Consider the following 45,695-nt stretch of genomic DNA (forward strand, 5'->3'; position numbering starts at 1 on the left):
CGTGCCGTGCCGTGCCGTGCCGTGCCGTGCCGTGCCGTGCCGTGCCGTGCCGTGCCGTGCCGTGCCGTGCCGTGCCGTGCCGTGCCGTCAGAACAGCGGCCCGGGTGGGGCGTGAGAGGGCATGGCCTGGCGTGGGCCGCGGCACGGGCAAGGTGTGGTGAGAGGGCAGGAAACCTCCAAAGTGGACTCGTCGAAGAAGGCGGGAGCAGCTCAGAAGGGCGGGGCGTCGCCTGCAGTCACCGGAGCATCAGTGACCCAGCCGTTGCCAGAGAAGGGTTTCTGGCTGTCAGCTGACCGCGTGGCTTTGCTGACCTTCGCGGTGGCGTAGCGCAAGGACGGCCCCATTTCGTCGACTTGCAGCTCGACTACGGTTCGTCGTTCCCCCTCTCTCGTCTCGTACGAGCGTTGCCGGAGCCTGCCTTGGACAATCACCCGTGCACCGCGGGTGAGGCTTTCTGCGACGTTTTCCGCGGGGGATCTCCACAGACTGCAGCGGAGGAACAAAGGATCGCCGTCTTTGAATTCGTTCGTTTCGCGGTCCAGGAATCTGGGCGTGCTGGCGACGGTGAAGTTGGCTACCGCGGAACCGGACGGCGTGAAGGTGAGTTCCGGGTCGGCGGTGAGGTTTCCGATGACGGTCAGGACGGTTTCTCCGGCCATGGCGACGCTCCTCTGATCGGTGCGGGCCCGGGGGCGGGCGCCGCTTCGGGAATCAGGAGACCATCCGGGTACGACAGTTTCCGGGGATTCCCGGTCACTCCATCGGGTGGGACTGGGAAGCGTGCGAGCGGCGTGGTTCCCACCGTTCGGCTGTTGTCCGGAGAAGAGGAGGCGGGCAGCATGAACGGCATGGCCGGTGGGAAGTGGGGACGGGCGGCGGCGGTGGTCGCGGTCGTGGGGATTTCGGTGGCGGGGCAGGGGATGGCGGCTGCGGAAGCCGGAGCTGGGGCAGCGAGAAGCGGGGACGTCGCGGCACCCGGAGAAGCGGGGAGCGGGCAAGCCGCCAAACTCGGAGCGGCGAGGAGCGGAACAACGCTAGCCGAGGCCGGGGCGATGTCGGGAGGCAAGCCCGGCGATTGCTGCGGCGGGCCGTCGTCCTGGACAACGGGGGACAAATCCGCCCTCGGGACGGCCGCGGGAACTGCGAGCCCGCTGTGGTTCACCGTCGCCGGAGGCGTGGTGTCGGAAGTGTTCTACCCGCGTGCGGACGTGGCCAACATGCAGGACATGCAGTACATCGTCACCGACGGGAAGTCCTTTGTAGACCTTGAGCGCGACGCGACGGAGCATGTCGTTTCGATGCCGGACGAGAAGGCGCTCGAGTACACGGTCACGAACACCGCCAAGAACGGTCGTTACCGCATCACCACGACGTACGTTGCCGACGGAGTGCGGCCGACTCTGCTTGCCCGCACGCGGTTTCAGTCGCTGGACGGCGGTCAATACCAGGTTTACCTGCTGGCGAATCCGTCGATGGCGGGCGGCGCGGCGAACGACACGGCGGCCTGGGACGGGACTGGGCTGACGGCCAGCGGGACCGAAGATCTGTTCGGGGCCAGGACGACGGTGGCGTCGGCGTTGCGGGCCTCGACGGGGTTCGTCGCGCACGACAACGGATATTCCGGCGCCGCGAGCGATTGCCTGGTAGACTTGCGGGCACATCAAAGTCTTACGAATCACTTCGATTCCACCGATTCCGGCAACGTAGTCCAGTGTGGACAGATCCCGGTCGGGCAGGACACCACGTTCTCGGTCGCGCTCGGCTACGGGAGTGACGTCCGCGGCGCGGCGGCGGCCGCGGACGGGTCGCTGGCGAGCGGGTTCGGCAATCTTGAGCAGGCGTATCGGCGCGGTTGGGAGGAGTATGTCGGCAGCCTGAAGGCGGTGCCGCGCAGTGTGGCGGGCGACGAGCGGCAGCGGCGGGCGTATTACGTCGCGGTGATGGCGTTGCACGCGGCGGAGGACAAGACGCATCGCGGCGCGAGCGTCGCGGGGCTGGCCACGCCGTGGGGCGACGTCGTGAACGGCGACGTGCTCAACGACGGGTACCACCGCGTGTGGGGCCGGGATCTGTACCAGCAGGCGACCGGGCTGCTCGCGGCGGGCGACGCGGCGCAGGCGAAGCGGATGGCGCAGTTCCTGTGGTCGGCGCAGTGGATTTCCGCGCCCACGCAAGGCGACGGGACGACGTACCCGGCCGGTGCGTTCCCGCGGTACAGCCCGGTGAGCGGGGTCGAAGGCGCGACGCCGCAGCAGCTGGGCTGTTGCGAGCAGCTCGACCAGGACTCGGACGCGATCATTCTCGCCTGGACGACCGGACTGACCGACGCGGCGACGTATGCGCGGGTCAAGGTGACGGCCGAGCACATCCGCACGAGCGGGCCCGCGACGACCGAGCGGTGGGAAGAGCAGTACGGCCGGTCGCCGTCGTCGATCGCGGCGGAGGTGGCCGGGCTGGTGACGGCCGGGGCGATCGCGCGGGCGAACGGAGACCCGGCGGCGGCGCAGCAGTGGGAGTCCGCCGCGGACTCGTGGCGGGCGCAGCTCGACAGCTGGACGCGGACCAAAACCGGCTACTGGGGCGACCACACTTATTACGAGCGGATCGACAAGGGAACCGACCCGGACGACACGGGCCAGATCTGTTTCGACGAGGGGTGCTTCTACGAGCGCGACGTCGTCGACTTCGGGTTCCTCGACCTGGTCCGGCTCGGGCTTCGCGAACCGGCGGACCCGGCGGTCGCCGAGTCGCTGGCCCCGACCGCGGCCGCCCGCGACGGCAACGCGCCGATGCGGGTCACGACCCCGGACGGCGACGTCTACTTCCACCGCTACCCGCACGACAACTACGGCGAGAGCACCCCGACCTGCGCTGGCTGGCCGGCGAACGGACCGCAGCGGTTCGGGCGGCTGTGGCCGGTCCTGTCCGGCGAACGCGGCGAGTACGAACTGGCCAACGGGCGGCCGGCGGCGGTGTACGTGAAGTCGATGGCGGACGCGGCGAACGACGGCTACTTCATTCCCGAGCAGGTGTGGGATCGCGCCGACGTCGCGTGCTTCGGGCTGGGCCGTCCGACCGGGAGCGCGGCGCCGTTGATGTGGGCGGAAGGCCAGTACCTCCGGCTCGCGCAGAACATGGACGCGGGGAAGAACCTGGAGACTCCGGAGGTGGTCCGGCAGCGCTACGGCGGCTGAACCGCCCGTTCGCGACGACGGCCGCGACCAGGGCCAGCCCGAGCCCCACGCCGGTCAGCACGGTGAACGGCTCGCCGAACAGGACCGTGCCCCACACCGACGTGACCGGCGCGATCAGGAACATCAGGCTGTTCACCGCGGTCATGCCGATCCGTCCGACGAGCAGCCAGTACAACCCGTACCCGCCGAAGGTCGCCAGCACGATCAACCACGTCATGGCGAACCAGAAGTGCCCGGACGCGGGCGGCGCCGCGTTCCCGGTCGCCAGTGCGAGGCCGGTGAACACGACCGCTGAGGTGGCGCAGTGGACGGCCAGCGCGCGCAACGGGGGAGCAGGGACGCGAGCCCGGCGTTCGAGCACGGTCGAGGCGACGAGCCCGAGCATCCCGCCGAACGGGATCAGGTACGCCCAGGCCGGGGCGTGCGACGCGGCGTCGGACCAGCTGACCAGGACCACGCCGACGAGGCCCAGTCCGAGCCCGAGCCACTGCCGTCCGGTCGCGGCGACGCCGAGCAGCGGACCCGCGACCGCGGCGGCGACCAGCGGTTGCACGCCGTCGATGAGTGCCGTCGTGCCGGTGCTGACGCCCTCGCCGATGGCCCAGTAGACGGTCAGCAGATAACCCGACTGCGACAGCAGGCCGATCAGGACGTGCCTGCCCAGTTCGGGGGCGGGCAGGCGGCGCAGGAACGGGGCCAGCAGCAGCGCCAGCGGCAGGAAACGCCACATCAGCACGGTCGGCACCGCCGCGTCCGCCGCGCCGAGTTTCGCGCCGATGAACCCGGACGACCAGCAGGCGACGAACAGGATCGCCGCCCCTACTATACCGATCTGTTTACTCATGGCTCCGGACTATACAGATCGGTATACACTGGGGCCATGACGATCGACTGGACCCCGAAGGCGCACGCGGTGCTGACAGCCGCGTCGGAGCTGTTCTACGAGCGGGGGATCCACGCGGTCGGCGTCGACGTCATCGCCGCTCGCGCCGGGGTCACGAAGAAGACGCTCTACGACCGGTTCGGCTCGAAAGACCGGTTGGTCGTGGAGTATTTGTCCGCCCGGGACGCGCGCTGGCGCGAGTTTCTGGGCGAGTGGCTGGAGAAGGCCGGGATGGATCCGGGGGACCGGCTGGCGGCGGCGTTCGGCGCGTCCGAGGCGTGGGCGAAGAAATACGGCGGCAAGGGCTGCAGCATGATCAACGCGCACGCGGAGATCAGCGATCCCGCGCATCCGGCGTACGCGGTGGTGACCGAGAGCAAGCGGTGGATGCTCGGAGTCTTCGTCGAATTGGCTGAATCGGCGGGCGTTTCCGATCCGCACAAGGTGGCCGAACAGATCATGCTGCTGCACGAGGGTGCGGTCGTGATGGCGGGGATGCGGGTCGCGGAGAACGTCTTCGCGCGCGCGGCGGAAACGGCGGTGGGGCTGCTGGGCTGAGGCGTCAGCGGGTCGACCGGACCTTCTCGTAGTGCCGTGCGGCGCGCGCTCGGTTGCCGCAGGCCACGGAGCACCATTCGCGGCGCGGATGCGTCTTCATGAAGTAGAGCACGCAGCCCGGTGCGTAGCAGGCGCGCAGCTTCGCCGCCTCCGGGCCGCCGAGGAGTGCGATCGATTCTCGTGCCACGCGGGCTAATCCGGTGACGACCGGCGAAGTTCCGGGTGACGAACTCTCCTGCAATTTCCCGTCGACCAAGGTCAGCTGGGGGACGGGCAGGTGGGTCACGAGGTCGTTCAGGTCGCCGAGGGCGGTGTCCAGGTCGAGGATCGCGGGCTGCCGGTCGTCTGCGGTCGCCTGGGCGGCGAGGCGGCGGACGGCGTCGCGCAGCCGTCGTGCCAGCGCGAGCTCGGCGGCGGAGGACTGCCGCGGCCCTCGTTCGATGCCGACGTCGTCGAGCCAGGCATCGAGGTCTTCGCGGGTGCGGAGGTCGTCGTGGAGCCCGCTCGTGTCGGCCCAGACGGTCGCCATCAGGCGGACCGGCACGACCTCGTCCGGCAGCATCCCCATGGGCGAGACCGTATCACGGATGGAATGGGTTGCATCCGTGAGAAGCTGCTGCTAGAACTTCTCACGGAACATCACTGTTATATCCGTGAGAAAGGGAGGTGATCGCATGAGCCCGGCGATCCAGCGGGCCGAGTCCGGTTTCCACCCCGGCGAGCTGGCCGTCCAGCGCGAGGCGGGAGTCGAACGCCAGGCCGCCCGGTTGTCCCGGATGGCCGAACCCGCCGGGATTTCCGCGGGGATGGCGGGGTTTCTGGCCGAACGGACCTTCCTGGTCGTGACCGGACGCGCCGCGGACGGACGGCTGTGGACGTCGCCGGTCGCCGGCCCGCCGGGGTTCCTCGAAACCAGATCGGCCGCGACGCTCGCGATCCACGCCGCGATCCCGGACGGCGATCCGCTGCACGGGCTTCCTGCCGGGCAGCAGCTGGGACTCACGAGCGTCGAGTTCGCCACCCGTCGCCGAGTCCGGATCAACGGCAGCCTGGCGAGCGCCTCGGAAGACCACCTGGTTGTGGAAGTCGAGCAGGCCTTCGGCAACTGCCCGCAGTACATCCAGCAGCGCGTGCTCGCCCCGGAAACCGAATCCGCGCAACCAGTACGAAAGCGCACCGAACTAAGCCAGAGCGACACCGACCTGATCAGGCAATCGGACACGTTCTTCCTCGGCACGGTCAACCCCGGCCACGGCGCGGACGCCTCCCATCGCGGCGGCGCGCCCGGCTTTGTCCGGGTCGAGGGAAATTCCTTGTGGTGGCCCGATTATCCAGGCAACAACCTGTTCAACAGCCTCGGCAATCTCGCCGTGAACCCGGAAGCCGCGTTGCTCTTCTTCGACTTCGCCACCGGCCGGATCCTGCAGGTCTCCGGCGCCGCCGCGATCGAATGGGGCGAAGCGGGCCGCTCCGGCGACGACGGCTACACCGGCCGGATCGTCCGGTTCGAAGCGCAGCGCGTCGTTTCCGGCCGTCCGGTGGCGCGGCAGCTCGCCCACGCGCCGTATCCGCGCAATCCCCAGCTCCTCAAGTGAAAGGACCCTGTCATGACCGAATCGCGGCCCCCGTTCCCGCCGTTCGACCTGTCCGCCGCGCTGAAGAAGGTCCAGGCCGCCGAGGACGCCTGGAACACCCGGGATCCGGAGAAGGTCTCGCTCGCATACACGCCGGATTCCGTGTGGCGCAACCGCGATACGCACGTGGTCGGCCGCGCCGCCATTGTCGAGTTCCTCACCGCGAAATGGGAACGCGAGCAGGATTACGCGCTGCGCAAGGGACTGTGGGGATTCCGCGAGAACCGCATCGCGGTCCGGTTCCAGTACGAGAGCCGCGACGCCGACGGGCAATGGTGGCGCAGCTACGGCAACGAGCTGTGGGAATTCGCCGAGAACGGCCTGATGAGCCGGCGCGAAGCGTCTATCAACGACCGGCGCATCGAGGAAGCCGAGCGGCGCATCTTCGGGCCGCGGCCGGCGTCGGAGCACGGAGTCGACTTCCCGCTCTGGTGAATCAACAGCGGTAAATCAACTGCGGTGGAAAAGAACCCGGCCGGTCTCTTCCGGTGGTACCGGGAGAGACCGGCCGGGCCGGCGCCGCGTTCGCGGGGATGGGGGGAACGCGGGCTCCGCTCAGGCGCCGGTGCGCGCCTGCCGTTTGCGGGACACCAGCCGCCAGCCGACGGCGAGCACCACGACGATCGCCGGGATCGAGTAGAAAGCGATCTTCTCGGCTCCGTCCGAGAAGCCCATCAGCACCACGACCAGCACGAGGAATCCGAGCGTGGCCCAGCCGGTGTACGGCGCGCCGGGCATGCGGTAGCTGGGCCGCTCCAGTTCGCCGCGCAACGCCGCCTGGCGCATGCGCATCTGCGAGAACACCAGGGTCGCCCACGTCGCGACCACGCCGAGAGAGGCGATTGCGGTGGCGATGTCGAAGGCCTTCGACGGCACGATGTAGTTCAGGACCACGCCGAGCACGTAGGCCACCGACGTGAAGAGGATGCCGCCGTAGGGCACGTGCCGCGAGTTCATCTTGCCGACGAACTTCGGCGCTTCGCCCTCGTCGGCGAGCGCGCGGAGAATGCGGCCGGTGGAGTAAAGCCCCGAGTTGCACGAGGAAAGCGCGGCGGTGAGGACGACGGCGTTCATCACGTCGCCGATGCCGCCGATGCCCAGCCGCGAGAACACCGTGACGAACGGGCTTTCGCCGCCGTTGTAGAACGGCCACGGCAGCAGCATCGCCAGCAGCAGCACCGAACCGACGTAGAACACGCCGATCCGCCACACGACGCCGTTGATCGCCTTCGGCAGCACCTTGCGCGCGTCCTTGGTTTCGCCGGCCGCGATGCCGACGACCTCGATCGCGGAGTAGGCGAACACGACCGCCTGCAGCGTCATCAGCGCGATGCCGACGCCGGCCGGGAAGAACCCGCCGTGGCCGGTCAAGTTGTGCACGCCCGCGCTGGTGCCGCCGATGTTCGCGCCGGTGAAGACCAGCCCGAGCGCGGTCACCAGGAACACGACGATGGCGAGCACCTTCACGACGGAGAACCAGAACTCCAGTTCCCCGAACAGTTTCACGCTCAGCAGGTTGACCGCCATGAGCACGCCGAGCGCGATCAGCGCGGTGATCCACTGCGGCACGTCCGGCAGCCACTTGTGCACGTAGATCGCGACCGCGGTGATCTCCGCGATCCCGGTCATCGCCCAGTTCAGCCAGTACATCCAGCCGGACACGAACCCGGCCCACGGGCCGATGAACTCGCGGGCATACGTCACGAAACTGCCGGAGCTGGGCCGGTGCATGACGAGTTCGCCGAGCGCCCGCATCACGAAGTAGGCCGCGATGCCGCACAGCGCGTAGGAAAGAACCAGCGACGGTCCCGCTTCGTGGAGCCGCCCGCCCGCGCCGAGGAAGAGCCCGACCCCGATCGCCCCGCCGATCGCGATCATCTGCACCTGGCGATTGCCCAGTGCTTTCGTGTAGTTGTCGCCCTCTTTGGCGACCACTGTGGATTCCATGGTTGCGTGACGCTAGCGGTACCGGACCGGGTGACGCAGCACACCTAGGCTGGACTTAAGGTGTGCCGCAGATCACCGTGGAGGAACCGGGTGAATCGGGCAGAACCCGTTTGAAATCCGGAAAACCCGCTCGAGCTGCGCGGATGTCCACGGTGGACGGTCCCGCCGGAGACTTTCGGGCAGCCGGGGGCGGTCGACAGGGTAGCGGCGGCGGGGGAGCGCCCGCCAGGGCGAGGGGGCCGCCGGAACGGGCAGCGGCTGATCCACAGTGGACGGAAGTGTCCGGTGCACGGCGGGACGAAGCCCCCGCCACCCGGACCTGGCCCCCGCCCGGCGACTGAGCGACGCTGTCCGCCCCTGGGCCGGTTCACGGAGGAGACACGCCGGAACACTAAACTCCGCGCGGTGCCGACCCCAGATTCCGACACCACTGCACGCAAGCAAGCCGGCCATCGCTGGCTCATCATCGGGCTCGGGCTCCTTTCCGCGCTGACCGCGGTGCTGTTCATCGTCGCGCCGGTGAACACTGAGACGACGACCTACCGCTGGAACGGCGCGCAGGACACCGCGCTGCCGCTGTACCCGTACCACCCGGCCAGTCTGGAAGCGACCGTCCGGTGCGCTGACCCGGACGGCCTGTTGCTGGCGACCACCCCGCCGAGAGGAAAGCAGGGCGCGGAGCCCGTCGCCGGCGGGCTGGAGATCCGCGCAGTCGACGGCACAGTCAAAGCCGAACTCGGCGGCAAGGAACTGTTCCGCCGTCCAGCCGGCGGCGACTGCCGGCTGACGGTGCGCGCCGACGGCCAAGGCGCCACCGTCGGCACCGCCAGGACAACGGACAGGCCGATCGTCACCGGGCTGTACACCGAGCATCCGGGCACGGTGTCCGCGCAGATCGAACCGGACACCCGGTGGGTCAGCACGCCGGGCGCGCTCAAGATCGTGCTCGGCGTGGTGTCGTTGCTGGCGCTGCTCGGCATGATCGTGCTGCTGGTCCGGAGCGACCGGAAGGTCGCGCGACGGGTCCGGCTGCTTCCCCGGCGGGCGTGGGTGCCGCGGCCGGCGGACCTCGCCGTGACCGGGGTGCTCGCAGTCTGGTCCGTCGTCGGTGCGCTCACCGTGGACGACGGATACATCTCGACGATGCTGCGCGCTCGCGAGACGAGCGGCTTCACCGGCAATTACTTCCGCTGGTTCAACGCGCCGGAAGCGCCGTGGGGCTGGTTCTACGAGCTGTACGCGCTTCTCGGCCGCGTCTCGCCGGCCATGGTGTGGATGCGGTTGCCGTCGGTGCTGCTGGGGCTGGCGTCCTGGCTCTTGATCGACCGGCTGGTGCTGCCGCGCCTGGCCGGCCGGCCGACGCGGTGGACGCGCTGGGCGACGGCGGCGCTGTTTCTGGCCTGGTACCTGGCCTTCGACGTCGGGCTGCGGCCGGAGCCGTGGATCGTGTGCGGCTCGCTGGCGGTGTTCGCGCTGGTCGAGCGCGCTGTGGCGACCGGTGCGGTGACGCCGGTCGCGATCGGGCTGGTGGTCGCCGGGGCCACCGCGACGACGAACCCGCTCGGGATCGCGGCTTTCCTGCCGTTCGTCGCCGCGGTGCGTCCTCTTGTCCGTCTTGTGCGCAGGCGTACCGACCTGCGCCTGCTCGGCGCGATCGCGGTAGTCGTCGGCTCGGTGGGCAGCGCGCTGCTGACAGCGTTCTACGACCAGCCGCTGACCGCCGTACTGGAGTCGACCGCCGTCCGTCAGCAGATCGGCCCGGATCTGCCGTGGTACACCGAAATTTCCCGGTACACCACCCTGCTCGACCCGTCGGTGGTCGAGGGCGCGCTGAACCGCAGGGTGCCGGTGCTGCTGATGCTCCTGGCGATGGTGCTGACGGCCGGGCTGCTGATCTGGCGCCGTGCCCCGGGCCTGGCCGTCGGGCCCGCCCGCCGCATGGTCGTCGTCAGTGTCCTGTGCTTGGTCGTGCTGGCGTTCACGCCGACGAAATGGACGCACCACTTCGGTGCGCTGGCCGGGTTCGGCGCACTGGTGATCGCGATGCTGGTGCACACCGTCGCACGCGGAGCGCTGGCCTCGGTGTGGGCACGGGCGGGGACGCTGGGCTTGGTCGCGGCGACGACGTGGCTGGCCTGGTCCGCGCCGAACTGGTGGTGGATGCAGTCCGAATACGACGTCCGCTGGGGCAGGGACATCCCGACGGTGAAGGGCGTCCGGCTGGCAGATCTGGCCCTGGGGGCCGGGCTCGCCGTGGCTTTCGCCGGCGTGCTCGCGGGGGCTTGGCGGACCGCGAAGCGGCGGACCCCGGCAGGCCGGGCGCCGCGCTGGCTGCCGAGGTCCAGCTGGGTGATCGTCGCCGTGGCGGCCGCGACGGCTGCGGTCGAGGTGGCCGGGCAGGCGCAAGCGGTGCAGCTGCGGTGGAACACTTACTCCGTCGGCCGGTCGAACCTGGCTTCGCTCGGCCTCGCCGCGAGTGCCGGCTCTGCCGGAAACGCGTGTGGCGTCGAGGACTGGCTGGACGTCGAGCCGGACCTGGGCGCCGGGGTGCTCCGACCGTCCACGCCGGACTCGGCGGAAGGGTTCGCGGCGAACACCGCGTTCCCGCCGGATTCCCCGCCGCCCGCCCCGTACGGTTCCGGCCCGGAGCACCCGGCGTGGAGTTCCTACCGGTCGCCGTCCCGGACCGGCACGCTCACCACCGGGTGGTACGACCTGCCCGCCGACATCGCTTCGAAGGAGTCGGCACCGGTCGTGATTTCCCATGCCGGGAAGGGGAAAGTGCAGGTTTCGGTGGAGTTCGCGAAAGCGGACGGGACCGTCCTGGCGTCCGTGAAGGCCAAAGAGGACAACAGCGGGAAGTGGAGCGACGCGCGCTTCGACCCGCGCTGGCAGGCACCGGAAGCGCAACGGGTCCGGGTCGTCGCGCGGGACGAGGACCCCGGCGAGTCCGGCTGGGCCGCGGTCACCGCGCCCCGGATTCCGCGGCTGACCCCGCTGGCGAAGGAGATCCCGCCGGGCGAGCCGGTGACATTGGACTGGACCAACGCTTTCGTGGTGCCGTGCCGGACTCCGGCCGCCCTCTCGGACGGCATCGTGCAGCCGGTCCGCTACCGGTTCGCACCTGGGCACGACGCGCAGTCGCTGGTCGGGGTTTCCTACTCCGCGGACGCCGGCGGGCCGTACGTGCCGTTGTTCGCCGACGCCAAGGCCACCGAAGTGCCGACGTACCTGCGCGGCGACAAACTCCGCGAGCCGGTCGCGGTGTACCGGTTCGACTACCCGGTCGCGATGCGGGGACTGACCGTCGAGCACGGCACCCGGTCGACGTCCGGGCTGGCGGAACAGACGCCCGTGCTCGACGCGACACACGGAGTCAGCAAGTAGGCCGGACCGGAGAAGGCGGCGGATGCGGAGAAAGACGGGCGTCCGCCGCCTGGCACGGGGGGCGGCGGCGCAGGCGAAATGGCTCTCGGCGGAGGCGTCCGTCAGTCCCTCGGTGCGAGGCCGCGCGGGGACACGGCTCGGCCAGGCGACGGGTCGGACGCGATCGCCGGGCGCCCGGCCCGGTCGAAGGTCAACTTTCGCCGGGCCGGTCCCGGGTTCGCGGGCTCGGTGTCGTATTCTCGGCGACGGCCGGAAGGCAGCACGGCGAAATCGAAGGCGAATCGCACAGTTCGGACTTTGACACGCGACCGGCGGCCCCAGTCTTCAGCATAGATACAGTCCCCAGCGGCGTCCGAAGTGTTCTTCACGAGATTGGGTGGTCTTCCCGGTGAGTCTGCTTGTGTACCTGTTGGTGGGCTTGGCCGTGCTTGCCGTGCCGGGGCTGCTGGTGCAACTCGCCGCGGGCATCCGGGACAAGCTGTGGCTGGCCGCGCTGACCGCGCCGGTCAGCATCGGCGTCTACGGCCTCGCCGGTCTCGCGTCCGGCATTCCCGGGCTGTCCTACGGGGTTCCGCTCGCGCTCGCGGTGACCCTGCTGCTGTCCGCGATCGTCTTCGGGATCTCGTGGTTCCGCCGCGGCCGCACCGAGCCCGCCCCGATCGAGGAGCCGGACACCTCCCTGCTGCCCGCGCTGACCGGCCGCTGGCTCCTGGCCGCCAAGATCGGCGCCGCGGTGCTGGTGCTGGCCGGGATCGCGCTCGCCGTGCAGCAGTGGCGCGGCGGCCTCGGCAACTGGGACACCTACCCGCAGGAACACGACACGATCGTCCACATGGTGCTGGTCGCCTACATCGGCGACACCGGCCGGGCCGCGCCGTGGGAACTCCTGCCGATCGACCTGCTCACCGGGCACCCGGTGTCCTTCTACCCGGCCGGGCTGCCGCTGCCTGCCGCGTTGTCGTCCGTGCTGGCCGGCGGGCCGATCGTCGGCTTCAACGTGGTGACCGCCCTGCTCACCGGCCCGGCCTTCGTGCTCGGCTCGGCGGCGCTCGCGGCCGCGGTGTTCCGCAGGCTCCGCGCCGGTTCCGGCTGGACCGCCCTCGCCGGCGGGGCGGCCGGGCTGATCGCGGCCGGGCTGTTCCGGCCGGGCGTGGAGCTGCTGCACGACGGCGGGATCGCGCCGAACGCGGCCGCGATGAGCATGGCTCCCGGCCTGATCGCCGGGTTGATCACGGTCGGCGGGCTCCCCGGCTGGGGGCCGGGCTCGCGCTGGCTGCGGGCGATCGTGCTGGGCATCGCGGTGGCCGGGGTGTTCTCGGTCCATCCGAGCGCGGCCGCGACCGTCGGTCTCAGCGTGGTGGTGTTCTGGCTGGTCGAGGCGTGCACCAAGCGGGGCCGGGAGATCCTGCGCGGGCAATGGCCGGTGCTGCTGGTCGCGGGGCTGGTCGCCGCGATCGCGTCGGTGGGGACCCTGCAAGGTTCGGCGAGCCAGGCCACCCGAACCGGAACGTGGTCGCCGGACATCCCGCCGGGCCAGTTCGGCGAGGCCCTGCTGAGCAACCTGAAACTCGGCTACGGCGGTTATTTCGACCCGCACGGCATCTACGCCCAGCTCAGCGCGGGCCTGCTCGCCCTGGCCGGGGTGGTGGTCGTCCTGGTGCTGCGGCGCTCCTGGGGCATTGCCGCGATGTGGCTGTTCTGGCTGGCGATCGTCGTCGATTTCAAGGTGCACCCGCGGTCGGGCATCGGCTCGATGGTCGGTTCCCCGTTCTACAAGTCGTATGTGCGCATTCAGGCGCATATTTCCCTGTTCATTCCGGTGCTGGCGGCTATCGCGGTCGTATTCGTGACAGTCGGGATCGTCCGCCTGTTCGGGAAGCTGAAGAACCCGGCGGTGTTCGGGTACGCCCGGCGGTTCGCCGGCCCGGTTTCCGTGGTGCTGGCCGGGGTGGTGCTGGCCGGATACGTGGTCTACGCCTCGATTCCCTACGAACACCGCAATGCCGAGGTGCTCGCCAGCCGTTACGCGAAGCCGGAGTTCACCCGGGTCAACGACGACGACAAGCGGGCGGCGAAATTCGTCGCGGATCACATCCAGCCCGGCGAGCGGATGATGAACAGCGCCAACGACGGGTCGACCTACGCTTATGTCGCGGACCAGGTGCCGGTGGTGAACGTGGTCACCCTCGGCACGGTCGCCGAACCGGAGACCTACGAACTGCTGCGCGCGTTCCGGAACTATCCGACCGACCCGCGTATCCGCAAAATGGTGTTGTCGCTGAACATCGGCTACGTCTACGTGGACAGCCAGGCGCCCGGAATGGGCGCGGGGCCCGGTTCGCCGAACAGCTGGTACACCGCGCCGGTGTTCGAGCTGGCTCCGGGATTGCGGAACCTGGAAGGTCTTCCCGGGATTTCGGTGGCGTTCCGGTCGGGCACGGTGACGGTGTACAAACTGGACCGCGCGGCAGTGGCCGCGTTGCCCAACTGAGCGAACCCGGCGGTCCGGACCACTCGGCGGCCGAGGGCGCCAGGCAGTTCACCCTTGTGCCGTTCGGACGCTGACGCACCGGGCGTTTTCCGGATACGGTCGGTTCCATGGCGAAGGGCGAGGCCGTCGAACTCGAGGTGGGGGACCGGACGGTCCGGGTGTCCAACCCGGACCGGGTCTACTTCCCGGCGCGCGGCGAGACGAAGCTCGATCTCGTCCGCTACTACCTCGCGGTGGGCGACGGGATCGTGCGCGCGCTGCGGGAACGGCCGTGCATGCTGCACCGGTTCCCGTCCGGCGTGACCGGGGAGAAGGTGCACCAGAAGCGGGTGCCGAACGGCGCGCCGCCGTGGCTGGAGACAGTGCGGGTGCAGTTCCCGCGCTACCACCGCCACGCCGACGAGCTGTGCGTGACCGAGCTGGCGCATGTCGCCTGGGCGGTGCAGATGTCCACTGTGGAGTTTCATCCGTGGAACTCTCGCAAGGCGGACACCGAGCGGCCGGACGAATGGCGGATCGACCTCGACCCGATGCCGGACTGCGACTTCGGCACGGTGCGCCGGGTCGCGCACGTCGCCGAGGAAATCCTGGCCGAGCTGGGCATCCGCGGCTGGCCGAAGACGTCCGGCGGCAGCGGGATGCACATCTACGTCCGGATCGAGCCGCGGTGGGGGTTCGCGGACGTCCGCCGGGCGGCGCTGGCGTTCGCGCACGAGGTCGAACGGCGGGCTCCGGACGACGTCACCACGACCTGGTGGCGCAAGGACCGCGACCCCAAGAAGCTGTTCGTGGACTACAACCAGAACGCCAGGGACCACACGATCGCCAGCGCCTATTCGGTGCGCGGCGTGCCGGAGGCGCTGGTGTCGACGCCGATCCGCTGGGACGAGGTCGACGACGTCGACCCGCGCGACTGCACGATCGCGACCGTGCCCGCCCGGTTCGCCGAACTCGGCGACCTGCACGCGGGGATCGACGACGTGGCGTATTCGCTCGAGCCGTTGCTGGAGTGGGCCGATCGGGACGGGTTGGAGGCAGAGGACTCCTGAGCGAAGTCAATCGGGCGCCTGGCGTCATGGGGGAGCCCCCGCCGCGTCTCCCCGGGGACGGAGCGGAGGAGAGCACGATGGACAGTGCTGGGCAGAGCGATCCGCTCGCCGTGCTCTACCGCCTGCACCACCAGCTGCGCGTGCTGTCGCCGGTGCTGACCGTCGCGCCCGGGCGGCCGGAAACGAAAGTGATGCTCGACGGGCTCGCCGAGACCGTTTCCGAAGCGGCGGGGCTGCTCGCGACCGCGGAACCGGCCGCGCTGGCCGCCTTGCGGCAGGCGTTCGACCACGCCCGGGCGGGCCGGGGCAACGAGGCGACGTCGGAGCTGATCACCGCGTACGGACGGCTGTCGGTGCTGCTGCGCAAGGACACGCCGCGCCGGGACTGCGCGAACGAGCCGACCGTGCGGTGGCGTTCGAAGTTTTGACCCGCGAGGCGCCCGGCGTGCCAGGATGGCGGGCGAGAGCCGGCTGAGCCCGGGTGGCGCGAAAGCGGGAGGACCACGTGGCCGACATCCTCGTCACCGGCGGGACCGGACAGCTGGGCCGGGTGGTCGTGGAACGGCTCCGCGCCGCCGAGGTGCCGGTGCGCGCGCTGAGCCGTCGCCGGTGCGCGAGCGAAGGCGTCGAGTGGACGTCCGGCGACCTGCGCACGGGGCGGGGCATCGACGTCGCGGTCGCCGGGGTCGGCACCGTGCTCCATTGCGCGACGGACTACCGCCGGGAGGTCGAAACGGTCCGCACGCTCGTCGAGGCCGCTCGGTGGAGCGGGCAGGCGCCGCATCTGGTGTACGTCTCGATCGTCGGCGTGGACAAGATCCCGCTGGGGTACTACCGCGCGAAGCTGGCCGCGGAGAAGCTGATCGCGGGCTCCGGGCTGCCGCACACCATTCTGCGCGCGACGCAGTTCCACGCGCTGGTGCGGTCGATCCTCGCCGGCGCCGCCCGGCTGCCGGTGGTGCCGGTGCCGAAGTTCCGGTTCCAGCCGGTCGACGTGCGCGACGTCGCGGCGCGGCTCGTCGACCTGGCCCAGGGTGAACCGCAGAGCCGGGTCGCGGATTTCGGCGGGCCGGAGGTGCGGACGGCCGCCGAACTGGCGCGTGCCCTGCTCGCCGCGACCGGAAAGGCCAAACGGCTCGTTTCGGTGCCGGTGCCGGGGCGGATCGCGCGGGGATACGCGGCGGGCGCGAATCTGGCTCCGGAGCACGCCGACGGCGTGGTCACCTTCGAGCAGTATCTGGCGGAGCAGGGCAAGCCAGCCGGGCTGCGGTACCGCTGAGGGTTACGCGGCCTTGGCGCGACGGCGGACGGTGCGCTCCAGGATGCCGAGGGTCGCCTTGAGGGCGGATTCCGGGACCACCGGGAAGGTCAGCCGCTCCTTCCATTCCTCGGTGAGTTCCGACCAGTCGTAGTAGGACGTGACGCGGGTGCCGTCCTCGACAGGTTCCAGCCGGTAGCCGTAGATGTGGCGGACGTGCGGGCGGAGGCTGCCCTCGACGGTCCAGGCGATCTCCTCGTCCGGGACGAGCTTCGTGATGACCACCTCGACGTCGTACTTGCCCAGGGGCCGGTCGCCGAGCGCTTCCCGGTCCATGTGGACGACGAACCGGTCTCCGGCCTGCGTGACCGGCTCTCCTTCGGCGTCCATGAGCATTCCGGACGCGTCGATGTCTACGTGGCCCTGCGGGTCGGCCAGCACGGCGAAGACGGCGCTGGCGGGAGCCGGAACGAGCCGGGAGACCTCGATGCGGTCAGTGTCGGTCATGCGGTGCTCTCCTGGGGTCTCGCGGGTATTTATCATCGACCATAGCAGAAATAATCGATGATTAGCACGGTGCTGGCGATCAACCTACTGCTGGCGATCAACTCTGGACGAAGAAGTGCCAGCCGACCCACCACCAGGCCAGCACGAGCGCGATCCGGGTGGACCGCTTGCGCATCAGCGCGGCGAGGACTTTCGTCAGCGGCGGGATTTTCTTCGGGAACAGATGGCTGCCCAGCCACAGCAAGAGGGCGGCGGCCACGATCGTGCCGAAGCCGATTTCGGTGATCAGCCTGCTGCTCACGCCGTTCTCCTCGCCGCGGCGGCCGCGCGCAGCATCGCCAGCCCGGCGGCGACCCAGACGCCGAGCACAAGGGCTTGCACGACACGGTTGTCGAGCATCGGGTCGACGAGGTCGCTCATCGTCGGATGCGTGAGCGACAGTCCACCCTCGGCCTGTTCGTAGACGAACGAGACGAGTTCCCAGAGGCACCAGGAAATCGCGAGGGCGACCCACAGCCAGCCGCGGCGCGGGACCGGTTGCGACGGGAGCGAGGGGTCCCGCCATTCCAGGACCAGCGCGCCGATCCCGATCGCGGCGACGGCGAGGAACATCGGCACGGTCTGGCGGCCGAAGACCAAGGCGACCAGCGCGACGGCGGCGACCAGCGAGGTGCCGGGCAGCCGGGCCGACGGCACGAGGAGGGCGTCCGCGGCGGTGCTGTGCCGTTCGGTGAAGACCAGCAGGATCGCGGCGGCGAAGAAGATCACGCCGTCGGCGGGGGCACTGCGGATCCAGTGCGCGAGGGAAGCGATGAGGAGGGCGGCGATCGGGAGATCGACGGCCAGCCGGTGCGCCGGGTAGTCCGCCGCGTGCCGTTCGGGAGTAGCCATGCGACGCACCCCATTCCGTGCCAGTCCTGCTTGGGAGACAACACGAAAGAGGGCGTCCGGCTTCCCGGACGGGCGATCTTTCCGGGAGAACGGTCAGATCGGGCGGGCTTCGGCGGGGCTGACCGGGGGTTCGGCGGGAAGGCCGTGGAGGACGGCGGCGAGGATTTCCGCGCCGCGCACCACGCGGGGTCCGGGGCGGTTGAAGTACGCCGGGCCGTCGAGGAGCCACACCCGGCCGTTCCGCACCGCGGGCAGGTCCGCCCAGCCTGGCCGGGAAGTGAGGACGTCCAGTTCGGCTTCGGTGCGGTCCGGGGAGAAGCCGCAGGGGAGGACGAGCAGGACGTCCGGGCGGGCGGCGACCACGGCGTCCCACGTCATCGGTTTGGTGTGCTCGCCCGGTTCGGCGAGCAGCGGCGTGCCGCCTGCGGCCGAGATCTGCTCGGGCACCCAATGCCCGGCCGGCCAGAGCGGGTCGAGCCATTCCAGCGCGACCACCCGGGGCCGCGGACGTCCGGCGACCTGGCCGCGGACGGCGGCGAGCCGTGCGCGGAGTTCGGCTGCCCGGGCGGCGGCAACGTCCGGTACGCCGAGCGCGTCGCCGAGGGTCGTCAGGCAATCGAGGACTTCGTCGAGGGTGCGAGGTTCGAGGCTGAGCACGCGTGGTCCGGCGTCCAGCATCCGCACTGCCGCCGCGACGCGGGTGTAGGACACCGCGCAGACCTCGCACAGGTCTTGCGTGAGCACGAGGTCCGGCGCGAGTGCCGCCAGCTGGCCGACGTCGACCGAGTACAGCGACGAGCCTTGGTGGGACGCGCCGACCGCAGTGGAGATTTCGCGGCTGGTCAGGGTGTCGGAGTCGAGGTCGGCAGCGGTGACCACCGGCACGGACGCGATCTCGGCGGGCCAGTCGCATTCGTGGGTGCGGCCGACGAGATCGCCCGCCTTGCCGAGGGCGGCGACCAGGTCGGTGGCGGCGGGCAGCAGGGACACGATCCGCATGCGTCCACGGTAGGTCAGGCAGCTTCGTGCAGCGCCGCCAGCAGCGAAGAAGCCCGGTGGTCGACGTCTTCGGCTTGGAGTTCGTTCGTGACAAAAGAGAACGACAAACCCCGCGTCGGCCACGTGCCGTGCCGTCCGCCGCCCGCGCCGGAGTGGCCGAACGCGGCCGGGTCGGCGTCGGCGGGGCCGTAGGTGCCGATCGGGTCGGCCAGTTCGAAGCCGAGGCCGAAGCGCAGCGGACGGTCGTTGATCGCGTCGATGCCCTCGGACCAGGTGCGCGTCGCCTGGGCGAGGATCTCGTCCGGCACGAGTTTGCCCGCGCGCAGGAGGTCGTAGAGCCGAGCCATGGCGGTCGCGGTGCCGACGGCGCCGCCCGCGGCGAGCGCCGCGCCGCGGTACTCCGGCGAGTTCATCGAGTCGCCCGAATCGAGCAGGCCGCGATACATCCGCTCGACGATCCGGCGGCGTTCCTCGTCCTGCAGGAACGTGCTGATCCGGTACCCGGGCGCGCGCCGCAGGGTCGCGACCGGGATCGTCGGCGGGGTGCCGAGCCGCAGGTCGAGGCCGTGCGGTCCGGCGAGGAGGTCGCGGACGAGTGCGCCCAGATCCTTGCCGGTGACGCGCCGGGCGAGTTCGGTGGCGAGGTAGCCGTAGGTGAGCGCGTGGTACGCGACCTTCGTGCCGGGAGTCCACAATGGACGCTGCGCGGCGAGCGCGGCCGCGTTCGCCGCGTTGTCCAGCATCGGGAGGTCGGGCTCCACGTAGGGCAGTCCGACGGTGTGCGACAACAGCTGCGAAACCGGCACGGTTTCCTTGCCCGATGCGGCGAACTCCGGCCAGTAGCGGGCGACGCGTTCGCCCGGATCCAGCTTTTCCTGTGCGGTCAGCATCGCCAGCACGGTTGCGACCACGCCTTTCGTGCCGCTGAACAACACGGCCCGGGTGTCCTCGGTCCACGGCACGCCGTCCGCCGCCGAACCGCCCCACAGCTCCACCACCGGCGCGCCGTCGCGGAACACGCTGAACGCGGCTCCACCGGTGGTCGCCTCGATGATGTCGCCGAACACTTCCCGAACGCCCTCGTAGCCGGGCTCTACTGCACCGTGAACGGTCATGATCGGCTCCTCACAGCCTCGGCGTCGTCGCGAGAAGTTCGCTGGTGTACTCGTGCGACGGGGAGTTCAGCACCGATTCGACGGTGCCCTCCTCGACGATCTCGCCGCCCCGAAGGACCGCGATCCGGTCCGCCACCTCCGGCGCGAGGGCGATGTTGTGCGTCACGAACAGCATCGCCATGCCGAGTTCCCGGCGCAGTTCGCCGAGCAGTTCCACGATGGTGGCCTGGACGGACACATCCAACGCCGAGGTGACCTCGTCGCACACGAGGACGTCCGGCGTCGTCACGAGCGCGCGGGCGATCGCGGCTCGTTGGCGCTCGCCGCCGCTGAGCTGGTCCGGCAGCCGGTTCGCGAGGTCTGCCCGCAGGCGTACCCGGTCCAGCGTCTCCGCGACCCGTTCGCGCCGTTCGGCGCGGGACAGGGAAGTCAGGCGCACCAACGGAACCTCGATCGACTGCGCGATCGTCTTGCGCGGGTTCAGCGACGAGAACGGGCTCTGGAACACGTACTGGATCCGCCGCAGTTCGTCGGTGCTGCGCTGCCGGGCCGCCGGAGCCAGCGGAGTGCCTTCGAGCGCGACGGTGCCGGTGAAACCGCGGTTGAGCCCGGCGATGCACTGCGACAGCGTCGTCTTCCCGGAGCCGGACTCGCCGAGCAGCATCACGCTTTCCCCGCGCGTCACGGCGAGGTTGATGCCGCGCAACACCCTCTGCGACCCGTAGGACATCCGGATGTCGCGCGCGGCCAAGACCGCGTCGTCCGGCGGGGGAGCAGCGGCGGGCTCCGCGCCGAGATCAGGCACCGCGGCGAGCAGCCGTTTCGTGTACGCGTGCTTCGGTCGCCGCAGCACCTCGTCGGCGACGCCGCATTCGACCAGGTTTCCTTGGTACATCACGGCAACACGGTCGGCGAGCTGCGCCACGACGGCGAGGTCGTGCGTGATGTAGAGCGCCGCGACACCGTGCTCGGACGTCAGCCGCCGGACTGTTTCCAGCACCAGTGCCTGCGTCTTCACGTCCAGGCCGGTGGTCGGCTCGTCCAGCACCACGACGCTCGGCCGGCACGCGAACGCCATCGCGATGCCGACCCGCTGTTGCTGCCCGCCGGAGAGCTGATGCGGGTATCGCCGCTGATAAGCCTCGTCGGACGGCAGCCCGACCTCGGCCAGCACCTCGGCGACCCGCTGGTCGACCGCGCCGGGATACCCGTGCGTTTCCAGCACTTCGGCGATCTGCCTGCCGACCCGCAACGCCGGGTTGAGCGACAACGCCGGGTCCTGCGGGATGTACGCGACCGCACTGCCCCGCAACTGGCGGCGCGCGGCGTCGTCGAGCGTCAGGACGTCGACCGGTTCGCCGTCGCGCGGGTGCAGCACCACCTTGCCGCCGCCGGACACCAGCCCGCGGCGGAAGTGGCCGAGCGCGGCCAGCCCGGCGGTCGTCTTGCCGGACCCGGATTCCCCGACGAGCGCGAGGACCTCGCCGGGCGCGATCTCGTAGGACACCGAATGCAGCACCGGACGGCCCGCCGCGGTGCGCACGGCCAGTCCGGTCACCTCCAGCGCGGTCGTCATGCTCGTGCCTCCCGGGTCCGCCCGGCCGCGGCCGAGGCGAGCGAGTCGGCGACGAGGTTCGTGCCGACGGCCAGCACCGCGATCGCGGCCACCGGGAGCAGCACGCCCCACGGCTGCACCACGAGCGCGATCCGGTTCTCGTTGATCATCAGGCCCCAGTCCGCGGTCGGCGGCTGGATGCCGAGCCCGAGGAACGACAGCGAGGCGATGTAGCCGATCGAATAGGTCAGCCGCAGGCCCAGCTCCACCATCAGCGGGCCGGTGATGTTCGGCAGGATCTCGCGCAGCAGGATCCGGCTGCGCGGGACGGCGTACATCTCGGCGGCGCGGATGTAGTCGTGGTTGCGCACCGAGACGGTCGCCTGCCGGGCGACCCGCGCGGTCCGCGGCGCGTGCGTCAGCCCGATGACCAGCACCAGCAGCCAGCCCTTCGGGCCGATCACCGCGATCGCCAGCAGCGCGATGACCAGCTGCGGGAACGACAGCAGCACGTCGTTGCCGCGCATCAGCAGACCGTCCAGCCAGCCGCCGCCGTACCCGGCGATCATGCCGAGCAGCGCGCCGAGCACGATGCCGAGCGCGGTGGCGAGCACCGCGTACAGCAGCAGCGTGGTGCCGCCCGCCAGGAACCGCGTGAGGACGTCACGGCCGAGGCCGTCGGTGCCCATCAGGCCGTCCGGTTTGAACGGCTTCCCGGCGAAGTCCGTGGTGCTGTGCCCGGTGATGACCGGCCCGAGCCAGGGGCCCAGCAGCGCCACGAGGATCACGACCCCGGCCAGCACCGCGCCGACCTTGGCCTGCGGGAACGCCCACGCGGTGCGGATCAGCCCGGCCGCGCGCGGCGGCGTTTCCGGGACGGCGGGCACCACCTGCTCTTCCTCGACCGCGGTCATCGCACTGCCTCCGTCCGGAGCTTGGGATCGGCGAGGATGCCGATCACGTCGGCCAGCAGGTTCACTACGATGTAGACCGCCGCGATCAGCAGCGTCACCGCCTGGACCACGGCCACGTCGCGTTTGCCGACCGCGTCGATCAGGGCTTGGCCGATGCCGGGGTAGCGGAACAGGAATTCGACCACCACGACGCCGCCGGCCAGCCAGGCCAGCTGGATCGCGACGACCTGCGCGACCGGGCCGACCGCGTGCGGCAGAGCGTGCCGCAGCAGCACCGTCCGCTCGCGCATTCCCTTGAGCCGCGCCATTTCCACGTAGCCGGAGTCGAGGACCTCGTTCATCGTCGCGCGCATCATCCGCGTGATGTACGGCGTCACGACGAGCACGAGAGTGAGCACGGGCAGGACGAGCTGGCTCGGTTGCGCCCAGACCGCTTCGCCTGGTGGTGTGAGCGTGACCGATGGCAGGACGCGGAACACCGTCGTCGCGAAGAGGACGATGAGCGCCACGCCGATCACGAACTCCGGCAGCGCGGCGATCACGAGGCTGATCCCGGACACCACCTGGTCGCTGGCCCGGCCGCGGCGCATCGCGCTCCACGTGCCGAGCGCTAGCCCGAGCGGCGTGGCGATCACCGCGGCGAGAACGAGCAGCACGAGCGAGGCCGACACCCGGTCCGCGAGCAGCGTTGTGACCGGGCCCTGGGTCGAGGTCGAGGTACCGAGGTCGCCGGTGAACAGGCCGCCCAGCCACGAGAGGTAGCGCTGCCAGACCGGTTCGTCGAGGTGCAGCTGGTGCTGCAGCGCGGCGATCCGCTCCGGGGTCGCCTGCTGGCCGAGGATGGCCCGCGCCGGGTCGCCCGGCAGCAGCAGCGTCGCGACGAACACCAGCAGGCTGACCAGCCACAGCACCACGAGGCTCACGAGCAGCCGTTTGAGGATCAGCCGGGTCACGCCGCGCCTCCTTCGGCCGTGCCGAGCCAGACCTGGCGGAACTGGTAGCCCGACAGCGAAATCCCGGTCCGGTCCGGCACCAGCCCGGCCACATAGGACTGGTAGGCGTCTACCTGGTCGACGAAGCCCCAGACGATCAGTCCGCCGCGTTCGTACTCGATCCGCTGTGCCTTTCGAAGCAGCTCGGTGCGCGCCTTCGGATCCACCGTGGCGCTCGCCCGGGTCACGAGATCGGTGAATTCCGGGTCGTTCCAATGGGTTTCGTTGTACGGGGCTTTCGGCAGCGCACCGGACGCGACCTGCGGCAGGTAATTGCGCGTGTACCAGAAGTCCTGCGCGAAATCCCAGGACAGGTAGTTCTCGCCGTAGAAGGTGGTGGTGTCGACCTTCCGGATCCGCACGTTCACCCCGGCCGCCTTGGCCTGCTGCTGGAACACCTGCGCTGCCTCGACCGCTCCGGCCTGGATCGGCGCGGTGACCAGCTCGATGTCGAGATTCGGCTTGCCCGCCTCGGCGAGCAGCCGCTTCGCCTCCGCGATGTTCTGCTTCCGCTGCGGCAGCTGCCGGTGGTACGCCGGGTCGAAGGGCGCGTACAGGTCGTTTCCGACCCGACCCTGCCCGCTGAGCACCTGGTTGATCATCTGCTCGCGGTCGACCACCAGGCGCAGCGCCTGGCGCACCCGGACGTCGTCGAACGGCGGACGGTCGACGCGCATCGTGAACGGCAGCCAGGTCCCGGTTTCCGACCGCAGCACCTGGATCCGCGGATCGCTGCGGAGCACGTCCACGAGTGCGACCGGGACCTGGTCGATGGCGTCCACCTGGGACGAAAGCAGGGCGTTGATCCGGGCGTCGTCGTCGGCGAAGTTGATGAGCGACAACCGGTCCAGGTACGGCTCGCCCGGCCGCCAGTAGTGCTCGTTGCGCACGAAGGTGCTCTGCAGCCCGGCGGTGAAGGTGTCGGATTTGAACGGTCCGGTGCCGATCGGGCGCTTGACGTCGAAGTCGGCCGGGACGATGCCGAGGCTGTACTGGCCGAGCAGATCGTCGAAGCCGGAGTTCGGGGAGGTGAGCCGGAATTCGACGGTCCGGTCGCCGGTGGCGGCGACCTCGCCGAGCATGGTCAGCCCGGCCGCGCCGCTCTTCGGGTCCTTCGGGTCGGTGATCCGGCGGAAGGTCGCGACGACGTCGGCCGGGGTCACCGGGCGGCCGTCGTGGAAGCGGATGCCGGAGCGCAGCACGGCGGTCCAGGTGCGCGCGTCCGGCGAGGGCTTCAGCGATTCGGCCACCAGCATCTGGAGCCGGTAGTCGTGATCGCGCAGCAGGAGCGGTTCGTAGAGGTTGAGCACCCGGGCGATGTCCGGGTTGGTGGCGGGGATGTGCGGGTCGAGCGTGTCGGACGCGCCTCCGCCGGTGACGCCGACGCGGAGGGCGCCGCCTCGTTTGGGCGGCCCGGAGGGGACGGCCGCGGCGACGGTGGAGCCGCAGGCGGCCAGCAGGGGAGCGGCGCCGGCGAGCGCGGCCCCGGCGACGGCTGCGGTGAGGAATCGGCGGCGGGAAACGTTGGTCGGTTTACATCGGGCTTCCATGGGTGACTTTCGAGCGGGTGTCGTGAGCGGCAATCCCGGTGAGCACCGGGATTGCCACTCACGACACGGTGGGGGGAGGGGATCAGGCGATGGCGCGTCCCGCGTAGTCCGGGACCGGGGCGAGGTGCGTGTCGAGCGCGGTGGCGATTTCGGCGGGGAACGGCGTCGCGCGGCCCCCGGAAACGTGCAGGCACAACAGCTCTTCGGTGGCGACGAGTTCGCCGCCGACGCGCATTTCGTGGCACAGCCGCACCTTTTTCGCGCCGACTGAGAGCACGGAGGTAGTCACGTCCAGTTCGGCGTCCGCGCCTACTTCGCGCAGGTACCGCACATGAGCCTCCACTGTGTACAGCGACGCCCCGGTTCTTTCGCGGTAGCCGGGACCGAGGCCGACGATGTCCATCAGCGCGGTGGTCGCGTCGCCGAAGACGAGCACGTAATAGGGCTCGGAGAGGTGTCCGTTGTAGTCGATCCACTCCGGACGGACCCGGTCGCGGTACTCAGCCACGACGGGCCTGCCCGACCGCGCGCTGGATCGCGATGACGGCCCGGTCGCGTTCGGCGATCAGGTCGGCGATCGTCCGCCCGTCCGCCTCGTCGTCGCACCCGGCGACCACGGCGTCGCGGAGTTCCTTGGTGAGTTCCGGCGCTTCGAGCCGGGTCCACGGCGACTTCAGCGACGGTCCGAAGTGGTCCAGCATGTGCGCCATCCCGCCCTCGCCGCCCGCGAGGTGGAAGGTCAGCATCGGGCCCTGGACCGGCCAGCGCAGGCCCGGCCCGTCGGTGATCGCGAGGTCGATCTGCTCGACCGTTGCCTCGCCGTTCGCGACCATGTGCAGGGCTTCGCGCCACAGCGCTTCCTGGAGCCGGTTCGCGATGAATCCGGGCACCTCGCGGTCCATCGTGATCACAGACTTGCCGACGCGCCGGTAGAACGCGGCGGCCTGCTCGACCGCCCACGGCGCGCTGAGCTTTCCGCCCGCGACCTCGACCAGCGGGATCAGGTACGGCGGGTTGAACGGATGTCCGACCACGAGCCGTTCGGGCGTCTTCGCGGCGACCTGCATTTCGGTCATGCCGTAGCCCGAGGTGGAGGAGGCGATCACGACGTCCGGCGCGGTGACCGCGTCGATGTCGGCGAGCAATTTCTGCTTGAGCGCCAAGTCTTCCGGCGCGCTTTCCTGTACGAAGCCCACGCCCTCGACGGCCTCCGCGAGCGTCGCGGTGACGGTCAGCCGATCGCGGCTCGCGCCTGGCTTGAGGCCCAGTTCGGTGAGCGCGGGCCAGGCCGCGTTGACGAGCCGTTCGAGCTTCTCCGCCGCGTCCGGCGCGGGATCCCAGGCGCGGATGTCGAAGCCCTGGGCGAGGAAATGCGCGACCCAGCCGCCGCCGATGACTCCTGCCCCGACGCACGCGACAGTGTCCACAGTGTCCTCAGGCATTGGCGCGCTCCTTCAACCCGAGGATTTCCCGCGCCCGATCAGGGCTGGCGATGTTCGCGCCGAGCTTCTGCACGATGTCGACCGCGCGTTCCACGAGCTGGCCGTTGGTGGCCTTGACGCCGCGCGCCAGGTAGAGGTTGTCCTCCAGCCCGACCCGGACGTGCCCGCCTAGCAGCACCGACTGCGCGACCCACGGCATCTGGTCGCGCCCGATGGCGAAAGACGCCCACTGCGCGCCTTCCGGCAGCAGGTGCACCATCGCCTGCAGCAGCCCGGGATCCGGCGGCGCGCCGTACGGGATGCCCATGCAGAGCTGGAAAAGCGGCGGCGGGTCGATCAAGCCTTCGGAGACCATTTTCGTGGCGAACCACAGGTTGCCGGTGTCGAAGATCTCCAGTTCGGGCTTCACACCCAGCTCCTGAATGCGTTTCGCGCCGGTGCGCAGCATGTCCGGAGTGGACACATACAGCTGGTTGCCCTCGCCGAAGTTCAGCGAACCGCAGTCGAGCGTGCAGATGTCCGGCAGGAGTTCCTCGACGTGCGGGAGCCGGTCGTGCGCGTTGACCAGGTCGGTGCCGTCGACCGGTTTGAGTGGGTCCTCGGCGTCGATGACGAGGTCGCCGCCCATGCCCGCGGTGAGGTTGACGACAACGTCCACACCGGACTCTTTGACCAGCCGCACCGCCTCGCGGTACAGCGCGACATCCCGGGACGGCGCGCCGGTTTCGGGCTCGCGCACGTGGATGTGCACCACAGCCGCACCGGCGTTGGCGGCTTCGACGGCGCTCTCGGCGATCTGCGCCGGGCTGACCGGGACGTGCGGGCTCCGGCGGGTGGTGTCCCCCGCGCCGGTGAGCGCGCAGGTGACGATGACCTCGTGGTTCATCAGGCTCCTTGGACGATCGAGCGGTCGATGAAGTCGTTCAGGTGCGCGCGCATCGCGCCCACCGTGCTGCCGGGGCGCCCGGTCAGCACCTGGATGCCGAGGCCGTCGATCAGCGCGGTGAGCTGGGCGGTGGCGGCCTCGGGGTCGGCCAGGCGGAACACGCCCTGCTCCTGGCCGGTGCGGATGGTCATGAGAATGGTCTGGTACCAGCGGTCGTAGGAATCGGTGTAGAGCGAACGCAGCCGCGGGTCGAGCGCGACCTCGTTCCAGACCTGCAGCCACACCGACCATTCGGCGCGGAGCAGGCCCTCGGTGGGGAGCTGGAGTTCGACCAGTTTCAGCAGCCGGTCGTGCGCGCCGGGCACCGCGTGCAGTTCGGCGACTTGGCGGTCGAAGGCGAGCTTTACGTTGCGGCGCAACGCTTCGTCGAGGACTTCGGTTTTGGTGGGGAAGTGGTAGTGGATGGCGGCGGTGCTGGTGCCGCACGCTTGGGCGATGTCGGCGATGCGGACCCGGTGGTAGCCGCGTTCGGCGATGAGCTGCCAGGCGGTTTCCAGGATTCGCCGCCGGGGTTCGGAGTGCGCGGGGTCGTCGGGGTCGCTCGCGGTTCCTGCCGCGGGGGCGGGGACGGCGGTGACGGTTTTGGCGTCGTCGCTGCCGTTGAGCAGCCAGTTCACGGTGACGCCGGAGTATTCGGCGACGCGGACCAGTTCGTGCGGGGAGAAGCGGCGGGCGCCGTTGAGGGCCTTGGAGAGTTTCGTCTGGTCCAGGCCGATGGCGGCGGCGAATTCTCGTTGGGCTACGGGCATGGAGCGGATCAGCTGGCGTACCCGGTCTCTCAGCTGTTCCGTTTCGTCCATGGGCGGAGACGGTAGTGGCGGGTTGCGAAAATCGCAACTTTGGGGGTGGTGGGGGTGTAACAGGTGAGGGAAATAGTTGTGTGGCAAGGAGTTGCGATTGTGGGTTGACTGGCGGATCAGTTGGTGGGGTGGGGTGCGGGGCTTGGGTGGTGTGGATGGATTGGTTCGCGGGTGCCGGGCGGGCTGCGCCTCCGGTGAGCGGTTCCACTCGCCGGGACGACGGCGTCCTGGCGCGGCGGATGATAGGAATGGCCGGTGACCCAACCGAACTTGATCGACGCCGCCGCGGACGAGGCTGTCACGCTCACCAGCGAGCTGATCCGCATCGACACCACCAACACCGGCGACCCCGAAACCCTCGTGGGCGAGCGGGTCGCGGCCGAGTACGTCGCGGAGAAGCTGACCGACGCCGGGTACGAGGAGATCGTCTACGTCGAGTCGGGCGGCAAGAACCGGCACAACGTCCTCGTGCGGCTGCCCGGCGCGGACCCCGGCCGGGGCGCGCTGCTGATCCACGGCCATCTCGACGTCGTCCCGGCGGACCCGGCCGAATGGTCGGTGCACCCGTTCTCCGGCGCGATCCAGGACGGGTACGTGTGGGGCCGCGGCGCGGTCGACATGAAGGACATGGTCGGCATGACGCTGGCGCTGGCCCGGCACTACAAGATCAACAACATCGTCCCGCCGCGCGACCTCGTCTTCCTGTTCGTCGCGGACGAGGAAGCGGGCGGCAAGTACGGCGCGCAGTGGCTGGTGGAGAACCGGCCGGAGCTGTTCGAGGGCGTCACCGAGGCGATCAGCGAGGTCGGCGGCTTCTCGATCACGTTGAAGGACAACGTCCGCGCGTACGTGATCGAGACGGCCGAGAAGGGCATCCGCTGGATGAAGCTGCGCGTGCGCGGCACGGCGGGCCACGGGTCGATGATCCACCGCGACAACGCGGTCACGAAGCTGTCCGAAGCCGTGGCGAAGCTCGGCCAGCACCAGTTCCCGTTGGTGCTGACCGATTCTGTCCGCGAGTTCCTGGCCGGCGTCACCGAGATCACCGGCTGGGACTTCCCCGAGGACGACATCGAGGGCGCGGTCGCCAAGCTGGGCAACATCTCCCGGATGATCGGCGCGACCCTGCGCGACACGGCGAACCCGACGATGCTCACCGCGGGCTACAAGTCGAACGTGATCCCGTCGGTGGCCGAGGCCGCGGTGGACTGCCGCATCCTGCCGGGCCGGATCGAGGCGTTCGACCGCGAGCTGGACGAACTGCTCGGCCCGGACATCGAGAAGGAGTGGATGGAGCTGCCGCCGGTCGAGACGACGTTCGACGGCGCGCTCGTCGACGCCATGACCGCCGCGGTGCTCGCGGAGGACCCGGGCGCGCGGACCCTGCCCTACATGCTGTCCGGCGGCACCGACGCGAAGTCCTTCCAGCAGCTCGGCATCCGCAACTTCGGCTTCGCACCGCTGAAACTGCCCGCCGACCTGGACTTCTCCGGGCTCTTCCACGGCGTGGACGAGCGCGTCCCGGTCGACGCGCTGAAGTTCGGCACCCGCGTGCTGGACCGGTTCCTCCGCTCGTCCTGATGCCCGCGTTCCGGCTCGCCGACGGCACGCCCCTGCACCTCGTGCGCAGGGGCGACCCGGCGGCGGCCGTGACCGTCGTGCTGCTGCACGGCTACGCGCTCGACCAGCGCAGCTGGGCCCGGATCGCGCCGGTGCTGCCGGACGCCGTCGAACATCCGCTGGCGGTGGTCAGCTACGACCACCGCGGGCACGGCGAATCCGGACGGGCCGCGCGCGGCACCGCGACGATGGGCCGGCTCGCCGACGACCTCGCCGAGGTGATCGAGGAAGCCGTCCCGCACGGCCGCGTCGTGCTGGTCGGGCACGACATGGGCGGGCTCGCGGTGATGTCGCTGACCCAGCGGCATCCGGAGCTGTTCGCCGCGCGCGCCGGCGGGCTGGTGCTGCTGTCGACGTCGTCCGGGCGGCTGGCCACCGAGGCGTCCGCCGCCTGGCCCAACGCGCTCGGCAAAGTCGCGCAGGACCTGGAAATGGTGCTGGGCGCGAAGCTGTACGGCCTGGTCCGCGAGCACACCAGCCGCGCGGTGAGCGCCGGGCTGCGCTGGTGGCTGTTCGGCGACGATCCCGATCCGGACCTGGTCGAGTTGACCGTGAAGATGATCCGCGGCAACTGGCCGCACACCATCGCGCAGTTCCGGCCCGCGCTCGACGCCTACGCGCGCGAGGCCGCACTGACGCTGGCCGGCGACCTGCCGGTGACGGCGATCGTGGGGGAACGGGACCGGATCGTCGCGCCCGCCGACGTCGAGCAGTTCGTGCGCGGGCTGGCCCAGGGGCACGCCGTGGTGCTGCCCGGCGTGGGGCACGTCGTCCCGCTGGAGGCCGCCGCGCAGGTGGTCCCGCGGATCGCCGCGGTCGTGCACGAGGTCTACCGACAACAAAACCTGTCTTGACAATCTGAGTGTTCAGCCGCAGGATGGGACGCATGTTTCCCGTTGCGGTGATCGAGGACGCGGCCGCGGCCGAGGTGTCGCTGGACCCGGTGCGCGCCCGGCTGCTGGCCGAACTGGCGCAGCCGGCCTCGGCGACGATGCTGGCCGCCCGCGTCGACCTGCCGAGGCAGAAGGTGAACTACCACCTGCGCGCGCTGGAAAAGCACGGGCTGGTGGAGCTGGTCGAGGAGCGGCGCAAGGGCAACGTCACCGAGCGGATGATGCGGGCGACCGCGGCGTCGTACGTGATCTCGCCGTCCGCGCTCGCGGCCGTGCAGCCCGATCCCGCGCAGTCGCCGGACCGGCTGTCCGCGCGCTGGCTGCTGGCGGTCGCGGGACGGCTGGTGCGCGACGTCGGAATCCTGATCACCGGTGCGGCGAAAGCGAAAAAGCGCGTCGCGACGTTCGCGCTCGACGGCGAAGTCCGGTTCGCTTCGGCGGCCGACCGCGCCGCGTTCGCGGAGGAACTGGCGACGACCGTGACCACTCTGGTGGGCAAGTACCACGACGAAAAGGCCGAGAACGGCCGCGCGCACCGGGTGGTGCTCGCGGTGCACCCGAGCGTGCCGATGGGGGAGGAAAACGAGCGTGGGTAAGGAATTCCGGGAGATCGACGTCGCCGAGGTGCCGGTGGAGCCGGAGGAGGTCTGGGCGGCGATCGCGACCGGGCCGGGGATCGACTCGTGGTTCATGGGCCGCAACGAGGTCGAAGGCGGCGTCGGCGGCGCGGTGCGCGGAGCTTTCGCGGCGTATGAGCCGACGCACGCGATCACCGCGTGGGACCCGCCGAACCGGCTGGCCTACGGCGGCGAACCGGAGCCGGACGGACGGCGGATCGCGTACGAATTCCTCGTCGAGGGCCGAGACGGCGGCAGTTCGGTGATCCGCTGTGTCACGAGCGGCTTCCTGCCCGGCGACGACTGGGCGGACGAGTTCGAGGCGATGCAGGCTGGCGGCGCGCTGTTCTTCCGGAACCTGGTGGAGTTCGTGCGGCATTTCCCGGGCCGGACGGCGAAACCGGTCACCGCGTTCGGGTCGGCTGTGGTCGCGGACTGGCCTGCGTTGTGGGCTGCGCTGGCTAAGGAAGTGGGCGTCGAAGAGCTGGCTGTGGGTGCGAAGGTTCGGCTGGCCGGCGTCGACGGCGTGGTTTATGCGCGGAACGACCAGACCGTCGGGATCCGGACTGGCGAGGGGCTTTTCTGTTTCATGCAAGGCTTCCGTGGTCCGCTGGTGGCGACGCACCACATTGTCGCGCCGGACGTGGACGTGGCGGCGGAGGAAGCCAAGTGGGCGGAGTGGATGGCCGCGCTAGGCTGAGCCCGCACCCGGCTTTCCGGTCAGCGGGATTGTGCCGGTTCGCGTTCGTTTATTGCCTAAGCGTAATGCCGGCCGGTTTGTCGGATTAGTCTTCCCCAATGCTGTAAATTAAAATATTATAGGTTCATAAATTCCCCATCAGATCGCGGTCCACATATTGTGTTCACCCGTTGTTAACTTGGATGTTCCTGTCTGGTTAACCATGTCCGGGTCACTATCATGCACCATGGCATATTCCACTCCGATGAGTGAAAATGTTGTGGTCGAACCGTCGGGAACTAATTGTTTCACCGGAGACAGTTCCGCGCTTTCCGGCCTTGACGGGCTCGAAGAATCGCATTGTCCGGATATTGCCGAACGGTCGGCCCGCAGAGTGCCGGAAGCGCGATCGGCGACGATGTCGCGATTGCTCTCCGCGCTGCTGCGCGAGGGGCTTCTCGAGCGGGAACCGGCCCGGGACCGCGGCCTGGAGCTGCCGATGCGGGCGGTGACGGCGACCGGGCGGCTTGCGCTTTCCGGGCCGGTGCGGTTCGGCGGCCGGGTGATTTCGGACCCGCTGGAGCTGATGGACGTCCTTGCGGCGGAAAAGCTGTGCGCCGGTGACGACGCGGACTGGGCCCGGCTGCGGGCCGAACTCGCCGACAGTGTCGCGGGGCACGCACTGGCATTGGCCGCCGCCGAGTTGTTTGCGGCCGAACTTCGCGACCGAGCCGATTCCCGCCGCGGAATCGGCTTCCGGCCGTTCACGACGCTTGTGTCCGCGCTGCGCAATTCGGGAGAGCAGGGTTCGCTGCTGGTTCCCTTCGAGCGAATGGTCGTCGAAGGGCATCCGTTGCATCCGGTCGCGAAAATGAAGGTGGGAATGTCGGCCGCGGATGCCATCCGTTATTCCCCGGAGTTCGGCCCGGAATTCGGGATGTCCCTGGTTTCGGTGACCCGGGCCGCGGCCGCCGGAGCGGCCGATCTGGACGCTTCGCAATCGCTGCTGCGCGAAACCTTTCCGCGCACTGTCGCCGCCGCGGCGGTGGAGATGCGCGCGGCGGGGCTGATCCCGGAACAGCGCGTGCTGATTCCGGTCCATCCGCACCAGCGTTTTCGCGTTCTGCCGGTGCTGCACGCGGACGCGATCGCCGACGGCACCGTGGTGCCGCTGCGCACCCGGATTCCGGCGCGCCCGCTGATCTCGGTCCGGACCCTGTCGGTGCGCGAGACCGCGGCGAGCACGGGACTGCACGTCAAGACCGCACTGGAAGTGCAGCTCACCAGCGCCGTCCGCGGGGTCTCGCCCGCCGCTGTGCACAACGGCCCGCGGCTGTCCGCCCTGCTCGAACGGATCGTCGCGGCAGATCTGGACCTGTCGCTCGGCACGCCGGACGGGCGGCCCCGGTTCGCGGTGCTGCGCGAGCTCGCCAGCGTCGCGTATGTGCCGCCGGACGACCGGAGCGCGGGGCCGGCCTGCGCGGTGACAGCCACCGCGCAGGCTCGGCGGCGTTCGCTGGCCGCTGTCCTCCGTGAAGACAGCGAAGACCTGCTCGGCCCGGAAGAACTGTCGATGCCGATCGCCGCTCTGTTAGCGAAATCGCCGTTGACCGGCGCGAGCCTGCTCCACGACCTGATCGCCGAGCTCGCTTCGGCCACTGGTGCTCCGCCCGGCGAGGTGGCGCGGCAGTGGCTGAGCGAGCACGTGGAGCGTTGTGTCCCGCCGGTGCTGACCCTCCTGGTCCGCTACGGCATCGCGCTGGAACCCCATCCGCAGAACACCGTGCTCGTGCTGAAGGACCAGTGGCCGCACCGCGTTCTGCTCCGGGATCTGGGCGCCGCGCGCGTGCGGGACTCCCGGCTGGCCCGGCGTGCCCTGGCCGGCGAGTTCCTTCCCGGCTCCGCTCTGCTCGCACACGACACCGCGGCTCTCCGCGCCAAGCTGTACTACCCGCTTTTCGGCCACCACCTAGGAGAAGTCGTCGCCGAACTGGCGAACGCGTGCGGAGGCGCGGAAGACCGGCTGTGGCCGGTGGTGGGGGAGTGCGTCCGACGGACGTTCCATCGGCTCGCCACGTCCGCTTGCTGCCCAGAGGAGGCCGAAGACGCCAAGGCGGACGCCGAGGCGCTGCTGAGCGGCCCGTGGCAGCACAAAGCGCTGCTGACGATGCGCTTGAAGGAGCTTGTCACCGACCAGCGGTACGTCGAGGGGCCGAATCCGCTCGCCGCTCCCGCCGCGGAACCGGATCCGCCGGATCTCAACGAGGCAGAACGGGAAATGCTGGCCTGCCTGCGAGAGAGCCGGCCCGAACTGGTGAAACCGTGGCTCGGCGAACTCGCCGGCGCCAGGCGGAGCACCCTCAACGGCGCCTGCGGCGCGCTGCTGCGCGAACGGAAAGCGTTGTCCGCCAAGCGGATCACCGAGATCGACCTGCCCTTCCCCGGAGTGCCCCCGGTGTCCACGGTGTCTTCGGAGATCCTCGACTCGCTGGGGCCCGGGACGCTGCGGCGCACGGGACGGCTGATCTGCGCGACCCTGCCGTCGGGGCGGAAGCTGGCGGCGGTGTGCGAGGCGGAGAGCGGGTTCGGGGCCACCGAGGTGACGAGCCCCGTCGTGGTGAGCGACGGCGCCGGTGTCCGCGCGCTCGAACGCCCTGAGCACCTGATCGACGCCGTCTCGTCCGCCGACGAGATGGACTGGGCCGCTCTCCACGACGATCTCGTCGACTCCGCACGCAACCTGGCCCTTTCCCGCGCCTGCGTCCGGCACCGCCTGCCCTCGCACCGGATCGCGACGGCGGCGAAGCGGCGCGCCGCTTCCGACCTCACTCTCGACCTCGATGCCTCGTGCACGGACGGGCACACGATCCATCTCTGCCCGAGGGTGCGCCGCGGCTTCACCCCGGCGGACTCTCTCGCCTACTGCCCGGAGAGCGCCGACACCGTCGGCCTCGCCTTCGTCGCGGTGCGCAAGGATTCCGTGCACTCGACCCCCGATCCGTCGGGTGCGTCGGTGGGGACGATCGTGGCCGACCACTTTCCCGCGATCGCGGCGCGCGCCATCGAGGGGCTCGCCGCCCGCGGGCACGCTCCCGCCGATTACGAGCTGATTCCCGTGCACCCGTGGCAGGCGAGGACGAGACTGGCCGCCGAGTACCCCGGGGAACTGGCCGCGGGTGCCATTGTCCCGCTCCCCGAAGCTCAACTGGCCTGCCGACCGACCGTGTCGGTGCGCACCCTCGTCACCGCCGCCGCGGGCAGGCACGGGCGGCGGCTGACGGTGAAAACCGCGCTCGACGTCCAGCTCACCTCCCGGCACCGCACGATCTCGCCCGCCACCACCGACAACGGCCCGCGGATGAGCCGTCTCCTGCAACGTCTGCTGGCGGACGACCCCAGTACCCGCGGCAAGGTGGTCTGCGTACCGGAATTGGCCGGCATCGCGTTCTCCCCGGCGGGAGAAGAGCCGGTCAGCTCCCGGGAACGCGGCCTTTCCGCGTTGCTGCGAGCCGATCCCGCCGACTGGACGGTCCCCGGCGAGATCGTCCTGTCCGCGTGTGCGCTGCGCGGAGTGTCGCCGCATCCGGAAGGAACCGTTCTGGCGGAGCTGGTCGAGGAACGCTCGCGCCGGTCAGCGGTTCCCGTCCGCGCGGCCGCGCTCGAGTTCTTCGAGCGATACGCGGACCTGATGCTCACCGCGGGACTGCCTTTGCTGTGGCGGTACGGCATCGGCCTGGAAGCCCATCTGCAGAACACTCTGCTGGTGGTCCGCGAGGGCCTGCCGGTCCGCGTCCTCGTTCGCGACTTCGGTGGGATCCGCGTGCACACGAGCAGGATGCGCGAGGCGGGAATCGGCTTCGTCCCGCATCCCGGGTCAATCACTTTCACCGACGACATCGACCACGTCCGCAGGAAAGTGTCGTACGCGCTGCTGCAGGCCAACATCGCGCACGTGGTGGCGATGTTCGCGGCGACCTGGGCGCTGCCCGGAGAACAGCTGTGGTCGACCGTTCGCGCGAGGATGACTGGTCTGCTGTCCGGCCTGCCCGAGAACTTGCTCGCCAGGGCGTCCGCGGACGTGGCGTTTCTGCGGACGTCCCATCTTCCGCAGAAGGCGTTCGGGCTCATGCGGTTGCTGGCGGCCGACCACGACATCTACCTGCCGCAGGCCAATCCTCTGCACCGCGCGGGCGACCCTGCGCCATGACCACGGCCGCACGGCTGCCCCTGCGCCTGTTCCTGGCCGGCACGCTGGCTTCGCGGATCGGCGACACCGCGGATCTCGTCGCGCTCAACTGGTACGTGCTCGAGCAGACCGGTTCGGCCACCGATCTCGCGACCGTGAATGTGCTGCGGCTGGCGCCCATCCTGCTGTTCTCCGCGCCGGCGGGGTGCCTCGCCGACCGCTTCGACAAGCGACGGCTCCTGGCGTGTCTGCGCACCGCGCTTTTCGTCTCCACCCTGTGCCTCGCCTGGATCGTCACCGCCGGCGGCCCGCTCTGGCTCCTGTGCGCGGCGGTCTTCCTGCGCGCCTCGGCGGGCAGCGCCGAACTGGTGCTGAGACAGACGCTCTTGCCCTTGCTGCGAGGTCCGCGGCCGCTCACCGCCGCGGTCGCGATGCACTCCGCGTGCCTGAACACGGCGATGATCCTCGGTCCCGCGGCCGGCGCGCTCGCACTGGCGACCGGCTCGGTCCCTGCCGCGTTCTGGTTCAACGCGTTCTGCACCCTCGTCGCGCTCTGCTGCCTGACTGTGCTGCCGGACCAGCCGCCGTCGCCGCCCCAGCCGGAAACGGAGCGGCGGTCGGTGTGGTGCCTGCTCCGGGAAAACCCGGCGATGCGCCGCCAGATCGCCCTCGCGATGGGCCCGATGCTGTTCGCTTTCCCTTACACCGCCATGATGCCGCTGCTGTCGAAAGACTTGTTCGACGGCGGTGGCAGCACCGCGGCCCTGCTGCTGACCTGCGGCGCGGCGGGAGCACTGGCCGCGTCGGCGACGATGTCCCGGCACCCGCCGTCGAATCCAGCACGGCTGGCCGTGCTGGGCGCGGTGCTCTTGGGCGTCGCGTTGCTGGCCCTGCTGGTCCCGAGCGGTTTCACCGGAAAGGCGGCAGCTGTCGGCGCCGGCGCGACCATGGTGGTCGTCGGACTGGTCGGGCAGTGCTACCGCACCGCCAACCGGGCCGCGATGCAGGCGGCCGCGCCCGGCGAGCTCCTCGGCCGCGTCATGGGCATCGCGAGCACGGACCGGGCGATGATCCCGGTCGGCACGGCGGTGCTGGGGCCGTTCGCGGAGCTCGCGGGCACCCGGGCGATGGTCGCGTTCATGGGCGTCGGCTGCGTCGTGACCACTTTGCTGACGACCAGGATCAACCGAAGCCGGGCGGGGAGGACGTGATGCCGGGAGGCACCGAAAACCGGCTCCGACGCGGAACGAGTGGCCTTGCGTCGTGGCGACCGCATGCCCGCGGCATCCGATTCAGGCGCGGACGTAGCGCAGCAACGCGACACCGCTCCCGAAGATCCGGCTCTCCGCCAGGGTGTAGCGGTCCACCGAGAACCCGGCGTCGAACAACGGCGCACCGGAGCCGATGACGACCGGGTTCAGCTTGAGGTGGATCTCGTCCACCTCGTCGCGCAGCGCACCGGCGAGAGCGCCGCCGCCGCACAGCCAGATGTCCTTGCCGTCTTCCTTCTTCAGCTCCCGGATCTTCTCGACCGGATCGGTGCTGACCAGCTGCACGGCCGGGCCGGGAGCCTCGGTCATGGTGCGAGAGAAGACGTAGTGCCGCAGGTGCGTGTACGCATCCGTGACACCGAGGTCCACGGCCATCTGATACGAGACGCGGCCCTCCACGACGGTGTCGAAATGCCGGTGCGGGACGTCTTCGACGCCGAGCGCGGACCGGACGTGCGCCGGCACCATTTCCGGGTACTCGCGCACCAGCGGCTCGGCGTGGTCGCCTTCGATCTGGAACACCGAGCCGGTCGGGTCTTCCCGGGTCGGGGCGGCGATGAAGCCGTCGAGAGTGGACGCGACGAGATAGACCAATTTACGCATAACAGACAGTCAAGCAGGTCAGGTGGGCAGTCCTGTCGAGTGGTCGGCCGCCGAGCGTTTGCGGCGCAGCCACACCCTTCGCGTCCCGTCCGCGTACAGCCGGACAGTCCGCAGTTCCCAGCCCGCGAACTCCGCGTGGATGGAGAGCTGGATCATCGCCGCGCGCCGCGACACCGCGGGGGGAAGGCGCAGGCGGCGATACTCCCAATCCCCTTCGACCACCGCCTCGTCGACTGTCGTCATGGCTGGATCACCTGGGTCCCTTCTCCGGCGGCCGAGCCGACGAAGACGCGGCCGCTCTGGTCGTCGACGCCCACCGTGTCCGGCTGGCGCACGGTCGGGAATCGGTACTTCTCGACGGGCTCTCCGCCGCGGACGTCGTAGCCGACGACCTCGTTGCGGGCGGTCAGGGTGATCCACGCCAGGCTGCGCTTCGCGTCGAAGGCGAGGCCGTACGCGCCGCCCGGGACCGGGTAGCGCTGGCGGAGGATCAGGGGATTGGTCGAGAACGCGAGCAGCGCGCCCGCGCGAGCGTCGGTGACCAGCACGCGGCCGTAGGAGTCGGGGACCGCGTTGGCCGCGCCGTCGCCCGCGCGCAGGCCTTCGTCCATGGTCCCGGCCTGCACGTCCACGCTGAACACGGCAGTGCGCAGCCGGTCGAGGACCACGACTCCGTTGCCGGTGTTGACCACGTCGTCGGCGCTGTACAGCTGCCCGGTGATCGTTTTCGCCACCGTGCCGTTCGCGAGCACCTCGACCGCCTTGCGGTCGCGGACCGCGACGAGCGTGTCGGCGCCGTCCGCGGTTCCGGCGGCGGGCTGTCCGGCGACCTTCTCCGCGGTCAGCTGCCCGCTCGGCAGCGAGACGCGGGCGAGCACGCCCTTGCCAGGGATTCCGGCGAGAGCCTGTCCCTTGGACACGTTGAGCGATTCCGCCGGACCGGGCAGCGCGACGGTCTTCTTCGGGGCGCCAAGCGAGCCGAGATCGTAAAGCCGCAGCTCGGGCGGCTGGGAGAGGGCGACGACGAGGATGTGGCTCTGCTGGTCCGTCGCGATCGCGGACACGACCGGCATGGGCAGCACCTGCCCGGCGGGACGCGTCGCCGCGGCGGGGGAGACGGCCGGTTTCGCGGCCGTCGGATTGGCCACGACCTGGAGATTGTCCTTCGGCTCGGCCGAGGACGAGCAGGCCGACAGCGCGAGCGCACCGGCGAGCGGGATCGCGATCCGCGACGCGGCGGTGAGCCGACGCACCTTGAAACCTCCAGCAAAGCTCCGGCGAGCGAGTCCCTCCAGCATCCTCTCCGAACGCCGAACCGTCACGCCCGTGTCACCGACCCGACACCCGCGGCTCACCGGGTGCCCCGTTCCGGATAGCCGAAATCGATGCCGCTGACGTCGTCCAGCGCGCTGCGGATGGCGGGCGGGAGCGTGAGGTCCTCGGCGGCGAGCGAGCCGGTGAGCTGGCCGGTGTCGCGGGCGCCGACGACCGGCGCGGCCACGCCGGGCCGGTCCCGGACCCAGGCGAGCGCCACCGCGAGCGGCGAGGTGCCGAGACCCTCGGCGGCGGTCACGACGGCCTGCACGATCCGCGCGGCCCGTTCGGTGCGGTGGTGTTCGACGTAGCCGGCGTACTCGGCGGACGCGCCGCGCGAGTCCGCCGGCGTGCCGGTGCGGTACTTCCCGGTGAGCACGCCGCGGCCGAGCGGGGCCCACGGCAGCACGCCGATCCCGTGGTGCGTCGCCGCCGGGACGACTTCGCGTTCGATGCCGCGTTCCAGCAAGGAGTATTCGAACTGCCCGGACACGAGCGGCACCGTGGCGAGCGAGGCGGCGGTGGCGAGCTGCCAGCCCGCGTAATTGGACACGCCCACGTAGCGGACCTTGCCGCTCGTCACCGCGTAGTCGAGCGCGGACAGCGTTTCCTCGATCGGCACGCATTCGTCCCACGCGTGCAGCTGCCACAGATCGATGTGGTCGGTGCGAAGCCGCTGCAGCGACCCTTCGAGCGCGGACAGCAGCGCCCCGCGCGAAGCGCCGCCGCCGAACGGGCCGTCGGTGCGGCGGGCGACAGTCTTGGTGGCCAGCACGACGTCCTCGCGCGGCACCAGGTCCGACAGCAGTTCGCCGAGCATCCGCTCGGCCTCGCCGCCGGCGTAGAGGTCGGCGGTGTCCACGAGGGTGCCGCCCGCGTCGACGAACGCGACCAGCTGGCTGGCCGCCTCGTCCGGATCGGTGTCGCCGCCCCACGTCATGGTGCCGAGGGCCATCCGCGATATCCGCAGTCCCGACCGGCCGAGCTGTCGCTTTTCCACGACCGCCGAGCCTAGTGGGCGCACCCGCCGCGACCCGACCAAGGTGACCCCGTGTCGGACCGGCGCCCTCGCGGGAGTTCTCAGGAACCACCCGATAGGTTCCCGACTCGTGCGAATCGGACTGCGCCCCGTGCGGGCGGGCGAAACGGCGGGAGCGGCCTGATGGGATGGTTCGAGGCCCTGATCCTGGGGCTGGTGCAGGGACTCACGGAGTTCCTGCCGATCTCCTCGAGCGCGCACGTGCGGATCGTCGCCGCGCTGGCGGGCTGGGGCGATCCGGGCGCGGCGTTCACCGCGGTGACCCAGATCGGCACCGAGCTGGCGGTGATCCTCTACTTCGGACCGAAGATCGGCCGGATCCTGCGCGCCTGGTTCTTCTCCCTCTACCGCCCGGACTGGCGCCGCGACCCGGACGCGCGGCTGGGCTGGCTGATCATCGTCGGCTCGCTGCCGATCGTCGTGCTCGGCCTGCTCCTGCAGGACGAGATCGACCGGGCGTTCCGCGACCTGCGGATCACCGCGACGACGCTGATCGTGTTCGGCCTGATCCTGCTGTTCGCCGACCGGACCGCGAAGCAGCAGCGGACGCTGGACCACCTGAACGTGCCGCACGGCCTGGCCTACGGCTTCGCCCAGGCGCTCGCGCTGATCCCGGGCGTCTCGCGCTCGGGCGGCACGACCAGCGCCGGCCTGCTGATGGGCTACACCCGTTCGGAAGCGGCGGAGTACTCGTTCCTGCTCGCGGTGCCCGCGGTGTTCGGTTCGGGGCTGTACAAGCTGACCGACATCGGCAAGAACGGCGAGAACGCGCAGTGGGGGCCGACGATCCTGGCCACGCTGGTCGCGTTCGGCGTCGGCTACCTGGTGATCGCGTGGCTGATGGCCTACATCAAGAAGCGCAGCTTCGTGCCCTTCGTGATCTACCGCGTCGTGCTCGGCGTGGTGCTGTTCGGCCTGGTCTTCGGCGGCGTGCTCGACCCGAACGCGGGACCCGCCGGGGGCTGAACCCGCCGGGTCACCGGTTAGGGTGGCGTCGTGAGTACGGTCATCTTGCTCCGGCACGGGAAGTCCACGGCCAACGGCTCGGGCGTCCTCGCCGGGCGCACCCCGAAGGTCGGGCTGGACGACACCGGCCGGGCGCAGGCCGCCGCGCTCGTCGAGCGTTTCGCCGGGGTGCCGGTGGCCGAGCTGGTGGTGTCGCCGATGCTGCGCTGCAAGCAGACCGTCGCGCCGCTGGCGGCCGCGCAGGGCCTGGCGAAGCTCGTCGAGCCCCGGCTGTCCGAAGTGGACTACGGCGAGTGGACCGGCCGGGCACTGAAGGATCTGGTCAAGGAACCGCTGTGGCGCGTGGTGCAGGCGCATCCGTCGGCGGCGGTGTTCCCCGGCGGGGAGGGGCTCGCCGAGATGCAGGCGCGCGCGGTGGCCGCGATCCGCGCGCACGACGCGCGGATCACCGCCGAGCACGGCGACCACGCGGTGTGGGTGGCGTGCAGCCACGGCGACGTGATCAAGTCGGTCCTGGCCGACGCGCTCGGCCAGCATCTGGACGCCTTCCAGCGGATCGTCGTGGACCCGGCCGCGGTGTCGGTCGTCCGCTACACCGAAACGCGCCCGTTCGTGCTGCGCGTGAACGAGCACGGCGGCGACCTGGCCGGGATCGTGCCGCCGCCGCCCAAGAAGAAGGGCCGGGCGAAGAAGACTTCGAGCGACGCCGTCGTGGGCGGAAGCACGGGCCGCTGACGGTCGACAGTCCTTCCGTCGGATGCCAAACCCCGTAGGGTGGGCGGAACCACGTGGAGAACCCTGTGGAGAACCAGGAGCGCAAACCCGAATGATTTCCCCGGACAACCCGTTCGCCGTCCCCAGCGACCTGCCGTACGAGCTGCCGCCGTTCGACCGCATCGCCGACGAGCACTACCGGCCCGCCTTCGAGGCCGGGCTCGCCGAGCACGCCGCCGACGTGGAGCGGATCGCCGACGACCCGGCCGAGCCGACCTTCGAGAACACGATCGCGGCGCTCGAACGGGCCGGCGCGCTGCTGACCCGGGTGTCCGGCACGTTCTTCAACATCTCGGGCTCGAACGCGACCGACGAGGTCCAGGAGATCCAGGCCGAGCTGGCCCCGAAGCTGGCCGCGCACGAGGACGCGATCCACCTCAACCCGAAGCTGTTCGCCCGGATCGACGCGCTGTACCGCAAGCGCGCCGAACTGGGGCTGAACCCGGAAGAACTGCGGCTGCTGGAGCGCCGCTACACCGACTTCAGCCGCGCGGGAGCCGGGCTCCCCGAAGAGGACCAGGCGAAGCTGCGCGCGCTGAACGAGCAGCTTTCGACGCTGCAGACCCGTTTTTCGCAGAACCTGCTGCGGGACACCAATGATCTCGCCGTCGTGCTCGACGACGCGGCAGAACTGGCCGGGCTCGGCGAAAGCGCGATCGCGGCGGCGGCGCAGACGGCGGCCGAGCGCGGTCTCGAAGGCAAGTACGTGCTGACCCTGACGCTGCCCACCGCGCAGGCGGCCGTGGCGTCGCTGGAAAACCGTTCGGTGCGCGAGCGGGTCTTCACCGCTTCGGTGTCGCGCGGCAACCGCGGCAACGAATACGACAACAACGCGATCGTCGAGGAGATCACGCGGCTGCGCGCCGAGCGGGCGGCCCTGCTGGGCTACCCGAACCACGCGGCGTACGTGATCGCGGACGAGACCGCCAAGACCGTCGAGGCCGCCGGCGGGCTGCTGGAGCGGCTCGCGCCGGTGGCGGTCGCGAACGCGCGCACCGAGGCCGCGGAACTGCAGCGGCTCCTGGAGGCCGACGTGCCGGGCGCGACGCTGCAGCCGTGGGACTGGGCGTTCTACGCGTCGAAGGTCGAGCGCGAGCGGTTCCAGCTCGACACCGCGGCGCTGCGGCCGTACTTCGAGCTGGACCGGGTGCTGCACGACGGCGTGTTCGTGGCCGCGAACCGGTTGTACGGCTTGAGTTTCACCGAACGGCACGACCTGCCGAAGTACCACCCGCAGGTACGGATCTTCGAGGTCTTCGACGCCGACGGCAGCGGGCTCGGCCTGTTCCTGATGGACTACTACACCCGCGACTCCAAGCGCGGCGGCGCGTGGATGAACAACTTCGTGGACCAGTCGCGGCTGCTCGGGCGGCGCACGGTGGTGGTCAACGTGCTGAACGTGACCAAGCCGCGCGAGGGGGAGCCGACCCTGCTCTCGCTCGACGAGGTGCGCACCGCCTTCCACGAGTTCGGGCACGCGCTGCACTCGCTGCTGTCCGGCGTCGAGTTCCCGACGTTCACCGGCACCAACGTGCCGCGCGACTTCGTCGAGTACCCGTCGCAGGTCAACGAGATGTGGATGTTCTGGCCGGAAATCCTGGCCAATTACGCCAAGCACCACGAGACGGGGGAGCCGCTGCCCGCCGGGCAGGTCGAGCTGCTGGAGGCCGCGCAGCAGTACGGCGAGGGCTTCCGCACGACCGAGTACCTCGCCGCGGCGCTGCTCGACCTCGCCTGGCACCGGCTCGGCCCGGACGACCGGGTCGAGGACGTGCAGCGGTTCGAGGCCGAGGCGCTCGAAAAGGCAGGCGTGGCACTGGAAAGCGTCCCGCCGCGCTACCGGACGACGTACTTCAACCACGTCTTCTCCGGCGGCTACAGCGCCGGGTACTACTCCTACATCTGGAGCGAGGTGCTCGACGCCGACACCGTCGAGTGGTTCACCGAGAACGGCGGCCTGAAGCGGGAGAACGGCGACCACTTCCGGTCGACCCTGCTCGGCCTCGGCGGCAGCGTCGACCCGATGGAGGCGTTCGCGACCTTCCGCGGCCGCGCGCCCGAGATCGAGCCGCTGCTGAAGCGCCGGGGACTCGCCGGCGCGTAAGCCAGGTGTATAACGCCCTATCCGGTGGGGCTGGGGCGACCCGGCCCCACCGGATAGGGCGTTTTCGCGTCCTCCTCCGGTTCGCAGGCGCAGCGCTGACCTGCCCGGGGCCGCCTCTTCGTCGGATCGGCTGAATCCGGGGCCCGAGTGTCGGTGGATCCGACGAAGCCGCGGAGGGGGTGCTTGACCGCACAATGCGGCATCGCCGAATCAAGGAGGATCCGACGGTGAGCATTCCGAGTTCCGGCCCGGTAGTACGGCGGACTGAACGGACCACGTTGACGCTGCTGGTCGGCGTCTTCATCATCGACTACATCGACCGGGTCATGATCGCGGTCGCGCTGCCGCTGATCGGCGCGGAGTTCGGGCTTTCCAAGACCACGCAGGGACTGGTCGTTTCCGCGTTCGCGATCGCCTATCTGGTCGGGCAGATGCCCGGCGGCCTGCTCGCGGACCGGGTCGGCGCGCGGCCGTTGCTGGTGATTTCCCTGGTGGCCTGGTCGGTGTTCACCGCCGCCACCGGCTTCGCGCCCGGACTGGTCGTGCTGCTCGTGCTGCGCGCGGCGTTCGGGTTCGCGCAGGCGCTGTTCCCCGGCGCGGCGTTCAAGGCGCTGGCCGAGCGCACGACGCAGGAAGGACGCAGCCGGGGCGCGGGGCTGCTGCTGGCGTCCAACTCGGTCGGGGCCGGGCTCGGGCCGCTGCTGGTCGCGCCGCTCGTGGTCGCCGCGGGATGGCGGCACACGTTCTGGATCGTCGCGGTGGCCGGGCTGGTCGTCGGGCTGGCGTTGTGGCGGCTGCTGCCGGCGCCGCTGCCGCGCGAGCTGACCGAACCGGAGGCGCGTGTCGCCCCGGTGAAGGTGCCGGTGTCGCAGGTGCTGCGGAACCGGCTGGTGATCCGCTGCGCGGCGATGTTCGCCTGTTTCAACATGCTCGCCTACGGGATGATCACCTGGGTCCCGTCGTACCTGGTCGAGACCAAGGGGCTTTCGCTGGTCGCGGCGGGGATCTCGGCGGCGATCCCGCAGCTGGTCAGCGCGGCGGCGGTGCTGCTGGGCGGCTGGCTGATGAGCCGGTATTTCGACCGCAGGCCGCGCTGGCTCGTGGTGCCCGCGCTCGTCGCCGCGGCCGGGGTGCTCGTCGCGATGCTGCTGTCGGATTCGGCGACCGGGTTCACCGTGCTGCAGACCGTCGCGATGTTCATCAGCGGCCTCGCCTCGATCGGCATCGTCGGACTGCCGCTGCGGGTGCTGCCGCGCGACCTGGTCGGCGCGGGGATGGGCCTGGTCAACACCGGCGGGCAGCTCGCCGGGGTGCTCGCGCCGCTGGTGATGGGCTGGCTCGCGGACCGGTTCGGGTTCGCCGCGGCGTTCGGCTTCCTGGCGGTGTCGACGCTGGCCGCCGCCCTGATTTCGCTGACCACGCGGTCCACCGCGTTCGCGCTCGGCGCCCCGGTTCCGGCGAAGGAACAGGTGGGCTGACCAGCGGGTCTCGTGAGTGTTCGTCCCGGTGAGAACCG

39 protein-coding genes and 1 pseudogene are annotated in these 45,695 nt (G+C 70.3%); 19 read left to right on the forward strand and 21 right to left on the reverse strand.

Annotated features, from left to right (window positions below; genetic code table 11):
• Positions 1-210: 210 nt before the first annotated feature.
• On the reverse strand, positions 211-660 hold the full coding sequence (locus ACWGIC_RS32205; protein ID WP_452079662.1) for a single-stranded DNA-binding protein: 450 nt from the start codon (positions 658-660) through the stop codon (positions 211-213).
• A gap of 153 nt (positions 661-813) precedes the next feature.
• Here ACWGIC_RS32205 and ACWGIC_RS32210 point away from each other — a divergent pair, with 153 nt between their 5' ends.
• Positions 814-3,195, forward strand: coding sequence for a glycoside hydrolase family 15 protein (locus ACWGIC_RS32210; RefSeq protein ID WP_452079663.1), 2,382 nt, complete (start codon positions 814-816; stop codon positions 3,193-3,195).
• Positions 3,196-3,649: 454 nt separating this feature from the next.
• Here the strand turns inward: ACWGIC_RS32210 and ACWGIC_RS32215 are convergent.
• Positions 3,650-4,039 (reverse strand): annotated as a pseudogene (locus ACWGIC_RS32215) (EamA family transporter); the annotation flags it as partial.
• A gap of 36 nt (positions 4,040-4,075) precedes the next feature.
• On the opposite strand from ACWGIC_RS32215, the gene ACWGIC_RS32220 reads away from it, so the two are divergent.
• Positions 4,076-4,636 (forward strand): TetR/AcrR family transcriptional regulator, encoded by a 561-nt coding sequence (locus tag ACWGIC_RS32220; protein ID WP_452079664.1) that lies wholly within the window; start codon positions 4,076-4,078, stop codon positions 4,634-4,636.
• 4 nt (positions 4,637-4,640) lie between these two features.
• On the opposite strand, the gene ACWGIC_RS32225 is transcribed toward ACWGIC_RS32220, so the two are convergent.
• Positions 4,641-5,204 (reverse strand): CGNR zinc finger domain-containing protein, encoded by a 564-nt coding sequence (locus ACWGIC_RS32225; RefSeq protein WP_452079665.1) that lies wholly within the window; start codon positions 5,202-5,204, stop codon positions 4,641-4,643.
• 106 nt (positions 5,205-5,310) lie between these two features.
• Between ACWGIC_RS32225 and ACWGIC_RS32230 the strand changes: the two genes are divergently transcribed.
• Positions 5,311-6,231 carry a pyridoxamine 5'-phosphate oxidase family protein gene (locus ACWGIC_RS32230; protein WP_452079666.1) on the forward strand — a complete coding sequence of 307 codons (921 nt, stop codon included), beginning with the start codon at positions 5,311-5,313 and terminating at the stop codon, positions 6,229-6,231.
• Positions 6,232-6,243: 12 nt separating this feature from the next.
• A complete protein-coding gene (locus ACWGIC_RS32235) occupies positions 6,244-6,705 on the forward strand; it encodes a nuclear transport factor 2 family protein (protein WP_452079667.1) in 462 nt (153 codons plus the stop codon).
• 120 nt (positions 6,706-6,825) lie between these two features.
• Here the strand turns inward: ACWGIC_RS32235 and ACWGIC_RS32240 are convergent, their stop codons facing one another.
• Entirely contained in the window at positions 6,826-8,217 is a 1,392-nt protein-coding gene (locus ACWGIC_RS32240; protein WP_452079668.1) for an amino acid permease, read from the reverse strand.
• A gap of 405 nt (positions 8,218-8,622) precedes the next feature.
• Between ACWGIC_RS32240 and ACWGIC_RS32245 the strand changes: the two genes are divergently transcribed.
• The 5 genes from ACWGIC_RS32245 to ACWGIC_RS32265 all read left to right on the forward strand — a co-directional run bounded on the left by ACWGIC_RS32245 (position 8,623) and on the right by ACWGIC_RS32265 (position 16,423).
• Positions 8,623-11,604 carry an arabinosyltransferase domain-containing protein gene (locus tag ACWGIC_RS32245; protein WP_452079669.1) on the forward strand — a complete coding sequence of 994 codons (2,982 nt, stop codon included), beginning with the start codon at positions 8,623-8,625 and terminating at the stop codon, positions 11,602-11,604.
• A 388-nt stretch (positions 11,605-11,992) separates the two neighbouring features.
• On the forward strand, positions 11,993-14,095 hold the full coding sequence (locus ACWGIC_RS32250) for a DUF6541 family protein (protein ID WP_452079670.1): 2,103 nt from the start codon (positions 11,993-11,995) through the stop codon (positions 14,093-14,095).
• Positions 14,096-14,202: 107 nt separating this feature from the next.
• Positions 14,203-15,144, forward strand: a complete 942-nt coding sequence (ligD, locus tag ACWGIC_RS32255; protein ID WP_452079671.1) for a non-homologous end-joining DNA ligase — start codon at positions 14,203-14,205, stop codon at positions 15,142-15,144.
• A 77-nt stretch (positions 15,145-15,221) separates the two neighbouring features.
• Positions 15,222-15,572, forward strand: coding sequence for a hypothetical protein (locus ACWGIC_RS32260; RefSeq protein ID WP_452079672.1), 351 nt, complete (start codon positions 15,222-15,224; stop codon positions 15,570-15,572).
• A 77-nt stretch (positions 15,573-15,649) separates the two neighbouring features.
• Positions 15,650-16,423, forward strand: coding sequence for an SDR family oxidoreductase (locus ACWGIC_RS32265; RefSeq protein WP_452079673.1), 774 nt, complete (start codon positions 15,650-15,652; stop codon positions 16,421-16,423).
• A 3-nt stretch (positions 16,424-16,426) separates the two neighbouring features.
• Here the strand turns inward: ACWGIC_RS32265 and ACWGIC_RS32270 are convergent, their stop codons facing one another.
• From ACWGIC_RS32270 to ACWGIC_RS32330, 13 genes are all read right to left on the reverse strand, one after another.
• Positions 16,427-16,909 carry an SRPBCC family protein gene (locus ACWGIC_RS32270; RefSeq protein ID WP_452079674.1) on the reverse strand — a complete coding sequence of 161 codons (483 nt, stop codon included), beginning with the start codon at positions 16,907-16,909 and terminating at the stop codon, positions 16,427-16,429.
• A 97-nt stretch (positions 16,910-17,006) separates the two neighbouring features.
• Positions 17,007-17,210 (reverse strand): DUF6186 family protein, encoded by a 204-nt coding sequence (locus ACWGIC_RS32275; RefSeq protein WP_452079675.1) that lies wholly within the window; start codon positions 17,208-17,210, stop codon positions 17,007-17,009.
• Positions 17,207-17,800: a hypothetical protein gene (locus ACWGIC_RS32280; protein ID WP_452079676.1), complete on the reverse strand. Its 594-nt coding sequence runs from the start codon at positions 17,798-17,800 to the stop codon at positions 17,207-17,209. The genes ACWGIC_RS32275 and ACWGIC_RS32280 overlap by 4 nt, the downstream gene beginning before the upstream one ends.
• A gap of 93 nt (positions 17,801-17,893) precedes the next feature.
• Positions 17,894-18,799, reverse strand: a complete 906-nt coding sequence (locus tag ACWGIC_RS32285) for a cobalamin-binding protein (RefSeq protein ID WP_452079677.1) — start codon at positions 18,797-18,799, stop codon at positions 17,894-17,896.
• A 14-nt stretch (positions 18,800-18,813) separates the two neighbouring features.
• Positions 18,814-19,914: a serine hydrolase domain-containing protein gene (locus tag ACWGIC_RS32290; RefSeq protein ID WP_452079678.1), complete on the reverse strand. Its 1,101-nt coding sequence runs from the start codon at positions 19,912-19,914 to the stop codon at positions 18,814-18,816.
• Positions 19,915-19,924: 10 nt separating this feature from the next.
• Complete coding sequence (locus ACWGIC_RS32295; protein ID WP_452079679.1) at positions 19,925-21,490, reverse strand: ABC transporter ATP-binding protein; 1,566 nt, start codon at positions 21,488-21,490, stop codon at positions 19,925-19,927.
• On the reverse strand, positions 21,487-22,383 hold the full coding sequence (locus ACWGIC_RS32300; protein ID WP_452079680.1) for an ABC transporter permease: 897 nt from the start codon (positions 22,381-22,383) through the stop codon (positions 21,487-21,489). Before ACWGIC_RS32300 ends, ACWGIC_RS32295 begins: the two co-directional genes overlap by 4 nt.
• The gene (locus ACWGIC_RS32305; protein ID WP_452079681.1) at positions 22,380-23,336 is read right to left on the reverse strand and encodes an ABC transporter permease; all 957 of its coding nucleotides are present in this window, start codon (positions 23,334-23,336) and stop codon (positions 22,380-22,382) included. The genes ACWGIC_RS32300 and ACWGIC_RS32305 overlap by 4 nt, the downstream gene beginning before the upstream one ends.
• Positions 23,333-24,925, reverse strand: coding sequence for an ABC transporter substrate-binding protein (locus ACWGIC_RS32310; protein WP_452079682.1), 1,593 nt, complete (start codon positions 24,923-24,925; stop codon positions 23,333-23,335). Before ACWGIC_RS32310 ends, ACWGIC_RS32305 begins: the two co-directional genes overlap by 4 nt.
• 82 nt (positions 24,926-25,007) lie before the next feature.
• Positions 25,008-25,433: a thioesterase family protein gene (locus tag ACWGIC_RS32315; RefSeq protein WP_452079683.1), complete on the reverse strand. Its 426-nt coding sequence runs from the start codon at positions 25,431-25,433 to the stop codon at positions 25,008-25,010.
• Complete coding sequence (locus ACWGIC_RS32320) at positions 25,426-26,367, reverse strand: 3-hydroxyacyl-CoA dehydrogenase NAD-binding domain-containing protein (RefSeq protein ID WP_452079684.1); 942 nt, start codon at positions 26,365-26,367, stop codon at positions 25,426-25,428. Before ACWGIC_RS32320 ends, ACWGIC_RS32315 begins: the two co-directional genes overlap by 8 nt.
• On the reverse strand, positions 26,360-27,253 hold the full coding sequence (locus tag ACWGIC_RS32325) for a 3-keto-5-aminohexanoate cleavage protein (protein ID WP_452079685.1): 894 nt from the start codon (positions 27,251-27,253) through the stop codon (positions 26,360-26,362). Before ACWGIC_RS32325 ends, ACWGIC_RS32320 begins: the two co-directional genes overlap by 8 nt.
• Positions 27,253-28,113, reverse strand: coding sequence for a TetR family transcriptional regulator C-terminal domain-containing protein (locus tag ACWGIC_RS32330; protein WP_452079686.1), 861 nt, complete (start codon positions 28,111-28,113; stop codon positions 27,253-27,255). The genes ACWGIC_RS32325 and ACWGIC_RS32330 overlap by 1 nt, the downstream gene beginning before the upstream one ends.
• Before the next feature lie 255 nt (positions 28,114-28,368).
• On the opposite strand from ACWGIC_RS32330, the gene ACWGIC_RS32335 reads away from it, so the two are divergent.
• From ACWGIC_RS32335 to ACWGIC_RS32360, 6 genes are all read left to right on the forward strand, one after another.
• On the forward strand, positions 28,369-29,694 hold the full coding sequence (locus tag ACWGIC_RS32335; protein ID WP_452079687.1) for a M20/M25/M40 family metallo-hydrolase: 1,326 nt from the start codon (positions 28,369-28,371) through the stop codon (positions 29,692-29,694).
• Positions 29,694-30,587, forward strand: a complete 894-nt coding sequence (locus tag ACWGIC_RS32340; RefSeq protein WP_452079688.1) for an alpha/beta fold hydrolase — start codon at positions 29,694-29,696, stop codon at positions 30,585-30,587. The genes ACWGIC_RS32335 and ACWGIC_RS32340 overlap by 1 nt, the downstream gene beginning before the upstream one ends.
• Positions 30,588-30,619: 32 nt before the next feature.
• A complete protein-coding gene (locus ACWGIC_RS32345) occupies positions 30,620-31,222 on the forward strand; it encodes an ArsR/SmtB family transcription factor (protein WP_452079689.1) in 603 nt (200 codons plus the stop codon).
• Positions 31,215-31,943 carry an SRPBCC domain-containing protein gene (locus ACWGIC_RS32350; protein WP_452079690.1) on the forward strand — a complete coding sequence of 243 codons (729 nt, stop codon included), beginning with the start codon at positions 31,215-31,217 and terminating at the stop codon, positions 31,941-31,943. Before ACWGIC_RS32345 ends, ACWGIC_RS32350 begins: the two co-directional genes overlap by 8 nt.
• Positions 31,944-32,340: 397 nt before the next feature.
• On the forward strand, positions 32,341-36,129 hold the full coding sequence (locus tag ACWGIC_RS32355) for an IucA/IucC family protein (RefSeq protein WP_452079691.1): 3,789 nt from the start codon (positions 32,341-32,343) through the stop codon (positions 36,127-36,129).
• Positions 36,126-37,319 (forward strand): MFS transporter, encoded by a 1,194-nt coding sequence (locus ACWGIC_RS32360; RefSeq protein ID WP_452079692.1) that lies wholly within the window; start codon positions 36,126-36,128, stop codon positions 37,317-37,319. Before ACWGIC_RS32355 ends, ACWGIC_RS32360 begins: the two co-directional genes overlap by 4 nt.
• 81 nt (positions 37,320-37,400) lie before the next feature.
• Here ACWGIC_RS32360 and ACWGIC_RS32365 read toward each other — a convergent pair whose 3' ends face one another.
• The 4 genes from ACWGIC_RS32365 to ACWGIC_RS32380 all read right to left on the reverse strand — a co-directional run bounded on the left by ACWGIC_RS32365 (position 37,401) and on the right by ACWGIC_RS32380 (position 40,296).
• A complete protein-coding gene (locus ACWGIC_RS32365; RefSeq protein WP_452079693.1) occupies positions 37,401-37,982 on the reverse strand; it encodes a dihydrofolate reductase family protein in 582 nt (193 codons plus the stop codon).
• Between the two features lie 18 nt (positions 37,983-38,000).
• Positions 38,001-38,225, reverse strand: a complete 225-nt coding sequence (locus tag ACWGIC_RS32370; protein ID WP_452079694.1) for a DUF5703 family protein — start codon at positions 38,223-38,225, stop codon at positions 38,001-38,003.
• Entirely contained in the window at positions 38,222-39,235 is a 1,014-nt protein-coding gene (locus tag ACWGIC_RS32375; RefSeq protein ID WP_452079695.1) for a YncE family protein, read from the reverse strand. Before ACWGIC_RS32375 ends, ACWGIC_RS32370 begins: the two co-directional genes overlap by 4 nt.
• 98 nt (positions 39,236-39,333) lie before the next feature.
• Entirely contained in the window at positions 39,334-40,296 is a 963-nt protein-coding gene (locus ACWGIC_RS32380; RefSeq protein WP_452079696.1) for an aldo/keto reductase, read from the reverse strand.
• A gap of 162 nt (positions 40,297-40,458) precedes the next feature.
• Here ACWGIC_RS32380 and ACWGIC_RS32385 point away from each other — a divergent pair, with 162 nt between their 5' ends.
• The 4 genes from ACWGIC_RS32385 to ACWGIC_RS32400 all read left to right on the forward strand — a co-directional run bounded on the left by ACWGIC_RS32385 (position 40,459) and on the right by ACWGIC_RS32400 (position 45,657).
• Positions 40,459-41,301: an undecaprenyl-diphosphate phosphatase gene (locus ACWGIC_RS32385; RefSeq protein ID WP_452079697.1), complete on the forward strand. Its 843-nt coding sequence runs from the start codon at positions 40,459-40,461 to the stop codon at positions 41,299-41,301.
• A 30-nt stretch (positions 41,302-41,331) separates the two neighbouring features.
• Positions 41,332-42,036, forward strand: a complete 705-nt coding sequence (locus ACWGIC_RS32390) for a histidine phosphatase family protein (RefSeq protein WP_452079698.1) — start codon at positions 41,332-41,334, stop codon at positions 42,034-42,036.
• Between the two features lie 91 nt (positions 42,037-42,127).
• On the forward strand, positions 42,128-44,179 hold the full coding sequence (locus tag ACWGIC_RS32395) for a M3 family metallopeptidase (RefSeq protein ID WP_452079699.1): 2,052 nt from the start codon (positions 42,128-42,130) through the stop codon (positions 44,177-44,179).
• Positions 44,180-44,406: 227 nt separating this feature from the next.
• Positions 44,407-45,657, forward strand: a complete 1,251-nt coding sequence (locus ACWGIC_RS32400; protein WP_452079700.1) for an MFS transporter — start codon at positions 44,407-44,409, stop codon at positions 45,655-45,657.
• Positions 45,658-45,695 lie beyond the last annotated feature (38 nt).

Source organism: Amycolatopsis sp. NPDC054798 (assembly GCF_053611505.1).

Coding starts and splice junctions, on each gene's coding strand:
- ACWGIC_RS32235 (WP_452079667.1), top strand. CDS start 6,244: ATGACCGAATCGCGGCCCCCGTTCCCGCCGTTCGACCTGTCCGCCGCG.
- ACWGIC_RS32310 (WP_452079682.1), bottom strand. CDS start 24,925: ATGGAAGCCCGATGTAAACCGACCAACGTTTCCCGCCGCCGATTCCTC.
- ACWGIC_RS32280 (WP_452079676.1), bottom strand. CDS start 17,800: ATGGCTACTCCCGAACGGCACGCGGCGGACTACCCGGCGCACCGGCTG.
- ACWGIC_RS32230 (WP_452079666.1), top strand. CDS start 5,311: ATGAGCCCGGCGATCCAGCGGGCCGAGTCCGGTTTCCACCCCGGCGAG.
- ligD (WP_452079671.1), top strand. CDS start 14,203: ATGGCGAAGGGCGAGGCCGTCGAACTCGAGGTGGGGGACCGGACGGTC.
- ACWGIC_RS32340 (WP_452079688.1), top strand. CDS start 29,694: ATGCCCGCGTTCCGGCTCGCCGACGGCACGCCCCTGCACCTCGTGCGC.
- ACWGIC_RS32220 (WP_452079664.1), top strand. CDS start 4,076: ATGACGATCGACTGGACCCCGAAGGCGCACGCGGTGCTGACAGCCGCG.
- ACWGIC_RS32290 (WP_452079678.1), bottom strand. CDS start 19,914: ATGACCGTTCACGGTGCAGTAGAGCCCGGCTACGAGGGCGTTCGGGAA.
- ACWGIC_RS32225 (WP_452079665.1), bottom strand. CDS start 5,204: ATGGGGATGCTGCCGGACGAGGTCGTGCCGGTCCGCCTGATGGCGACC.
- ACWGIC_RS32395 (WP_452079699.1), top strand. CDS start 42,128: ATGATTTCCCCGGACAACCCGTTCGCCGTCCCCAGCGACCTGCCGTAC.
- ACWGIC_RS32285 (WP_452079677.1), bottom strand. CDS start 18,799: ATGCGGATCGTGTCCCTGCTGCCCGCCGCCACCGACCTGGTCGCCGCC.
- ACWGIC_RS32240 (WP_452079668.1), bottom strand. CDS start 8,217: ATGGAATCCACAGTGGTCGCCAAAGAGGGCGACAACTACACGAAAGCA.
- ACWGIC_RS32365 (WP_452079693.1), bottom strand. CDS start 37,982: ATGCGTAAATTGGTCTATCTCGTCGCGTCCACTCTCGACGGCTTCATC.
- ACWGIC_RS32320 (WP_452079684.1), bottom strand. CDS start 26,367: ATGCCTGAGGACACTGTGGACACTGTCGCGTGCGTCGGGGCAGGAGTC.
- ACWGIC_RS32270 (WP_452079674.1), bottom strand. CDS start 16,909: ATGACCGACACTGACCGCATCGAGGTCTCCCGGCTCGTTCCGGCTCCC.
- ACWGIC_RS32300 (WP_452079680.1), bottom strand. CDS start 22,383: ATGACCGCGGTCGAGGAAGAGCAGGTGGTGCCCGCCGTCCCGGAAACG.
- ACWGIC_RS32345 (WP_452079689.1), top strand. CDS start 30,620: ATGTTTCCCGTTGCGGTGATCGAGGACGCGGCCGCGGCCGAGGTGTCG.
- ACWGIC_RS32205 (WP_452079662.1), bottom strand. CDS start 660: ATGGCCGGAGAAACCGTCCTGACCGTCATCGGAAACCTCACCGCCGAC.
- ACWGIC_RS32355 (WP_452079691.1), top strand. CDS start 32,341: ATGTCGCGATTGCTCTCCGCGCTGCTGCGCGAGGGGCTTCTCGAGCGG.
- ACWGIC_RS32330 (WP_452079686.1), bottom strand. CDS start 28,113: ATGGACGAAACGGAACAGCTGAGAGACCGGGTACGCCAGCTGATCCGC.
- ACWGIC_RS32295 (WP_452079679.1), bottom strand. CDS start 21,490: ATGACGACCGCGCTGGAGGTGACCGGACTGGCCGTGCGCACCGCGGCG.
- ACWGIC_RS32260 (WP_452079672.1), top strand. CDS start 15,222: ATGGACAGTGCTGGGCAGAGCGATCCGCTCGCCGTGCTCTACCGCCTG.
- ACWGIC_RS32385 (WP_452079697.1), top strand. CDS start 40,459: ATGGGATGGTTCGAGGCCCTGATCCTGGGGCTGGTGCAGGGACTCACG.
- ACWGIC_RS32325 (WP_452079685.1), bottom strand. CDS start 27,253: ATGAACCACGAGGTCATCGTCACCTGCGCGCTCACCGGCGCGGGGGAC.
- ACWGIC_RS32370 (WP_452079694.1), bottom strand. CDS start 38,225: ATGACGACAGTCGACGAGGCGGTGGTCGAAGGGGATTGGGAGTATCGC.
- ACWGIC_RS32360 (WP_452079692.1), top strand. CDS start 36,126: ATGACCACGGCCGCACGGCTGCCCCTGCGCCTGTTCCTGGCCGGCACG.